This is a genomic window from Sphingobacterium corticibacterium (assembly GCF_004208525.1).
GTDB lineage: Bacteria > Bacteroidota > Bacteroidia > Sphingobacteriales > Sphingobacteriaceae > Sphingobacterium > Sphingobacterium corticibacterium.
The window spans coordinates 692,058-749,728 of sequence record NZ_SGIT01000002.1; the positions used below are offsets into that span (position 1 = coordinate 692,058).

Genomic DNA, 57,671 nt, shown 5'->3' on the forward strand with positions numbered 1-57,671 from the left:
TACTACCCGCGGCTTACTGTCGTTGAAAAGATTATAAGCAAACAGGTAACGGTCGCTTCGAAGTACCTCAATACTCTCCAAAGCATCTAGATTAATCATCGATGCGCGGGCGGAGTCGATTGGAACTCCGTCTACAACATAAAACGCTCCTAAAGGATTTCCTGTTATAGAATTCCATTGAACGCCTATTGCTTCGTATTCGATGCACTGTTGCAAGGTGGTACCTCCTTGGAGGTCGCTGGCATCAAATACATAATCGGCATTTCCGGGACCGTTGAAGTTAGCCGATCTTTTTGAGGCCTTGTTCCGTTTAGCATCAACCACAACTGCTTCGATAAGAATGGAGCCATCTTCTGCTAACTGCTGAAAATGATGCTGTACCCGTCGGAGCTGATCCACGAACAACTCATTTATATCATTTCGTTCCATAGGAAGATTTCGGCTTATAGGGAGATCGGAAGGCTGCTCTTCGTCCAGATCCATCTTTGCCCTTATTTTTTTGCCTCTCTTGTCGACCACAGATAGCATAAATTCTGTACCGTCCAAAAACATCAAATCTTTAAATGCAAACCGTCCGTCTTTGTCGATCTCCGTTTCTCGATAGTTCAAATAATCATGAGCGGGAAATAGCTGCATCTTCGTGTCCGAATCTAAATTTCCGCCACCTGATTTCTTGACATGCCCAGCTAAGGCAAGGCCATGTTCTACCGCATATTCTGTACTGTCTTCTCTATCTATATGAATCCAGTTGATGTTTCTCCAGCCTTGCGTCAACATCAAATAATCTATATCCTGGGTCCGTACACTATCTCCAGGAAAATAGAATCCCGGCTTTTCGATGAATCCCTTTACATCTGCACTTAACAATAATGTCGACAGAATATTGGCTCCTTCATCTATCATTTCCGCATCCACAGCAGAGAGGTGAACAACACTTGCGGAATATGTTCCGATTCGGGCACTATTTAATCCTTGCGCCCATTCTATCGTGACATTCACCTTTTCTCTCGTGTTATAGATTTCCTTATCCAAAATGACAGACAAAGGGGCGACACTACCGCTGGTATAGCGAAAGACCGGACGTTCCGCAATGGGCATCAGCTGTTCATCCAGGACGCTTACTGTCAAGACTCCATTCGGTATACCTGTCAGTGGTAACGATGTTGTAATTTCGGTGGCAGATAGCTGTTCTTTACTGGTTTTGAATACCTTTCCCAAATGGTGCAGCACAAAATAGACGGTTTGGTTATTCATCAGATCATCTGAAACATTTAGCTGTACGGACAATGTTGTCGTATCTTGGGCATCAACCAGCAATGAATAGCCCGATGTGTGTATGCACGGCATCAGCACTTCTTTCTTTGCGCCACTTTGGTCTACTACAAATGCACGTATACTATAATCGGCAATGGGTATTATCTCTGCACCCATCCCCAACGGATTTGTCTCTATCACAGCAATAATACCTGTATCAGACCGAAATTCAAGTTTTGCCTGAAGCCCCAGTCCTTTATCATCGACGACCTTTGCCGCCATCCGGTTAGGTCGATCCATCAATAGCTTACCTCCTTCGGGGAACAACTGGACATTTGGCGTGTCCTGCTTTATTACCGGACGGATAACTTTACTTATTGAAGATTTTTCGTCGTTTTCAAAATAGTAGCGTATCATATGGCCTTGATGCTTTTTATCCAACGATAAACGCACCAAGCCGTTATCGTCTGTCTTGCCTCTTTTTTTATTGCGCACATACCCTCCTTCCATCATTTCAAACTGTATGGGTCTATTGGAGAGCGTCTCTCCTTGCAAGTTTTTCAGCTGTATCCTATAATCTGTACCGTTATCCTGTTGAATGGTATGCGTGGAGGTTAGTGTTTTATCCGTCAGCCCATTGGTAATATATATAGGCCTGTCATAAAAAAACTGCCCATCGGCATTTCTCATCCAATTGCTGTATGCACGCAACCGATACGAGCCTTCGATGCTGGTACCGTTCAGCTGAATATCGGCAAGACCTAAACCATTGACCAAGGGTATTTTAATAAATACTACCCGTTCGTCTAAGGGATCAATCAGCTCGATGTAGACTACTTTACTCAGATTTGACAACAAGTTCTCTACTCCAATAGTGCCATATACTTTGATCCAAATGGTTTCTCCGGCGGAGTATAAGGGTTTATCTATATGAAGATATAATTTCTCCTGAAAAGGCTGCTTTTCCTTAGTCGCCAAGTCGTTCAAAACTCGGATACCGTCTTGAGCTGCTAAGCGGAAGGCGTTTAGTATCAAAAAAAGCGAGAGAACAACGTGTATTCTCGCTTTTACAAGCAGTTCTCGGTTCTCTGTCACCAAGTTCAAAAACTATATTTTATTGGTAAACATCCTCAATTCCCCAAATAATAGGATGGAACCGGCGCTTGTGGATAACCCTGTGAGCGCTGAAGCACGTAGCTTCTATAGACACCGTCTTGCATTAAGGTTACCTTTCGGTCCTTCGCTGGAATATGGGTATGGTAGATTCGCAATTCGCCGGGCAAGGCGGTCACCACCTCTTCACGCCAATCGCCAAACAGATCAGCTATCATAATGATATCACCGTAAATACCATCTGCAATTTTATCACCTTTCCAATAGCCGATAGACTGACTCCTTCCTCCTGACATCGATTCTGCGCCCCAACGGTTATCATCCCCAAAAAACAATTGGCGGGTATTTCCTGCATCCCACCAAATCCAATTCCGACAAGGGGGTACATCAGCATTGGAAGCGAGTTTTTTCCCGTCGGCACTTAACATGTATTTATCGGTAGAACCTCCTTTTTTATCCTCTGCGGCAAAACATTCCAACCCGGGACTATTCGGATCGATGTCTGCAACCATACCGTCCCCCACATGAAAGGTTTTATGTCCAACTCCCCAAATCCGCTCTCCCGTACTGGCATCCACGGTGCTCACGCCATAACCGTTATCGATCCATGGCTCAATAGCCAAGAATACCTCCATCCCCTCCCGATTGGGATCGATATCGGTCATATAGGCTTTATCAGAATGCCCAAGACCTGTCGACCAACGCAATGTTCCGTTGCTGTTAAGCATACAGGAACCGAGCAAAATCTCATCCTTTCCATCACCGTCCACATCACCGCAAACCATGTTATGTGCGCCTTGGCTTCGCACGACAGGGTTCTCCTCGTCACCATCCCAGCGCCAAAGTTTTTCTAATTTACCATTATGCAATTGCCAAGCATCAACCGTCATTAGCTTATAGGTACCTCTAGCGGCAAGAATGCAAGGAGTCTTCCCGTCTAAATAGGCCATACCGATTTGGTTTCGGTTTTGACGATTTACATTACCGTATCGGTCATTACGTTCCGGCCAGTCTACACGAGCTATTTCCTCGCCGGTCATTCCGTTCAATACTGTTAAGTATTCAGTGCCTCCATAGATGCGTGCAGCATCGTTCTTGAGATAATTGTCTCCAGCAGTTTTTAAGGCGATTTCCGCTTTTCCGTCTCCATCAAAATCATACGCAATAAAGGGCGAATACCACACACCCGGCTCAATACCCGGCCCTAAGTCTTTCGTCCACAAATACGTACCGTCGTGCAAATAGGCTTCTATTTTATACGTTGTACCATCATCGGGGTTCGGCACACCGGGATCAACATTCGTATGAGGGTGGCGGATAATATAATCGTATTGACCGTCACCATTTAAGTCGGCTACGGCTACCTTTCCTGCCCGCACATTTGGATCCTTCAGTTTTATACGATGATAATTGACTTCTTCGCCATCATATTGAGCCAAGGATTTCTTTTCGCTTATCGTTTTCTTGGCGCCGTTGATCGCCTCTACCCAATAGATTGCATCGGCATCCTTAACGGAGGTATCGATAAAATCCGTTGTAGCGGTGATCGGCTTTTGATTCAGTTTCTTCTGTTTGCTATTTACGGCACGGTATACGTTAAATGCTACGGCGTCATCATCTGTTTTTAATAATCGCCAACTGATGTGGATAGCATCATTTTCTTTGATACGGGCTAAGGTCAACCCACGATCGAACTTCTCTTCAACTCTTGTTTGGGCAAACCCCTTCACATCTTGTTTCGGCTCGTGACTAGGGTTTAAAATCTCATACATATAGGTGCGCTCCTTCGGATCTTGTGAAAAAGCCAATGTACTAATCGCGAAAATCAGCATGGCACTGCAGAAGATTTTTTTATAGTGCATAAAAAGAGGTTTATTTTATATCTGATATCCACTAAGTTAATATTTTCCTTTCCCTACGGCAACCTGCTCTGTCCTGTTGAACAAGAAAAAGAATGGAACTAAAACACTCGTCTTTTCTTAATCCACCAGCCTATAAATCTCCGTTCCGGCCAGCAATACACAACCTAAACCATAATCTTCAAAGTCCGGTACTTTGTCGACCGTCACCGGCTGACCGTCTTTCGGTTCTTTTCCCGTAGATTGTACATAACCTAAGAAACCGTTTGGTTGCAACGCTTCATCCGCGATAGCTGTCCAGCCCTTTTCCACGATAGGCAAATAAGTAGCTTTGTCCAAGATACCATTGTTAACACCCCACGCCATGCCATATACAAAAAGAGCAGTTCCAGAGGTTTCTTTCCCACCAAAATGATTCGGATCGTGTAAGCTTACATTCCAAAAGCCATCTGTACGCTGTAAAGGAGCTACACCTTCCGCCAGGTTCTTGAAATCTGCTAAATATTCGGCATAATGCGGATCGCTTGTAGGTAACTCTTGCAATACAAGCGCTAAAGCTGCCAATACCCAGCCATTACCCCGCGACCAATAACAGTCTTCGCCGTTCGGCTCGGTATACGGTGGAACGAAATCCTTATCGCGCCACCATAGTTTATCTTCCGGATTGTACAAGCCATTTCCGCCCTCTACATATTTAATATGATAGTACATTTTGTACATGTAATCGAAGTACTTGGTATCGTTTAGGGTAACGCCCAGTTTTACAAAAATAGGCATCGCCATCTGGATGGCATCGATCCAAGTCCAGTCGTTATAACGTCCGCTATTGATAACGGAATCGATATTCATTTTGATCGCTTCGATCCGGATTGGCTGCGGATCAATACGGTATAGATCGATATAGGTCATCCCACAGTTTTGGTTATCTGCATGCCGTGTATATACTTCCCCACGAACCGGTTTCCAGTCATGCTTTTCGCCCCATTCTACGGCATAATCGTAATACCGTTTGTTCGGATCGATCCCATAAAAGGCCATGAGTCCTTCATAATATACCCCACGTGTCCAGATATTGGCCCGACGCTCTTTATTGGTAATGATGTTTTTTCCCGGATCCGGCCATTTCTTCATGAAGTAATCATTCGCTAACCGTAGCTGCTCAACCACCTCTTTTTTTGTGGTGAAATCTTGCGCCATGGACACCACACTTCCACAGCCTACTAAAATAAATAGAATTATTTTTTTCATATCGTTAAGGCATCTTTTTAAATCCTTCTTTTTTAATCTTCCAAGTTCCATCTTTAGGGAATCCGGGGAAATCTCCTTCCGAGCTATCCCATCCTTCCAACATCATCGCCACCGCGGTCAGGGTTCCTCCATTACCCGGAAGATAGATACGTAGCCTTCCGTCCTGATAATTATGTCCGTTTTTGAGGTAGGTATTCGTCTGGATATCCATGAAAAGCGCTTCCAATGCCTTTTCGGGCAGGTCTAGGCGTGCGGCGTTCATAGCCGTCATCGGGAAATCCCATCCCCAAGTCTTCTCCCAGGACCATTTCGCCCATACCGTATCCAAGGTATTTTTCATGATACCTTTATCCAATTTCGGTGATTCGGGCACCATACCTAATGCACCTAAAACTGCCGGATGATCTGTCATCCATTTGGGGAATGTATACGAATCCGTAGCCGTTTCTGTGGCCAGATAAACATCTCCTTGCACTGGCAATGCGGCCAATTTATTGATCACCTCGTCCCAAGCTTCCACACGGGGTTCACCTAGACGCTCTTTCCATTCCTGTGCAACGCGCAATGCCCAATCCCAATAAGCCACTTCATAGGTAGGATTAATGGTTTTTGCCGCCTGAAAAACTTCCTGTGCCGGGATCACGCCCAAGCCCAGGTTATAGCGGTCTTTTTCTACATCGTAGTGTGCATAATCCGCCATAAACTCAGCCGAAGCAAAGACCAAATCTTTATATTTTTCCAATACCTTTTTATCTTGCTTATCGCGATATGCCAGTTCCGTCATATAGATGATATGGGGTTGCTGCCAGATCAGGAAAGCCGCGACCGAAGACGGACTTTCATTACCGTCGTTGTCCGACATTTTAATCCACCGCACGCCTTTATATCCCTGACGTTCTGCCAATGCTTTTGCTTTTTCAAACGTATGGAAATAATAGTTCAACGTCTTTTCCATAATTTCAGGACGTCCCCAGAGTGCAAAATGCACACCATGCCACCAGTGCATCTCCGTATGCGGTTTGCCATACCAACTATTGAAAGTAAGCCCTGTTTCCTGCGGTGGATTGTCGCCACCGCACTGAACGCGGGTGAGGTATTGCGATAGTACCAGTCTACGCTCCAATTCGTTTGCGCGAGGGTCGGTACTACCTTCAAAATCTACGGCTGCGCCACTTTCCCAAAATGCTTTCCAGCTATCTTGGCTTTCTCGGGCAACTTTTTCGTAGTCTGCCGTACCACGTTCAAAGTTATTTTCTTCCGCAAACGTAAAGGAGAAATCAAACGTCTCCAGATCGGACGCCGGTTGATACACAAAATAGTGTTTCCCGGTCTCCTCGAGTTTTCCTTTTGAATAGTTCAGCCCCGTAAAATAATTGGTTCCCGACAGGCCATGTTCCAATACGGCAGTTTCATCTGCCTGGGCAACAATTTTGCTTTCATGCTGATCTTCCTTTTCGTAATAGGCTGCTTCGTCCAGAAACTGGCCGCTTGGAAAAGGATAACGTACAAATACCTGTATGCGTTCGGCTTGAATCAAAGGCGAAGTCACTTTAACGGCAATTTTATCGGCTGACTGTGCTGCAGCCGTCCAGACCTCTACAGGTTGCCCCCCTACCGTAAATTTACTGTGAATTAGTCCGCTCCACAGATCAAGCGTTTGTTCAGCCTCCTGAATATCGTCTACCGTTGCCTGTTCTCCGTTTTCTAAGGTAAATGCTAAACCTACGTTTCCAAGCTGCAGGCGGTGCGGATTCACCCGGTAGTATTCTGTGGCTTCTGTATTCCTCCCTCCTTCTTTATGTTGAACGCTGTATTTCGCATCCCGTCCTTCGTTGTTAAAATCATATGATTTCAAGGTTTCTTCGAACAAGTAGTTTTCATCATTGTCGAAGGTATTCCAACCCCATTCCGATTGTGTACCTAAGGAAACGCCTTTTTTGTAATATGTCGGAAAAGACTGCATCCCCGTGACGTCTACCGTATAGGCAAACACACCATTTCCAACGGTTAATGAAGCCAGTGTATCGGCCGATTGATTAACGATATTGTGACGCTGCACAACCGCTTTTCGATCAATTTTTCCGCTCTCGGGCGTCGTCTGGCAGGAGGCGAAGATCAAGAGGGCTGCGCCAAGTCCCGTTATCAAATTTCTGCTCATCTATATGTATTTTTTATGTTAGCAATAGATTTATTTTGTCAATAAGGTGGCGGCGATAAGACCGACCACCACGTCGTTTGTTTCTGCAATAAGCTGTAATGCTTTCAAGTTTTTCGAACCATCTAAAGGCAAGTCCAGCAGCGTTGCCGCACCGCCCTCAACCCCTCGGCTATTAAGCCCTTTAATTTCCGTGTATTTTTCCAACTCACCGCCACGATATAGTGCACCTGTTTTAAGCGATATACGATAAGGGATTTCCGCATCAGGAATCTCAAAGGCATAATTATCGTCCAGATAATCCTGCTCAATCGGCCACCAGTTTGTCGGATTTTTCAGTTCCAAAACAGCTTCTTCTCCATCCTCATACAGCACTTTGACCCTCGCATTCACCATCTGGGACTGCATTGGATTTGTCGAACCAGCCATCAGTAGGTATACTTTGTCGGCCTTTCCCGTTAGGGCAACTTCTTGCATCGTCGGATAATTATCCCATTGACTGACAAACAGCACGTTTTTGGCTTCTCCTTTAATCAAAAAAGGAATACCCAGATAGTTTACTTCTTCTTTTTTACGCGCTGCCATTAAGCCACTATCGTCGATCGAAGGTTCGACCAATGGATAGCACCAGTTTCCAATCCCCTGCCACGGCAGCTGTAGTGTAGGTACGGCCGGCCGTGGCGATAGATAACGCTGCTTAAAAATATCGCTGAGCCGGGCGTTATAATGCGTAGAAAGATCTTGAGTACGGTACGTTCCTCCGTTTTGCATCGCCCACTGTATATGTTTCACCGGTATCTGCGTTCCTGCCACTTCGATCTGAAAAATATTGGTACCTTTCGTGAGGGAGTTGCCCGGCAATTCGATTTCCGTAACGGCTGACGGTGCAAATGACACCGTTTGCTCGAAACCAGCTTTCTCGATTCGCCCTGCTAATTGCTTCTCCGTATGATTCCGTAAATGCAGGTATTGCGTACCCTCCTTCATTTGTGTATCCGCGCCAACAGGTGCCGTCAAAGAAAGGTTTACCGCATGCCACCAGGTCACATTCCCCTGTTTCAATTTCACAAAGAAAGTACCTCTATGCTCCTTCTGTACAACGGAAAAAGTATGCTCCGTTTGCCCTGTAATGAGTTGCTGTGGATCATAGACATCAACCAGTTTCACACTTGTCGATAGCGGAAGCGTAAGTTCCTCCGTATATGGATGTTCGATCAAGGCATTATCTGGGAAATCCAACTGGCCTAAACCGTTTATTTTTACAACAAAGTCTGTTGCGGCAGGGGCTTCAAACGTCAACACAGGTTTATTAATCGACGATCGCTTAACCGACCAATCTACCGGCTCTCCGTTCACCTCTACCGAATTCATAAACGCAAAGCTAAGCGGCACTTCCATTTTTAAGCCGACAGGCTGCTCATATCGCGTATGGATGTCATAATATAGGTTTTCTGCTTCGCGCCGAAAGGCATAGCTCCATGCAGGAAGTTCAATCTCCGCAAAATCCCAATCCTCCGGAAATCCCGGTTTTATCAATACATGGTTGTCCAACAGTTTGGGATGAAACCCGAAAAGGCCTTCCGTTAGCGTCCGCGAAGCCACCCCGATGGGATCTGCAAAATCCCGGTATAGTTCACCGCGGAAGGCATCGTAATGTGACAATTGTTGAAAATTACCCGGACTGATACCATGGTACATGCTTTCCATAATGTTGCTCTTCCAAAGCCGGAAGGCGTCGTCCTGTCGTCCCGATTGCCAATAGGCCAAGGCTCCCTGCAAGTTCTCTGCGAGTGCCACGTTGTTGACCGACCACGTATAGGGTTGCCAGGTAGTTGTTGCTAAGGTGTAAAGATCCTCGTGCTCCTGCCCTTCAACCTTAATAGGGATATGGGGCAGGTGATTATCGATATATCGGGTATTTTGGTAGCTATCAAATTCATCCAGCAAATAGGCGTCTGCGATGTGATAGATGGTCCACAGCCCCGGTTTGTCGTGCACCAATTGCTGGCCCAAAGCATCCTGATATTCGGCAAAATAGCCTTTTTTTTCTAGCCAGAGTCGTTCGCGTAACGCCTTACCGATCTCTGCTGCTTCCTTTTCATAAACGGAAGCATCTTTTCCCAGCAGTTTGGCCAGTTTTGCTGCGGCTTTATTTGCTCTATAATTGTATGCCGAGGTATGCGCTACACCCCCTCCCGAATACTGCAACCCATCACTCGCCCAGATCGCACAATACGCGTCATAGAGGCCTCCTCTTTTGAAATTACGACGCTCCCAATCTAGATGACGTTCAATAGTAGGCCACATTTCCCGCAGATACGTCAAATCGCCTGTATAGTCAAAATGTGTAAACATTTGATCAAAAAACACCAGGTTCATATCATAGTGGTGGGCTACCGTATTATTATTCGGATTTCGGGAAATATACCCGCTCGAAAACATGGAAGTTCCCATTTCCTCTATATGACGTGCCAGATGCAGTGCGGTATCCATAACGACTTTGGCATTTTCAGGTTCCAGCACTTGCGAATTAGCATAGCTCGAAAAATGCTCTTTTGCCCGGTCGTGCCAGCCCAATGCATCTGCTGAATATGCTCCCCTCCATGCGTTCAAACGCATGCGCCAAGCTACGGCACCGTGTAAAAAGGTAGGACTTTCCCACACGCCATCAGCAGCAACCGCCAAAGCGGAACCAAACGTATTCAAGAAACGATCCGGTGTTTTTAATTTTATCCATTCTGTCAATTGCAGACGCGCCTGTTCAGCACGGCCATAGCGTTCCACCAGTTCTTCTTCGGAATATATTTTCTTACCTAAACGACCTCTAGCTACTTGAATATATATAGGTTTATGCTGTAGTGTATAAGAACTATATACAATTGGATGGCCGTTGGTCCCCGTCTGCGTGAGTTTAGCTAAATCTTCCAATACCGTCGCATCAGAAAGTTGAAGCTGGTCGGTAGCCGTGAATGTGCCGTAGACAAACTCCTCCTTTCCTTTCCCATCCAAGTAGGCTAACTCGAAACTATTTTGCACGAACTGGTAGCGATTATTGACGCTATATTCTGGCAATAAGTAAAAGCCAGATTCCGGATCGGCTCCAATGTCTCCACCGCGGCTGAACTTGCGCCCGCTTGCTCCACCATATATCGCATGTAATTTAGCTCCCTCGGCGACACCAGTTGCATCCAGTTTGACGATTAGTCCTTCTTCGTCCGCCTGCGCTAACACCGTAATATCTAGATGACCGCTCCCAATGAGCTCATCCTGTATCTTATATACCATCGAACCGGGACGATATCTCGTCTCAATATGTTCTGCTTCGATCAGTTTCTTGAAAGAACCTCGATTTTCTAACACAAATTGCAAATTTCCGGCCATCCCCGGCATATATAGTGCAAATTCCGGCAGGTCTCCAGCTTCTACTCGAGAGGCCTTATGGTTTCCATACAAAGCTCTATTAAAACGGTATGTCCCGTTGACGAGTAGGAAATCTCCATTGTCCTCCGTATAATGTAAATCACGGAGATGGTTCTGCCAATGCTTAGACTGTGCCATACCTGTAAACAAACAAACTCCACTAAGCAGGAGCACGGCTACCAATCTAATTATCATAATCATTAAAAGAACTATACACTTTACCGTTTATTTCCACATTTTCCAAGGTCACATTTTTGAGATGATCGACATCATACGCCTCTTCTACACCGTTTATTTTACAATTGATCATCGTAAAGCCCGTCACCGGCGACGATTCGTAAGCATTTGAACGTACCGCATATTGACCTCCCTGGCTGACCTCCAAATTTTCGATCCAAATATTACGGATCGTGGGGATATATGATCCTTCTTTATCATAAAACATATTGAATCGTACAGCCGCATCTTTATATTGTCCAACTTTGGTATTATAAAAAAATACATTTTCAATAATTCCACCACGCATCGAATTGGTTTTGATACGTAGCGCTCTATCCAGCTGGGGGCTATCCATTGTATTATTCAGTGCGTAAATATTACGTGCTCCACCCGCAATTTCGCTACCGATCACCACACCGCCATGACCGTCTTTCATCATACAGTTCTCAATGATGTAGTTTTCTGCCGGACGTCCCATGTTACGACCGTCTTCGTCTCGTCCGGACTTGATGGCAATACAATCGTCTCCCGTATCAAAATAACAATCGCGAATCCAAACATTCTTAGACGCTTCCGGATTGCACCCATCGTTATTAGGACCGTGTGCAATAACACGCACACGCTCGATCAACACGTTTTCGCACAAAACAGGATTTAGATTCCACATCGGGCCATCAATCACTTCTACATCGGCGATCCACACGTTTTTACATTTATACGGCTGTATAAAAGTGGGACGTAGAAAATGACCATGACCAAAGACGCGCTCCTCTACAGGACGCTGCTCGGCTGTATATTGATGTATTAATTTACGCGCCGGTCTTTGATTTCCTGTACGTGTTTCATCCCATCCGTATTTGGGATTACCAACCCAGTACCACCAATGATCTTTATTGGCATTTCCATTTAACAAGCCTTTTCCTGTTATAGCAATATTTTCTTGCTCATAAGCATAAATAAACGGGGAGAAGTTTATACAATCGGATCCTTCCCAACGTGTGTGTACCATCGGGTAATCGGAGCTATCTCTGCTAAACAGGATAACCGCTCCATCATTCAGGTGTAGGTTGACATTACTTTTCAAATGGATGGCGCCGGTAAGAAACTCTCCCTTCGGAACGACAACGCGTCCGCCGCCTTCCGCATGGCAAACTTCGATCGCTTTTTGAAAGGCTTCGGTATTTTTGGTAATGCCATCATTCTGTGCCCCGTACGCTGTAATCAAATAATCCTTATCCCGAAAAACTGGTTTTGTTATTTGTTTTTTCAAGACGTCAATCTCGGTTAAAGGCTGTTCCGTAGTGGCCCAGCGGTTTCCTTGCCCCATCCCCATCGTCACCAGACAACACAAGTACAAACTTCCCAATAGTTTTTTCATTCTCATTTTTTTAGTCAGGCAGATCTTAAAACACCATAATCTCCTATTAATTGACCGCGTTTAATTTCACGGCATCCGACGGGAGATCTCTTCCTATCTGGATCTGTTCTTCTTGATAATTTCCATGTATAACCATGTTCGTTGACCGACGCCCTGATAGATTAAAAATTGCAGATCGGACATCTGTTTGCAGTTGTTCAACTTGTACATCTTGTACATTTCGTAACGTGAGAGCTGGCCCTTCCTTCGGATAAATAGCCATATTTTTAAGATTTATTTTCGCTGACTCCATGATTTCCCCACCCAATTGGGAATGAACGACAAAGTTCTCCACGTTGATATTTTCAATCATGTGTTCCGGCAACCCGTAAAAATACATCGCTTTTCGTGCGCTGGCACAGGTGACGTCAGTGATATAAATATTTCTGAACGTAGGGGTGGTTTCATCCACCGGCGGAATCTCCTCGATTATCTCATCACCATCTTCCAAAGATTCTACAACGGACTTGCCACCGTAATATAGATTAAAATGAAGGGGCTCCGTAGCAATGTCAAACATACTAATGTCCCGAATGAATATATTCTCCACGACACCACCACGTCCTCGGCGACTTTTGAAACGCAGCCCTACATCTGTCCCTAAAAATTGACAGTTGGAAACAAGAATATTTTTTACGCCACCGGACATCTCGCTCCCCACGACGAAACCACCATGACCTTTGAATACGGTACAATTGTCGATAATAACATTTTCCGTTGCTCGGTTACGTTTTCTACCGTCTTCGTCCTTTCCAGATTTTATACAAATCCCGTCATCCCCTACATCAAAAGTACTGTTGACAATAATCGCATTTTTGCAGGACTCTAGATCTAGTCCATCGCCATTTTGCGCATAGGACGGATTTCTAACCTGCACTCCATCCAAAATCACGTTTTCGCACATCAATGGATGGATATTCCATGCGGGTGAATTCTGGAAAATCACGCCCTGCAGGAAAACGTTTCTACATTCAATAAAACTGACCATCACCGGACGTAGGAAGTCTCTTACAGATTGCCATTCTTCCGACGTTTGTAAATTACGTGGCACATTCATATCACTGGTGGTATCTGCATGTAAATATGCAGCAGAAGGCATCCAATAATCGTCACGTTTAAACACCCCTCCCGAGGAAGTTGCGCGTTTCCAAAAGCTTTCGGACACCTTACCTTTTTTCAATGGACGCCAGTAATGCCCATTACCGTCGATAGCTCCACTGCCCGTTATCGCAACATTTTCTAAGTTCCGTCCTGAAATCGGAGACTGACATCTGCGGGTATCGAGTCCTTCAAAAGAAGTTTCCACAATGGGATATAAATCTTTGTCAGGCGAGAACAAGATAATCGCCCGATCTTCCAGGTGCAAATTAATGTTGCTCTTAAAAACAATCGGGCCGGTGAACCACACGCCTGCAGGCACACGAAGCCGTCCACCTCCTTTTTGTGAAAGTGTTTCCATTGCGTCGGCAAACGCCTCTGTGTTGAGCGTTGTTCCGTCTCCGATCCCACCGAAATCTATAATCGACACCTCGTTGTCTGGAAATGTAGGTTGTGACAGAACGGGCATATCAAACGGTAAATCTTTATACAGGTAATTGTAATCAGACGACTTATCGCCCTCATTACAGGATATACAACCCGCGATTGCCAAGATCATCAAACAATTTTGAAATAGATATATTATTTTTTTCTTCATCATGCGTTAAACCAATTATTAAAGTTTATAGGATACAATCTCGAATACGAACGTTGTCGAGGTATCCGATGGCCCTCCTTGGGTTGCGCCAAACAAATACCGAGGGGTACCCTTCATTTTGTCGAGCAACAACATGGGCCGTTCTAAACGCCCAAAGCGTTTGAGATGGTTCGCGGGAGCTGGTTCGTCGATATAACTTTTCATATCGAGATAGGAAATCCTAGGTTCTGACCAGTCTAGGCCATCTTTAGAAGATAGCAACAAGCCATATTCGTGATTATAGAACCCCATATCTCGGGCAATCATATAATAAACATCTCCTTCTTTCCATACGAAAGCATCTTCCAGCTGTGCATTGTTCGGGCGACCCGAAAAGTCGATAACTGGATTATCCGAAACTTTCGTATACGGTCCTTGTGGGTGATCGGCTTTGGCCAGCCCATACTTGCGGTTTCCACGCACTGCACCCGATTGATTTTGATATTCTGCGGTATTCCAAGATTTATAAAATAACCAGTATTTGCCGTCATTCCCTTTCACAAAGGCAGGATTCGTCGTACAATGATCGTCCCAAGTCCCCTCTTCTCCCGGCATTAGTGCTGGGCTATCAGGTCGTTCCCAAGGTCCATCCAAGCTTTTTGCCGTAGCAATACCGATACGTTTGGTGTCGGTTTTTCCATTCGAATTGCCCATATAAAATAGGTAATAGGTATCGCCCACGTGCTGAATAAGCGGGTTATGGCACGTCGTGCTGTCCCAATACCCTTCCCTCGGACTAAGCACGACACCTTGATCCGCAAACGGGGCGTCAGGACGATCGGCTACGGCATGGGCAATTTCCGACCCCCGGATCCAACCACTCATGCCTTTTTCCTTTTTCCATCGGGAATAAAAAAGATGTACTTTCCCATCTTCACCCCAAATGGGAGAAGAGCACCAGATGTAGTAATCATTCAAAGTCAATGATCGACCGATAGGTTTTAAGGTAAAAGCTGGCGTGTCGTCTGCGCTACTAAACGAAAAAAGAGTGGGGCCTACCATCAAACCTGACATTAAAAAGAAGCCAGATTTCATAAAATCTCTTCTTGAACACCTATCTATTTCACTTGTCATTTTTGTCATGGTTCATTATCCGTTAACTTTGCTTCCTAGGTTTATACCTCTAATATATCAAAAAACAATCCCATATGTGTCCTGCTCCGTCCTGCGTAGCACCTAGTTTATTTATTTAACTCCAACAAACCCATGATAAATGGTCCAGTAGCTTTCGCATCGTTTTCGCGGATGCGCTCTCCTACATAATAGGCATAACTTCCGTCACGATAGGGATGTCCGCCCAAACCGGCAACCGCATTGCACTGGATAAGTGTAAGTGTACCGTCCGCTTCTGTTTTCAATAATTTTTTTTGTATTCCGTGCAGCGTCTTTTCGGCTACTTGCTTATAAGAATCGGCGATATAGCCCTTGTTGGTCGCTTTCGCAAAACCGTACATGAACATTGCGTTTACAGATGCTTCCTGATAGTTTTTTTCAGCAGCAATCTGATCGATCACTTGCCACCACAGTCCTTCTTCGTCTTGATATTTGGGTAACGTTTCTGCTAGTTTTTGGATAATAGTGACAATCTCCTCCCGTTGCGGATAGTCCGTTGGAATAAAATCGAGCACATCGACCAACGCCATAAACCACCAACCGATACTTCGCCCCCAAAAATTGGGTGACTGTCCTGTTATATTGTTGGCCCATTGCTGCTTTTTGCTTTCGTCCCAAGCATGATAATAGAGGCCGGTTTTCTTATCGTACGTATGTTTCGCTGTTACGAGAATGTGATTAATTACATCGTCATAATGTGCGCTATCACCGGTAAATTGTCCATACTGGGCAACAAAAGGATCCGCCATATACACACCGTCCAACCAAACCTGATGGGGATAAATCAATTTATGCCAATAAGCGCCTTCCAAGGTGCGAGGGTGAACGCTCAGCTGCGACATTAAACGTTCTATGGCCAGTTTATATTTTTCCTTTCCGGTCTTTTCATACAAGGTAAAGAGAATTTTACCCGGATTAATATAGTCCAGATTATAGGTATCTCTTTTGTAAAGATAGATATTCCCCTCTTCGTTGATGATGGTATCCGTCCAAGCTTCCACATAATCAAAATATTTCTGATCGGCGGTTTTCTCCCACATTTTTAACATCGCCAAGCAACCTAAACCCTGTCCGTAACCGAAATACAGTCGTTTACCATGATCGATCTGCCAAGCTTCCGGAAAGCGTTTCATTTCAGATTCGGCAAATTGTACATATAGCTTCTGTTCCTGGGCTTTCGATGACAGGGCAAGGAAACAGAATACGATTAAAGTCACTACCGTTATATGATATCTCATCTACTATCGCTTTACAAATTTTATTAATACAAAGGGTGTTGTTGTCCACGTAGTCCCGGGTTCGCGTCGATCGTATTTGTTGAGAGCGGAAACAGTTCTACTTTATTCTTTTCCAACCCACGGAAAATATTTCTCACCCAAACTTCATTAGCTGTAAATCTATTGTTAAAAAAAGCCGCAGTGTTCCCATACATATCTAAGATCGTATAACCTTGACGCTCCAGTTCTGCTTTTTCAGTTGCTGTTGGTTCATTCTTCAACGATACGAAATCTAAGGCTATCGTAGGATCATTAAAGGCCTTTGCATCCGTAACCTGATAAGCTCGATATCGCGCAACATCTGCATATTTCCCTGTATGATTTGCCAAGTCTGTGATTTCCTGTTTCGTTGCAGTAAGTTTTTCGTATAGTATACCCCAACGGATCAAATCCGTGCGGCGCCAACCCTCAAAACCCAGTTCTAGCTTACGCTCTTGGATAATGGCATCGCGAAACGCCTCGTACGTACTTGGCGTTTCACCAATTTGAGAACGATCGTTCTGGAAAGCGCGTAGACGTACTTTCTCGTACATTTCTTTCGCCACGCCGGTCGGCCCGTTGTTCAATTCGTTTTCTGCTTCCGCATACATTAACAATACATCGGCATACCGTAAATGAATCCAGTTGATGTCGCGCTGGGCTGCCGAAACACCTTCGTCGGCTTTCCAGTTGACACGATACTTACCGATCATGTGGTTCGCGTAGGTATTCATTTGGTGCGTACTTTCCGCGGTTATGGCATAATTGGAGATGGTCACGTCACGACGAACGTCACCTTCTTCGAACTCAAAATAGTATGTAGGCAGTGCAGCCATTGCCGGTTGCGATTTATTATAAAACGACTGCGTATGTGCAAAGATACCATTCGTGTATCCGAGTCTCGCCTCATTGCGATCGGCACCTTTTTGACCATACTCGAACATGGATTCTTTATTGTATTTCCCGTTTACTAGGTCACGGAAAATTGTTTCATAATCGATCAACTCATTTTCTCCTCGATCCACAACGGCCTTGCAAGCATCCCGCGCGATTTCGTACAGCTCTTGGATACGTGGCGTATCTGATCGGCGCGCCAATTGTACGCTCCCAGGTGCATAGCTGTCTAGATCCCAACGGAGTGAATAACCTGCCGCATAAAGTGCGATACGTGCCAACAGGCCGTAAGCGGCGTTCTTCGATACGCGTTCTATCGGCATTCCCGACCCCCCCTTCCAAGGTAATAATTCAATAGCTTGCTGCAGATCCCGCACACAACCATCCAATATCGTATCCCGGCTTACACGAGATGAAGAAAAATCTGGCATTTCCACAACAGGAATAGTTGGATAAGGTACATCACCGAAATGCCGTACAACGTGAAGCATATTCATTGCGCGGATCGCATAGGCCTCTCCCAGCAATATATCCAGCTTGTCTTGTTCGGCATCGTCAGTGATTGTCATTAGAGGTATATTTCTGATCAGCACGTTTGCTTGCTCGACACCAGCATACATGGCCGTGTATGTGCCTGTTGGACTGATGGCGGGGTTAAAAACATAATTGGCAACTTGGTTTTTCGAATTGGTTTCTCCTTCGGTAGAAAAACACTCGTCCGTTCCCATACCAAATTGATAAAATAGTTCCGCATTGAATGTACTTGTATATGCACCCAGCACGGCCATTTCTACTTTTCCAACGTCTTCAAAAATGGTCGAGCTATCAAAATCCTTTTCTGACGGTAGTTCTAAAAAGTCTTTACATGATGTTGCTGTTAAGAGTAGAGATGCAACGATTATATATATATATTTCATGGTGCTATTCGTTAAAACGTTAGATTAATTCCGGTCACAAAGCTCTTTATCCGTGGGTATGCCGAGTTGTCGACGCCTCTTGTCAAAATCGCGTCAGTAGCAGAAACCTCCGGGTCAAATCCGGAGTAATTTGTAAACGTATGGATGTTGTTTAAAGTAACATAAAACCTCAATCGTTGGATAAAAGCCTTTTTGGAGACTTCTCCCGGTAGTGTGTAACCGAGAGTAATATTGTTTATCCGCAAAAAAGACGCATCTTCCAAGTAGTAATCTAGTGGATCGGATATCGCTATGTTGTTACCCGAATTCAAACTCCATACTTGACGTCCGTCTTGTTGATTTGGGTTCAGTTCTGCCAATCGATTTAAATCCCTTGTTTCCAAACCAGTATTTGGGTCAATCAGGGTAAAGCGGTCGGACATATTTCCGAGGGCGTTCTGATTGGGTAAATAGGGTCCCATAAAGCGCTGACTATTCATGTTGAACACCTTATTCCCGTAAGCAAAATTCAAGAATACGCTGAGGTCAAAACCCTTGTAAATAAATTCATTGTTAAAGCCCCCAAAAAATTTAGGTTCTGGACTCCCTAATTCTGTACGATCATCCGGGGACCATACCGGATTGCCGTTTTCATCTGTTTGGCCTGCTACAGGCAGGTATTTCACGTCACCCGGTTTTACGGAAGAGCGGTCTTTGCCTTTCAAGGACGCAACACCATCTTTTAGACTATAACTGCCGTCCCCTTGCTGAACGAAATCGTCTGTGGTATATACGCCATCATATTTGTAACCGTAAAATGTGCTGATCGGACCACCTACGCTGGTATAGAAGTTCATCCTGGACTCATAACTTGTAATCATGTAGTCGTTGCCGGCACTTCCGAAGAGCTGTCCCACTTTCGAACGGTTAAATGTTATATTGAACGCTGATCTCCATTGAAAATTTGCGTTGCGTACGTTTAACGTATTCAGAGAGAGTTCAACACCTCTATTCCGCAACGTGGCGACATTTTGATATTGCTCGGTATATCCGGTCGATGTCGGAATAGCGGCTTTCAGCAACAGGTTTTTGGATTCGTTGTTGTAAAAATCAGCAGTCAGGTTTACACGATTGTTTAGCAGAGCCACATCTAGTCCCACATTTGCTGTTTGTGTCTTTTCCCAGACTAAAGCTGGATTTCCTAAGGTGTTACTCGGTTTTACACCAACGACCGTCTTATTATCTACCGCAACAACAGTCGATCCATACAAAGTGGCATAGCGTGTAGTTCCTATTCTATCATTTCCGGTTGTACCGTAGCCGACGCGCAGCTTTAACTGATCAAAAAGGCCATTGTCTTCCATGAAGTTTTCGTTATGAATATTCCAAGCAGCGGACGCAGAAGGAAAAGCGCCCCATTTGTTACCTTGCCGGAAGGTAGATACACCATCCGCTCGAACGGTCGCGGTCACTAAATAACGGTCATCGTAATTATAGATTCCGCGGAAGAAACCAGACACCAGACCGTAGCGGTCAGCTTCGGATTCGCCACGTTCTGTCCGCCCGGCTAAACTCACGTCTTTGAGACCGAAATTACTGGCGGGGAATTCAAAATACTCATGTTTAAGACCTTGGCTTTCTTCGTACCGCACTTCGTGACCAGCCATTAAATTGATATGATGTTTATCAAAGTCTTTCATCCAGGACAAGGTATTCGTCCATTGCCATTCAAACCCTTCCGCATTATTTATATCCCCATAGGGACCTCCGTTATTCTGTGCATCTCGAGTCCGTCCATCGTCCCAAAAATCGGTACGGTTTTGTCCCCACTGATAGGATCCCTGCGTACGAAACGTAAAATCATTCAAAAATCTAGCCGTCAAGCCGATGTTTACATTCGCTAAACGCGAGGCCCGTTCGCGGGTACGCGCGTCGTTCATGATGATCGGGTTGGAAATATCATACTGCGAGTCGATCAACTGCATTTCGTCGCCAATATCCGTTTGCAGCATCTCTTCGTCTGTATAACGAATCCCGCCCGTTGCAGGTTGTAGAGCAGACATCTTGAGCATACCGCCCAGCGATCCGCCACCTTGTCTATTGGCATCCTGAAACAGGGAATTGAAATCCACATTCACCCCTTCAAATAATTGGTGGTCGACCTTCGCACGCACACTGTTCCGCCGGAACCCTGATTTGGCTAAAATACCGTCTTGGTTCGTGTTATTGTAAGACAGCATCAGTTTTGTCTTTTCGTTTCCACCAGAAATATTCACGTTGTGGTTTTGCAACAAGGCGCTGCCACCGAACACCTCATCTTGCCAATCAATTCCCGCACGCGTTCCATAGTCGTTATGGATCCGTGCATAAGCACCGGAAGCAAAATCAGGATCATCGACATCTCCCCCGTACATATCAGCAAACCTGGACGCGTTACCAGCAAGTGTCTGGAATTCGTATTGATATTTCACATAATCTTCTACGCCCAGCAGATCGAGCTTTCTGCTCAACCGCTCAAAACTCAGATAGGCATTATAATCAACCACGGTACGGCCGGATTTTGCAGATTTTGTCGTAATCAATACCACGCCATTCGCACCACGCGCACCATATATCGCTGTAGCCGACGCATCTTTTAAGATGTCAATGTTTTCAATATCATTGATATCGATTTTCATCAAAGCATCTTCCATGACGAATCCATCTACGACATACAAGGGTTTAGTAGAACCGGTGATGGACGTTCCGCCCCGAACGGTAATATTGACATCGGCTCCCGGCGCTCCACTCTGTGTGACGACATTGACCCCAGCCACTTTACCTGTTAAGGCCTGCGCTGCCGTTGTAACGGGAACTTGACGAATATCGTCCCCTTTCACGGAACCCACCGCACCAGTCAGATCTCTTTTTCTGGCTGTACCGTAACCGATCACGACAACTTCGTCCAAATCATTGTTGGCTGCCATCAGCAAGACGGTAATCGGATTTCGACTGCTTACAGTCACCTCTTCGGGCATATATCCCACATAGCTTGTCTGTAATATGTCGCCCACTTCTATAGGAAGCGAAAAAGTTCCGTCTTCGTCCGTCAGTGTGCTCGTATTTTTTCCTTTAATCTGTACACTAGCTCCGCTGATGGGTTGATTACTGGCATCGGTAACTCTCCCCGACAAGGAAAATTCTTGCGCCTTACCCCACGAAATCATAGCAAAAAAGAGTAACAGGCACACCACTCCCCCCTTTACGTTTTGTCTAACAGTTAGCATCATAAATGTTTCAGTTTATAGTTACTTCCTGTCAAAAGTAGGGGTCAGTGCGTGTTTTACACTTTCAAAAATTGACGTATTTTATCTAAAAATTGACAAAACAACTAAATAGCAGGAGGTCATCCCCTATTTCAACGGATACTTCACAAACCAGTTCTGTTCGTTCATCAAATGGCCTCTAACCTGCTGCTTTTGTCCATCTGGATATTTTGCAGAAACGATATCGGCTAAGATAGCTGGATCATTCCATCGCTTGGCAATACGCATCAATGCGAAATAAGCTTTTGCCTCGCCTGCACTTTCCATCAGCGTTTCTTCTGCTACAAGTTTGTCCAATGCTTTCATATATGCGCGTTTCTTCTCCTCGGTATCCAGATCATCTTTTGATAAGCCTTGTGGGTATACCGGAGCAAGGCTCACTCTCCTTCGGATTCCCATATTGATTGCAAAATGGGAATTGATCGTAGGATCATCAAACGGAGCTTCCAAATTATCTCCGTTGCGCGATCGATATAGCTCAACACCATCATTAAACAAAGCCTCTGCCGGTCCAAACTTTCCTAGATTATTCAGCGCTTCGATTACAAAGAAATGCACATCGGAATCCCGGTAAATCGAAATATGGACATTGTTTTTATAAATTTCAGAAGCACTCTCGCGATCTCTGGAAAACTTACGGATCACCCACTCCCCATTTTGGAAATAATACGTAAAATCAACACCCCGATATCGATCTCCCAGGGTATGCCCATCATAACGTAATTGCGACTCGTAACGTTGCATAGCCACCTCTGTAGGTTTTAGATAATAAACAGAAGGCTCCTCGTTCGAGAAAAAACGGATTAAACGATTGGTCTGGTTTCTTTCAAAATCGTAGGGAACCATATTAATCAGCACGCGCGTACGCGTGATAGGATCTCGTGTAAATGCCTGTATCCATTCACCATTCCAATCCTCATTACTGACTTTATATCTTTTGCCACCGCCATCTGAAATAAACGGTATACCGATGTCCACTACGCGCTGATATTCTTTATTCCACAGGTACAATTCCATACGAAGAGGAGCCGGTGACGGACAGATCATGTTCCACACCAAATCTTGTTGGTTGGCCGGTATACCGGGATATAATATATTTCCCCAATTGGCTTCATATAGGCCATTTACACCATCTTCACCATTTTCCATCAGGGTAATCAACTTCGGAATCAATTCATCGAAACCGATTACCGGAATCTCACCTATTTTATCTAGATTCAGTTCGGGATCGTCGAAATAGGCTACCTGCCCGTATAATTTACCCAAAGTCAAGTAAGTCCACACTTTAAAACGGATAGTTCCGGATATCAATGCCGCATAGTGCGCCTCCTCAATGGCAGTGGGGTTGCTTTTTCTGTACGCAATAATCTTACTCAGGTAAGCGTTTGCATTGACGATCAAATCGTAATACGGTCTCGGATTGGCAAAGCTATTGCCTAGCTTTTCCTTGAAATTGTATAAATCCCAAAGATCCTGCGGGGCATTCGCGGTCGGCTCGAGTAAATCCGTACGTAAATCACTGAGAAACACCGTCTGGTCTGCGATTGCCTGCATTTTAGACGCAACGCCCATATAACCGGAATACAGCTCATTCGACTCCTTTAAATAATCTTTATCTAACAATATATCGTTCGTATCCACTTCAAAATAACGGGAACATCCCGTTAAAGTCAAGGCAACAGTTGCTATTCCACATACGAAAAAACTCCTTCTTATATTCATATTCTTCATTACAGCTTAATGTTAACACCAAATTTAAATGTACGTGGCAATGGAATCTTACCATAATCTGCTCCCATATAGCTAATCGCATTGCTATATGCGGTCACTGGATCCAAACCAAGATAGTCTGTCCATGTAAATATGTTTTCGCCAGCAATGTACCATTCCGAATTAGATAGCACATTTAGTCGGTGCTGTCCAAACTTATACGACAGGGTGATGTTTTCCAGTCGTAGGAACGATGCATCTTCTATCCACCTGTTTGAAAAGCGCGCATTTTCCATAGGATCACCATAAGCAGCTTGGGGAATATTGGTCTGCTGACCGTCAGTTTGCCAGCGGCGGAGTACGGCTTCCGACTGATTGGCATAACTATCCATGCTCTCCATGCTACGACGTAAACCGTTGTACATCTGATTTCCTTGGCTGAAACTGAGCAATCCCTGTAGATGGATGTTTTTATAACGGATGCTAAGGGAGGTTCCTCCGAAAAGGTTCGGCAAACTGTTGCCCAGCGATACCTGGTCTTCATTGTCAATTACGCCATCTTGATTAATATCTGCGAAGTGCGCATCGCCGGCACCAAAATATCTGTTCTTATAATCCTGTAATCCCAAAGCGCCTGCCTCTGCATCACTGGAAATAACACCACGGAAGTTTGCACCGTAAAAAGAGAAGGGAGAGACGCCAACACGATTAATGCGGGTAACACCGTCCGCCTGCAGATGGAGCATATCGGCTCCACCGACCAAACGCTTAACCTTACTGTTCAAAGTAGACAGATTACCTCTCCAGGTTAAAGACCAGTCCCGGTTATCGATGACCGCCACATTCAGCTCCACTTCCAGCCCTTGATTTTCTATGGCACCGCCATTCATGTAGATCTGGTCGATGCCACCGATCGGCGAGACAGGAAAGGCATTTAATAAGTTGCTGGCACGATTAAAATAATAGCCTACATTAAGATTTAGGCGCTGGTTAATACCCGAGAAAATTAAATTCGCCTGCCAGTTTTCGTTATCTTCCCAGCGGATGTTTTGATTAGGAATGTTACCTACCACGATGCCCGCTAATTGCCGGTATAACTGGCTCCCATAATATGCCTGTCCAATCTTCGACGAAAAGCGACTATTTCCAGTCTTCGCATAGCCAATTTTAAATACGAGGTTATCAATACTGTTGATGTCTTTCAAAAGTGCTGTGTTGGACAGTAGGAACGAGAAATCGGCTGCCGGGAACACACCGAAACGGCTAGCGTTCGCCCCCGAGACAGACGAACCATCTATACTCAAATTGACGTCCAATTTGGCTAAACTACGCCAACTGTACTGTGTATAGCCGTATATGTTCATCCAGTTCCACTGTTCATTGTAGCCCCAAAAAAGGCGACCAGCATTATTCACATAATTGAGGGTACGGTAGAAATCCGAGCTGGTGTTTCTTCCACTTCCGGCATCATACTCCTGAGAAGTTAACAAGCCCTGTACACCGCCTCCGAAGAACGCCTCATCCTGATTCCAATTTTTGTGGTAGGTTCCGTAGAGGTTCCATGAAATATTGGACGTTTGTCCCGCTCCTGCTCTGGCGCTATTCAACGCTAGTCCATCTTCAAGCGGCAGGATCGTACCACTGGATAATCCGGGGATGAAAGCATTCTGCCGTGTATAATTGGAAAAGAGGCCTAAAACAGCGTTTAATCTAAAGCGATCCGTAGCTTGATAGCCTAAGTTTGCCTGCACAAACACATCATAGATATCCGATTTAAAATCGGCAGTTTGCAAAAGCGCCAATGGGTTGGAAACACCAAACTGTCCGACGCGATCCAGATCTGGCAAAACATTATTGTCCACATCTTTTTGGTATGGGCTTAGGATCGGCGCTCGGTATAATGCGGATATTAAGGGGTTTGTTGCCGGTAGGATACCCTGTTCCTGTAAACGGGAAGTACTATACGTAAGCGCTGTAATAGCTTTTAAATCGAACTTACCTCCTAAATTGATGCTGGAATTCAAGCGTGTGCTATATCGTGTGGTCGCAGTCTGATCCAGTGCCCCTTGCTGGCTAAGTACGCCCAGCGACAAATCATATTTCGCTACCGCATCGCCACCTTTGATACGCAAATGGTTATCGGTTACAAAGGCATTTCGATAAATGACATCTTGCCAATCTGTCGTATTATTGTATAGGTAGTTATAATAGTAGTCCGGATCATCACGCAGGAAAGGGAACCTCGCCAATAGCTCGCCAATATCTTCGTATTGCGTCATGCCGACACTACCTAGTAAACTTTTATACGCACTACCTCCCAATAAAGGTAGTGTGCTATAATTGTGGGCGAGACCATAGTTACCGCTGAATTCTACAACGGTTTCCAAATCGTCGGAGGACGACGTTTCTAAAAGAAGTACGCCGTTCGATCCCAAGGATCCGTATCGGGCAGTCTCTGCTCCCTTCAACAAACGGATATGTTTGATATCTTGCAAGGCAAAGGGTGCGAACGTCCCTCTGGAATAGCCGCCGATAATGGGCGAGTTTCCTAAATCTGGCAAATACGGCACACCATCGACCACGATCAATGGGGTATTATCCGCATCGAACGAGCGTACGCCTCGAAAGTTCAACATCCCCCCTTCGGAGACCATCCCACTCTTATTGAGAACGCGCAGGCCCGTCATTTCGCCCGTTAATACCTGCTCGATATCGACGGCGCCCGCACGATAGTCGTTATCAGACAGCACGTTGCTATTCTTCTCAGAAAACGTTCCGTCGACCACATTGATATAGTTTGTCCGCCCTTCGCCAATCAATGTTATTTCGAAAGTACTTCGTCCCAAAATTTCTACGTATGCCTCATAGTATCCCGGGCTCCAGACCCGAATAGTAGTAGCCCGATCGTCGACCTCATCCAATGTAAAGGATCCATCTTTCTTCGTACGGACGTTGGACGTTGTATTTAATACCGTCACCACTGCATCGAGTACCGGACTTTTATCGTAATTACTAACCACCTTTCCGGTAATCGTCGTTTGTGCAAACACAGGAACGACCCCTAACGCCAACATGGTAAAAAATAGCGAACGCCACATCCTCTTTTTCGTTATCTTCGTCATATATTCAGTTAATATTCGGTTCATTAATAGTTATTTTGTGTTGGGATCAAAGCCCAGTGGTAAAGATCCAGCCGTTCAACATTTCCTTTACCTAGGCCCGCAAACTCCACCTTAATTTTAAAGGAACGCACATCGTCACCCTCAAGCATCACCGGGCCGACCAACCCACCCCAACCGTTATACTTCGTTCCAGGCACCGTATTCGTATTCCGGTCGAAATGCCAAGGTGTTGCCGGCTCCACATTGAGATTTAACGCAACGGGTTTATCGTCAATATAAATATTGACAAAGGGATGGTTCGTTGCTCGGAATCCCATATACAGGTTATACTCTCCGGGCGGTACTTCGACGACCTTATAATCCGTCGAACCATCTGAATTCCGCTCCAACATAACTGGTGTATAGTCAATCGATGTTGGTTTGTTATCTTCCAGATCGCCCTCTATCCGTAGTGTGCGATAAGTTATCTCTACACCAATAGTAGGAAATGTTACGGTAACATCATCTGCAGGTCCAATACTTTTGACGTTATTCAATGTAAACCGCAAATCCTTCTCGTCATCCGGTACAAACTCCCAATAATGAAACAATTGCTTAATCATACTGATATGGACGTTATTTGGTATTTTGAGTTTGCTGATCTCGTAGATACGGCCGTTGCTCATGCGCCTGAAATTTGGGTCTACTTTTTGCACGGAAGGCTTCCAAAGCTTTCCAAAAACTGATGTAAGATCTTCTCCCGAAACATCATCGAGTAATGATTTATAAAAGATAGCATCTTTGATCCAGATGAAGGCCACTAAAGAATCCTCTTTCAAAAATTCCTTCCCAAATTGATCGTACAATAGTCCTAGATCATTAAAACAATTTTCGATAACGTGATTGCTAGGCAAAAACATCGTTATTTCCGAGAACTCCGACCGGATATCTGCTTTTTCGAAAATAGGGTTGGTAATTACATATACCGAGTCATACAGCGTATTGCCCGTCGGGTCCACGCCAATCGGAATACTGTTTTCCAGGTCAAAAATGGTATCGTTCATCGCGAGGATAGTATCCCGGATGATCGAGTAATCACTACCCAGCGCTTCTATGTATTCATAAATGCTAAAATCGGGGGTTAAGAGTTGGTCGATCTCATGCACTACACCGTTCTGGCAAATTTGATTCCCCTTCACCACTGCTGCATCACCGACGTGTACGACCCCGCCATCCTTGTTTATCGATAAATATTTACCATTGAAGGTCATCACGCGTAACCCACTCTTGAGCTTGGTATTATCATATATCAAACTGTTGATATGGTACCGCAGGATAAACTCGGTATCTTCTCCCAAATTATTCAATGCGCCCATTTTTTCATTAGAAACCGCCCAAATGGTCAGGTTCTGGTCGCGCGCGAGTTCCGCTGCCAAATCATATTCTTCTAGCTTGGCCACAAAATCCGAATACTGGGGCTGTGATTTTAAATAGTCCAAAAGATTCAGGGACGATACTGTTCCCTCTTCTTCCCCGTAATGGGTGTCCCAGTTTTTGTTACAACCGACAAGTATGGTAACTAAACATACTGTCGCATAAATTATCTGTTTCATAACAATAAGGTTTAAATCATTCTACGGGATCAAATTGCAAATAATCCATCGTGATCAAACGACCATCCAATGATAATATACGAAGGGTATGATCTGCTGTTTCTGTAAATTCTACGGTGCCCATCGCTTGAGTTAGATTTCGCTCTTCTCTGGAGTTCGATATAACCAACCGAGCATGGATTATCTCATTATCAAGAATAAAAGCACAGATACCTGTATGCGCCGAATGCTTAGGGCTCGGCCATACAAAGGATACTTTATATCGTCCTTTGACGATGGTCGGGCTTTTAAACTCGATCCAGCCCGACTCACCCAATTCAGCACGAAGATGGTCATGGTTCAATAGGGCATACCAATTCCCCTCCGATGGTCTATTGTTGCGATAAGTAACTACATTCGGCTTGTATTCCGGACGTGCAGACCAGGTGATATTCGTTAGTTCATTGGCTGTAAATGTTTTATTGTACTGTGATCCTAAATTGGAATTACGATATTGGCTAACATTTGCTTCAATATCGGGGTAATCGGTCAATTCCCATATCACCTGAACTTGCTCTGGGGAAAATAAAGGCATCCAGTTGTTTACTTCGTGGACAACACCATTTTTACAGGCGATATTCATCTCCACGAAGGCAATGGACTCCCCGGTTTCGACATCTTCATTGAGCACTAAACCAGCGCCACTTTCAGAAACCTTAAGCAATTCATTGGGAGCCATAGTCTGCAGGTTCATTTTAGTGCCATTTTCCGAGAATTTTCCCAGATCGGCATATGAACGCTGCTGATCCAATAAATGGTATGAAACGTATTTATTCAATGGGTTATCCGGGTTTGTATAATCGCTACCTGCCGACACCTCGAGTCGCTCCAATAAATCCTGTATGCCATGGATACCTGCTTTAGTATAGGTCTCATTGCTTACAACAAAGGCTGTATATTTAAACCGTTGCTGAATCGGATTTCCTAAAGGATCGGTCGTTTCGGTGTATACGGTTTCCAATCTTTCCTTATATCCGGTTAGATCTACCAGCTCCTTGAACAGGCTCCAATGTTGTTTTGCTTGCAACCGGTCGTAAACGGTCTCCACCAACGGAACCAGCACATCATCGATACTATGAATGATACCATTGGTCGCTTTAATATCATAACTGTTGAATCTCGACACGCCATTCAGATAAACTGCCTCTAACCCCCCATTTCTAAAGTCAACAAATAGGTTATCGTCCGTCGCATTGAGTTCGTTAATGGCGCCACTTTGAAACTGTGCAAATTCTACTTTTGCATTCGGAATTAAATGATATCGAACCAAATAAGCAGCCTGTTCTTCCGACATTTCCGATATCGCCCCTAAGTTTGTTGCTTTTAGGTAACGTTCTACCCCTTCATTAACCGGAACGAAGTGGGTATATATGGCATCGAGATTTAGTGTATTATATAGGTTTGCTTTTTGCAGTACCTCTACCCAAAGGCTGTATTTGTCTTCGTTGTTTTTCAGGTAAAGAGCGATTGGTGTCTCTTCATATGCGGTATAGGTGTTGTTTTCAAAAGCATCCTTACAGGAACTCACCAACGTGAGCATCCAGCCCAGGAAGATCAAGAGGCCCCAGATCCAAATTTGTTTTTTTGTGTTCATCTCTCTTAATTTAAGTGTTCATAATAGGGGTTCTGTACTAAAAGCCTATTGAAGCGCAATTCATCGATGTGGATCGGCAAGTAGTGTGCATTTTCATTCATCAGCTGCGCTCGAATCACCGGCGCAGCGGCTCCGGGGTTGCCTGCTAGTACCTGTTCAATAAAATATTCTTTGTATTTATAGTTGTCTCGCTGCGCGACACGCAATAGATCAAACCAACGCTTCCCCTCTGCCAGAAACTCTTTTGCTCGTTCTTTGAGCAATGCGTCCAATAGCTGTAACTCCGTAGTCCCTGCGTCCAATGGACGAGATATCGTCGCTCTGGTGCGGACAGCGGTAATGAGCTCTATCGCTGCCGGATAGGAGCTTTCACCTTTCATGATCAGCGCCTCCGCCTTCATGAGATAAATATCTGCCATCCGGTACACAATCCAGTTTTGATCGCTAAACGAGCGTGGCACCCCCGTGCCTGCTTCCGCACCGAGATATTTCCATATTTTCAGATCGGTGGCATAAGAAGCCCCAAACGCACGTATATCTTCTGTATCTTCCGCATATAATGAAAGGGCATAATTCGAGATAATCCAGTTATACGACGCACCGAACATATTCATCAAATCGTTATTCTGCGCCTTGGAGTTATCAAACTGTATCTCGAAAATCCCTTCGTTGGTATTGCCTTCACTAAAGATGGTGAACCAGTTATTGGTGGTATTTATCCTTCCCTGAATCAATCCCACTCGTCCCGACTCCATCACGGCGTTACAAGATATGATTGCTTTATCATATTCGCCCATCCATAAATAGACGTCAGCCAATGTGGCGTGGATAGCCCATTTCGTAGCACGTCCTTTTGTTTCCCATACCGTCGGCCAAATTTCTTTGCTATTGGCTAAAGCCGTTGTTAAATCGTGTTCAATCTGTGACATGATCTGTTCTTTGGAGGATTTCGCGACTTCGTAGGCTGCGTGGTCGTCCATATAAGGTTCAAGAAGGAGCGGTGCTTCCCCAAACGTGCGCACGATGTAGAAATAACTTAATGCTCGGAGGAAATACGCCTCTGACAGATAAGATTGCATGACGGCCTGATTAAACGAGGGATCCCTGTCCACCACATCCGGCGCATATTTCAATACCATATTGGCATAATTGATAATCTGATAAAAATTGCTCCATTTCACCAGCTTGTTGGATGGCAGGATGGACAAGCCTTTTAGCCGTATTAAGTCCATATCTACGACAAGACCCGCTACACTTAATGTATTGCCACGTCCGTCACCGAAAATTAGCATATCCTTTACCGCTTTCTGGAGTCCAACATAAGCCGCTCCTAAAACCGCTTCCGCTTCTTCTTTATTTGCCCAATAGTCATCAGTAACCTGCTGGTTTTCCGGCTTTAATTCCAGCCATTTTTGGCAAGAACTGCTTATCAACAGCACTGTGATTATTAGGAAGCTATACCATACTTTCATAGTTCTTCTGTATTAAAAATTTACATTTACGCCCAATGCAAACCGTCGTGGTCGTGGGGTGTTGGCATTATCTTGACTTAACATATATACATCGCTGGAAAGCGATACTTCGGGGTCTTGACCCGAATATTTTGTCCAGGTGTACACATCTTGTAAGGTGGCAAATACGTCAAAACGGGTGACTCCGAAGCGCTCGATGAGCGACTTAGGCAGCGAATAACGTAGCGACACCATCTTCAACCGCACGAATGATGCATCTTCGACGAAACGATCTGATCCAAGATAGTTATAGCCTTCACCGTACAGCGCCCTCGGGATCATACTGGCATCACCCTCGTTCCGCCATCTTCCCAATACGGCGGTGCTCTGATTACCTGTTCCGCGCATATTCTCTGTACTCATCCGAACTTTGTTCACGACTTTCTGTCCGAATCGTCCGTGAAAAAAGGTGCTCAAACGGAACCCTTTATAATTTACATCAATTCCTCCACCCGCTGTAAAGAGCGGCATAGCATTTCCCAAATAGACAATATCATACTGATTGATAACACCATTCCCATCGATATCCTGATATTTGGCATCGCCCGCAAATACGCGTCGATCTCCATTCCGCGTGAACACGGCTTCTCCATCGAGATCCCGAATAACTTCGCCATTCAGATCCCGGGCGTAGGTTTCTTCTATATTTTGATACACGCCTTGATACCGATAGCCATAGAATGAACCCAAAGGATTTCCTTCTACAATTTTGTGTGCATAATTTTCGTTGTCGAAATCATAGCGTTCAAACTCCATATTATCCGGCAATTCCAGCACGGTATTTCGATTCCTGGAAATATTCAGGTGGCTAAAACTCAAACCAAAGTCTTTACTACGAATGGCTTCGACATTCAGGATTAATTCCCATCCTTTATTCTCCATTTTACCGGAATTGTAGAAGCTCATTTCTGTGAATCCGGTGGAGGACGGCAGTTTTACATCTTTCTGTAATAAGTCGGTGGTCACGCGGTTATAAATTTCACCGGTAATGGTCAACCTGTTTTTAAAGAAGGCCAGATCAACGCCGAAATCGGTTTGTGTAACCGTTTCCCATTTGAGATTATCAAGCTGCATGGATACAGGCCTGATCGCTGTCATGTCCCCATAACCGGGGGTAATCGGTTCAAATACGCCTAAGTAGGTATAGTTACCTCGTGGCGAGTTACCGGTTTTACCCCAGCTATAACGTAGCTTGACCATATCAGCGATGCCCAATTTCTTGATGAACTCCTCGTCACCAAGATGATAAGCCACCCCTAGGGCGGGGAATCCCTTCCAGCGATGTTGCGCAGAAACTGCGGTACTAGCTTCCCAGCGATAGGTTCCATTAATTAAATACTTATTTTTAAATCCGTAATGCAAACTGGAGATCACACCAATATCTCTTCCCATCGAATTACCGGATCCCATCTTTGCAATTGCTCCGCCCGACGTAGGGTCACTCAGTGAGGAAGATGCATTTCCGGACGTCTCGCTGGCATAGCTAAAGTTTCTCGACTCCCGCGTCTGCACCAGGGCCGCTCCTACGATACTGTGATTCTCCTGGAAGGTTTTGTTGTATATAAATTTATTTTCTGTCGAAATGTATAAATTGTCGGTTAGCGCGTCTGTACTTCTGTTGAAGAATGGATCTGTCCAAATCACTCCGGTTACCGATTGTGGCAAATACTTTTTATTCTTGGTGGAACGGGTATCAAAGCCTACCGTACCAGTATATTGCAGTTCAGGAAAGATCTGGTACTGTGCTCTAAAAATAACACGCGCCTGCTCTCCAGACGTTTTATTCACCGATTCATTGACCATCGCGACCGGATTGTACATACTTTCTTTTTCATCTCCGATAAAACTTCCCTGGAAATTAAGACGCGGTGTAAAATACTCGTCGGTATAATTACCGTACGCATCTATAAAGTACGGACTCATGTTTGGCATTTTGGTCATCGCCATGCCCCGCGGTGTCTGAATCTTCCCCGTCCAAAAATTGTCTCGATTACTCAATGAATACGACATATCCGCATTGATATTGAATTTGTTTGAGAACTTATAATTCACGCTTACCAAGGAATTGTAACGGTTTAATCCCGTGCCTTTTGTTGTTCCAACATCATTCAAATACCCCAAGGATACGCGGTAAGTGGCCTTATCTCCTCCGCCACTGATCGACAAAGAATTATCGACAAAATGCCCGACTTGGGTAACTTGATCCATCCAATTGGTATTTTGGTTATATTCTTTAAAATAAATCCACGACGGATCGTAGTTGATCTCCTGTGTATTGTATAACAACGAGAGATAAGGCAGTGCGCGCTGATACCCCAAATCGTTGACGGAATTCCAGATTGCATCCTGTATCATGGCGACATACTGTCCGCCATCCAACATCGGAATGGTTTCTGCCTCTCGTTTGACGTCGACTTTACTGGAAAAGGCAAATTGGGTTTTACCCTGCCGGCCTTTTTTCGTTTTAAAGAGCAGAACGCCGTTCGCACCACGAGATCCCCATATCGCTGTTGCCGCCGCATCTTTCAGTACTTCGATCGATTCGATATCCATCGGCGAAATGTTAATCAACGCGCCGAAATCCTCGTCGTTGGCCGTTGAGAAATTAAAATCACTGGAAATCTCCGTTGGATAAGGCACCCCGTCGACGACGATCAAGGGTTCCGAATTCCCATTGAGCGACGAGGTTCCACGGATACGGATCGAGCTACGCGCTCCTGGATCAGCACCGGAAACAATATCTACATTAGCCAACCGTCCCTGCAAACCACTTTCAATAGAAGCAAAAGGCATGGTTTCCAAAGCTTTCATATCGATACTCTCGGTTGCCGAAACTTGATTCCGGTAGGAAATACCCATGGCATTCCGTTGCTGATCTCCGGCGCCGGTCACCACGACCTCTTCAATAGACTTATCGTCAACTTGTAAAGTCACATTCACTTCAGCTTGCCCCATATAAGGGATCCGCTGTGAAATGTAGCCTATACACGCAACTACAATTGTCAAATCACTTTCTGCGGGCACCTCGACACTATATTGTCCTTGGGCGTCTGTGGAAGCCCCCCTCAAGTTTCTATTATCTTTGTTTTCTACAAAGATCGAAGCCCCTTGTAGCGCTTCATTTCCCTGACCTTTTATATTTCCCGTCAATACGCTGGATGATTGACCGACGACTAAAGAAATAACGCTAAAACATGTTATCAAGGTTAATATATATCGCCTCATTTATCTTTTTTTAAATGCTAAACCTAAAATATTTTAATCCGTTATCGTTTTAACAGTTTGTTTATTCGATAAACAGCTCCATCACTGAAAACCTGCGGAAAATCTCCTAAAATCGGGACTACGGTACCATCCGAATCAATTAGCTCGAGATTTGTTCCGCGATCTGCCAGACTGATCTGCCGGTATCCCGAAGCTCCCAGTCGCAATGCCGTATCCCATGTTCCCTGAACACCAAATCCCGGAAATGGATAGTCGCCCAAAGAGTTATCCGGAACAGATACAAAATAGGATTTCAGGTATGCTGCTAGCTCCGATTTTTCCGTCGGGATGCTACCATCTTCCAAACCAGCTAACACCGTCTCGTTATCTGGCGCAAAGAGTAGAAAGCGATTACCAAACAGGAAAGACAAGGAGTTCCCGACTTCCATCAATCCGGCACGAGCTAGTAATTTGGAGAATTCGGCATAGGGATGTAGCACGTTCACAGAAGACTCTGCACTGATCAACGTAAACTTAATCGTTCTCGTTTCCGCACCCATCGCGACCTGTGTTTCCATACTCCGACCGTTGTACCATGCACCTTCGATAATACGGGCAGCTACATCTTCTTGCCCGTTATAGGTAGATGTAGAGTATACTTTTCCTTCTATCACATAGACATAGTTAAACGGATTTCGGGTGCGGTACACTTTTTTCCCTTGTAGGGTGGTGATTTCATCATATACAATATGGTCTGAAACAAAATTCTCCATTTGATTTTGAGATAAGGCCACGAGGACGCCGTCCGAGTTTTCAACCAAAATGTATTCGTCGCCAAATACTGCTGGATTTCCCTCCGTCCAAAACAACTGGCTATCTCCAATATAAGTATTCTGGATAACGCCGTTGGTCGGTATAAAAAGTGTAAAGTCAATATCTTTACTCGCTAAGGTTTCATAAAGTCCGGATTGGAACAGCATATACATGAAAATTTTGTAATTCGGATTCCGGAATGCCGCACCGGTTACACTATTGAACATATCGGGCACCAATACTTTATCCAAGCCATAGAAAGCGCCATTGGAGGCAATAGCTTTTTGTTTTACATCGTTGTCTGGATCAAATACGATCGGCGTACCGAAAGCCGTCTTGATATCGGGATTCTTTCCGATTTCGGACGGGAAGACAATATTACCCGCATACACATGGTTATACATTAACAACAATAAGGGCAGTAGATCTACTTGGCTCAGCGACGTATAGTGTTCGGCCAAATAGCTATCAAAAAAGCTTTCCAAGGCTCTGTTATTTGGGGCAAACACATTAAACCCTCTATAAGCTAGTCCGGCTAAATCAAAATAGGCAACCGCATCTGACAATCCATAGGTGGTCCATTCGGACGCGATAGATGGCAATGCACCGTGCGACACATTAAAGAGGGAGTCTCCCGCTAGCGCATAGTCTCTGCTCGTCTCCTCATCATAAGTGAGCGTCCGGTAACGATCGTAGATAGTCAAAAAATCCTTGTATTCGGGATATTCTTCGAGCGTTGCATGCAAGGTTTTCAACGGCTTCAAGACTTCGTCGACGATGTAGATATATCCGTTATCGCTGGGAACGGAATACTCGGTTACCCCGGCATTTCCCACGTTAAAACCGCTGTCTCCTTTCCAGGTTCCGCTGCCAAAGAAATACCCGTAGTTGCTTGCAGCATCAATACCTTTGGTCTGAAAATGTGTTGGAGATAAAACCGGCAGAAAGCGATCCTTGTTGAATACTTTTCGCTGCTTTCCGGTAATCTGATCCAGCTCTATGCTGATGGAATCTGAGCTACGCGTACGATGTTTGTAATAGAGTCCCGCCATATTGGGCTCTCTTGCTTCACTCCCGTTGGGCTGATAATTGACCAACATGTCTTTATTGTATGCGTAATAGACTAAGTGATAGCCAATCAGCTTTTTCAATTCTTGTTGTGGAACTTGTGCTACGGAAGACCAATTGTTTTCAGCCAGATATCGCTGAAACGCTTCATCGGACGGAGCAAAAACGGTGGCGATGGTTTTGCCATCGAGGACTTCTTTAAATCCTGCCCGTTCTGCTGCTTCCAAAAACAGGGTAAACTGCCCCCTCTCCTCCAAAACCTCCCAACTATTGCCTTTTAGCCAATCCGGACGCTCGTAATGCGAGACCAGTTCCTTTTTAGAGCAAGCTGCAAAACAAGCCATAAATACACTCACCGTGTATAATAACAGTTTCTTCATGAATGATTTGGTTTATTACGTTGTTAGTTATTATTTACTTTTCACTTTAGTTTATCTTATTCTTCTGCAAGACGATGGAGATAAACTTCTATATTCAAATATCCCCGGTATTTCGGATCGATACTTAACTGGAGGGCATCTGTCGTCTTATTTTTATCTAATCCTAGACGAATTTCCCATTCGTCGGGAATACCATCATCATCGGTATCTATTAATGCCGGCGCATCCGCTATATCCCCCAGTCCACCGTTGCTTAATGGTAAATCTGACTCGTCATAAACGTAAAGACCAGAGGTACCTTTACTAGATAGCTCACGAATTAGCAAAGCATCTACCTGATCTCTTTTCGGTCGTGTTGCGCCTACTTGACTAACTAGGTGAGAGATCACTTCTTGAGCTTGCAGTGCCGGCGATATGGAGGGGTAATTGGCATAATCGGCTATGGTTTTAAAATTTCTCAACGCCAATCCTGGATACCATTGTTCATTTGCGTCTATCAAAACGCCATCTAATACCCCATTTTGATTATTATCATAATAATTGCCGGTTTGATACAGGTTAAAGTTCTCGTTCCCTCTCGAAAACGGGCTTTGCTTGTTTTTTGGTGTGGCGGGGCCACCAATAAAATAGTTATGGAGGATAAGTGCGTTCGAGATCATTGCAGAGCCACCACCTAAAATATAAGCATCTGCTGATACCTGATGTTCATTCTTGGTCTTATTGGCATTACCAAAATTGTAGACGACATTATTTACAAACTCACTGGTCCCTTTTACTTTCGGGTTACGCGTCTTATTACTGATATAAAGCGACTTTAGTATGGATAGCTTACCTCCTGTTTGCATCAACCCGCCTGCAGAATGATTATATCGATGGAGCCCCTGCGCGATAATGCAGTTCTGAAGGGTTATACTATCGGGCTCTACTCCTTTCTTATCCCAGCTCACGGAGAAAACTTCATCTAACCCCCATGAAAACGACATGTGATCCAAGATTATATTTTTACCGTTTGCGATGCCGGACGCATCCTCATTTTTTCCTGCGCCTGCGTTAGCACCCAAGCGGATCCGCAAAAAACGCGCGATCGTTTCGTTAGCGCCGGAAAAGGAAACTTTTCGCCCGTACAAAACAATTCCGTCTCCTGGAGCAGTATGCCCCGCAATAGTGGTGTAAGGAGCAATCGTAATGTTATCTTTTAACCGTATTATACCGGCAACTCTAAATATAACAAAACGTCCGGGCTGACTGACTGCATCCCGAAAGGAACCCGGCCCGTCGTCTGCGAGGGTAGTCACGAAATAAACACGAGTTTCTTCGTGTCCTCTTGCACCTTTTGCAAACCGTCCAAATCCTTCTGCTCCCGGAAAAGACAGCAATGACTGCGCCTGTAATACGGTACTTAGGGTGAATAAGACCCCGACAAATAATCCGCTGATTAGGTTCAAATATCTCCTCATCTTAGCTAGTTTAAGGCAGGCTGTAAAAAAGCCTCTATTTTACTGTTTATATTTTGGCAATTAATTATTACATCTGTCTATCTGAAAACGATGTATGTGTTACTTCACATTGTCAAATGTAGGATAAGGGTATTTTTTTTACTTTCAAAAATTGACACAATGCGTTTAAAAATTGACAAAGCGTTTTTTTTTAAGGATTTAACCGAAAATTGCTGCTAAAGCGTTGGTGTATCATGAAGCGACACACCAACAATCATCCTTTTTTTTTCAGATAATCAGATGGGGAAACCTGATACATCTCTTTAAAGCAGGTACTGAAATAACCCGAACTGTTGAATCCCACTTTATAAGCAACTTCTGTCACCGTAAGCTCACCGGTATCCAGCAACTGTTTGGCGCGTTTCAATCTAATGTCCCTAATAAACTCTACCGGAGACATATTTGTTAAGCTTTTTAGCTTTTTATAGAACGTGGTTCTTCCCATCGCCATGGCATTTACGGCGACATCGATATTAAACGACGTATCTGCCATTTCATTTTCAATGATTTGGATAACATCCTTCAAAAAAATTTCGTCTTTTGAGGTGATAACGACTTCAGTCGGTTCCAGCTTCAGTACAGTTTGCTTATTTAGCATAGCTTCGACCACCTGTTGCCGGCTTTTTAAAAGATTTTGCAACAGTTGCTTTACATAATCGATATGAAAAGGTTTCGTAATATAAAAATCCGCCCCATAGGACAATCCTTTTATCTGCTCTTCTATAGCTGATTTGGCCGTCAATAAAATAATGGGAATATGGCTCGTTGCCAGATCACTTTTTATCTTTTCTAACATCTCGATACCATCAACTTCTGGCATCATCACATCCGAAACGATTACATCGGGTATCAGCCCACTGGCTTTCTCATAACCTTCCTTGCCGTTGCTAGCTTCATACACCGTATACGCTGCTTTGAACTCGTCCGCCATAAAACGTCTTAACTCCGGATTGTCTTCTACCAAAAGTAATTTAGGGAAGTTTTCTCCATATTTTTCGTCCGCAACGGTTTCGCATACCTCGACCTGCACATCAGGGTATTCCCTTTCTTTACGGATTTCCGGAGTTTCTTCCGACAGATCTTGCGGTTTAAAATGAGCATTGCCTTCCATAAATTGGATGGTGAAGGTCATCCCTCCATCGTTATTTATTTCCGCAGCGATCGTACCACCGTGCAACTTCATAATATCCTTTGATAAGGCCAAACCGATTCCTGTGCCTTTAAACGTTTTATCCGGCAAATTCCCTCCCTCGTAATAAGGCTCGAAAATAACATCTAGCTGATCTTCATGAACCCCATCGCCTTGATCATGTATTTGAACGCGGATATACTCCATTTCTTTTTCGATACGGATAACAATCCGACTATGGTGCGGCGAAAACTTGACTGCATTGGATATAACATTAAAAAATACAATATCCATCTTCTCTTCATCACACCACATCTGGATTTCCGGTTCACTGGTCATCAATTCTAAGGATATCTGCTTATCCTCCACGATATCCGCAAAGTTATCCAACAATTGTGTCAGAAAGCTCACCAACTCTACTTTCCTCACGTGTAGCTGTACCTTTTGTTCCTGAATCTTGCGGAAATCCAGCAATTGATTGACAAACCGGACCATGCGATCCGTATTCCTACTGGCCACATGCAAGTATTTAACGCCCTTTTCGGATAACGTTTCGGTCTGCTTCAATTTAAGCAACGGGTTAACGATAAGCGTTAAAGGTGTTCGCAATTCGTGTGAAATATTTGTAAAGAATTGTATTTTCAACGCCGCCATTTTCTTCTCTACGGCTACTTTATGCTTTAACCTTATCATGGTGAAAATAATCCGCCGAACCACCTCCAGCGCACCGACAACCAAAATAACATAACAAAGTATCGCCCAGCCACGCAACCACCAAGGCTTGTTAACGATGATAGGTATACTTTTTTCCGGTATGTTCGCGAAGTACCCGCTGCTGGTCGCTTTCACCCGAAACGTATAATTTCCGGGTGGGATTTTGGTATAGGTAGCTTTCTTCTGGTTTTTCACAAAATGCCAGTCTTTATCATACCCCTCCAATATATATGCATAGGATATATCATCCGGCGTCCGATAGTCCAACACCGTATACTCAATGGTAATCACATCCTGATCGTGTCGAAATACAATTTTGTCCGCATAGTTAATGGATGTTTTCAGTGGCGATTCGGGATCCTTAATGTTAATCTCTTTATTGTATAGTTGACTACCGGTAAACACCATATTGCCGGGAAATTTCTCATTCACAATTTTATCCGGATAAAACGATATATAACCATCCATTCCTCCAAAAAACAGTTCTCCTTTATCGGTTTTGAGACAGGCCGCCTCGGAAAATGCCATTTTAGGGAGTCCGTTGTACGTATTGTAGTTTCTGAAATCTTCTGTTGCTATATTCATCACCGCAATACCATTCTCGGTGGTCATCCAAAGATTTTGATGATTATCTTCCATGATACTCAATATGATATCATTTGGCAAACCCTGTTCTTTGGTAAAAGCTTTAAATCGTAGATCCTCCGTAAAATCGCCCGGCTTATTCAACACTTTACTCAGACCGCCGCCAAAAGTACCTATCCAAACTTGATCATCGTTCGATTTAAAAAGGTACATGACATCGTTATTCCCCAAGCTACTTTTATCTCCCGATATCTTTACGGTGGGTATAAATTTAATGTTATCCGGATGATCATCCGGATCAAACCGCAGAAGTCCGTCGGTAGTCCCTAACCAGATCTTTTTATCCGGTCCCTTCATGGCGTGCCGTATTACCTGAAAGGCATGTTTGGGATAATGTTTAAAGGAGTTGTTAATATTCTTAAAGTAGATCTTCCCCTTTTCTTCGACCAACAGATTTGGACCTTTCTGAAAGGTAAAGATCCATAACCTACCTTCGTCATCTTCGGTAATGTTATAAATCTGATTGCTGCTCAGACTCCCGATATCCCGGGGATCATTCTGATATCGGAAGACTTTATACTTCGTTCGCTGCTCATTTTCAGGCACTAGCTTAATTAGTCCATAGCCTTTCGTGCCCATCCAGATGTTCTTATGCCGATCTTCGGTTATACAATATATACTACCCGGAATTTGATTATTATCAAGCACCTTGACATCGCCGTTTTTATGAAAATATACTTCACCTCGCTTATTCGTAATCCATATCTTTCCGTCGGAATCCTGCAGTATGGCCCTTATCTCATTATCAAACTGATTCGGAAAGGAATTGACCAAACGGTTATGTCGGAAGTTGTCAGAAAAAAAAGTTGCTTTATTCACCCCACCATTTCGGGTGCAGAACCACAGCACTCCTTTTTTATCCGAATATGCCGCAACGATGTTGTTTGAAAACAGCCTGTTCGGATCAGCGGGATCATTATAGAAATAGGATAGTTTGTTTGTGCTTCGTTCGTACGCGCCAAATCCCCCTCCTTTTAAGCAAACCCATATCGTTCCCTTAATATCTTCAAAGACTTTAAAACTTCGGTCGTTTATAACCCCTTCTTGTGTTATAAAAGGTAAATTGTGTTCTTTCTGATGTACAAAAGCATCGAATGTATCGGTTGATGGGTTATATAAAACGGCTCCGTCTTTTTCAGGTTCTAACCAGATATTCCCTGTTCGATCTTCATATAAGGACAGATAATTCGCTTGCCCATTTTTATGCTGCAAGGTTCCATGTTGGCTGTCATAAATCTTTAACCCTTGATGGAGCATGGTTAAATAGATTTTGCCTGTTTTGGAAACCAACATATCGGAAATTCCGCTATCTCCTATCCGTTCCTGTGAAAAGGTCTTTGATGTCGGCTCATAGGCCACCAAAACACCATCTGTTGTTGCGAAATACAATTTTCCCTTTGCATCTACCGCCGCATGCGAGAAATTATGTTCGGTCCCATACACCTGATTTTTAGGTCCGAGAAGGGGAGTATATTCTTTATTCTCTTTAGTTAAACACATCAAACCACGTTTCGTTCCGAACCAAACGCGATGTGTAAGGTCTTCAAATATGAAGTTGACGTTGCTTCCCAGATAAGCGGTCTCCATACTGTAGTTTACGATCTGCACCTTTCCATTTGCTATGTCTGACACACATATCGCACTACTGTCTTCCGTGGTTAACCACACATCCCCATTAGCCATCGGGATAATATCTGAAATAAAGGCGTGTTCCAGGCTCCCTCCTTTATCAGTCATTGTAATCGGTAAAAATTCTTCTTTGCGCTTGTCAAAGCGATAAACTTTCTTATCGTATGTTTTCACCCATAAATATCCACGCTTGTCTTCAACTATTTCCCTTATTTTATTGCTTTTTAACGTTGACTCATCTCCGGGCCTGGATTTATAGACGACAAATTTATTGCCGTCATAACGATTCAGTCCATCCCAGGTTCCGAACCAGATAAAACCTTCTGCATCTTCTACGATACACGACACCCCATCATGAGACAAACCATTTTCCGTTGAATAGGTCTTAAACCTTGGTTCCCGCACGATTCCTAAAGCATGAAATACATTGATATACAGCACCCATATCAACACCCCAAAAACTTTCCTATTTTTTGCACTCATCTGCATTGGTCTACAATACTGTCCTCGCTTCGGTTTACAATTGCTAAATATAGATTATTCTCTAGCGTCACGCATCATGTAGTATCCTGCTCTGTGTTGTATTATAAAAAACAGGCTGCCCTTTAGGGAACAGCCTGTTGAAAGTAAACAATATAAATTTTTAGGGTATATTTAATATCCTGGATTTTGCATAGCTGATTTCTCTGCTGCTGTTAATGGTCGCCCATCTACCTGGATATTATCCAAAAATCCTTGTGGAATCGGCCGCACATAATGTTTGTTTTCCTGTGGTCTGGCTTCATTATGAAACACTTCATTCCGCTTAATCAACGTTTTCGTACGCGCCAAATCTTCCCAACGCATGAGTTCCCCCATGAGTTCACGCGATCGTTCGTTCAAGATAAACGCTATGAATTTTTCCTGATTAGAATTTACACCCAGCACATCATAAAATTGATCTGTCGCATTCAAAATATCGGTCACTGAGCCCAAAACCATCTCACCTTCTGTCGCAACCGTCGTTTCTGCTATATTATTTGACTCGTAGTAGGTATTTTTATCCGAATAAGATACAAATGCGGTTGCTGGAACAACGGAGTTATTCCTATATGCAACTCCACCATCTACATAGGCCGACCGATCCTCCCCTGCTTTATAAGCTGCACGTCTACGAATCTCGTTGATGTAAGGTAAAGCTTGGTCGTAGTTTTCCTGGCGTCCGTATGCTTCGGCGACGATAAGGTAAGTTTCCGCCAAACGAGCCAAAATACCATCCCGGTAACCAAACTGCGAAGCAACGGTATTACGGGATCCATCGGCAAACTTTGACATCGTCACATACCGGCTTGCATCATAATTCCCGTGATTCCCTTTATAATCTTGGGAATTTCCGGCGAAGTAACGTACAAACATGTGGGGAGCACGACTTCTAATATTTGCAGCTGTGTAACGATCATCTCCCGCATCATTAACAATATATTTGATAGACACTTCACCTCCTAGGAATCTACGCTGATCAACCAACTCCGGACTTGGTGCGTTTGATGCTTCCCATACGGGTGCCGCATTTGGATTGTTGCATAAATATTCTGTCTTAAAACTTTTCCAAAAGCGGGAATCGTTGATCCGGTCAAACACATCAATCGCATAATCAGACGTGCGTAGCCGCTGAAATTCTCTTCCACCCGGAATATCACGCTGCATGCCTGGTAGATTTTGATATACCGAGGGGTAATGCAAATGCACTTGGTTACCATATCTACCTATCGTTGCATCATTATTGGAAAATTGAGCCGCTAAAATAATCTCAGGTAGTGTTTCGTTGACATCGTTCGGCTTTGTATAATGCCACAAATCCCTAAAGTTTGGAGCTAGGCTGTGCGAACTTTGCTCAATCACTTCCCGTCCATATTTTATGGCTTGTTCTAAATCCGCTTCACGGGTAGCACCGTTCCAATCTGCATATAATTCACTCGCCCGGAACAGGTATACTTTTGCTAAAAAGTGTGCTGCAGCCCATTTCGTAAGACGACCTGTTTGGGCCCCGGAAGTAGGCAGCAGTTCATAGGCGTTTGTAAAATCTTCAATCACTTGATTGTACACTTCCTGTGCAGAGGCTCGAGTAAATTCAAGCTCCACCGTAGAAGAAGGTTCCAGTTTAATCGGAACACCTCCATACTGCTTCACTAATTTAAAGTAGTTGAACGCACGTATAAAATACCCTTCCCCTAAACGGATATCCTTGGTATCCTCGTTTTCATAAAATTCCGGTACATTTGCGATCACCGTATTCGCTGAGTTTATAGCACCATACATATTATCCCAAATCACTTCCACTTCGCCTGTAAAACTATTAAAGTTGGCACTGTACGTTCCCCACATTTCTTTAATGCGGTCACCTCCAACCCAAAACTCGTCCGTTCCATAATTGGTAGACGCGTACGCCCATTCGTAGTTGAAATGAAACTTTAATGTTTGGTACATGCCCGTTACTAAGCCGTCAAGCCCCTCTGTGGTTTCAAAATCGGCCGTATTTCTTGCCGTAATCATCACCTCATCCAAGAAATCTTTTTTACAACCCTGCATACTTAAAAAAGGAACCGTCGCAAGCAGTAAATACGTATATTTATTTTTGACTATCTTCATCATCGTAAATTTAAAATCCAATATTTAATCCAAAAACAACACCTCTATTAAAGATGGAACTACCGGTATCGGGGTCTATCCAATCGACTTTGGAATACAACAATCCCGGGTTCATAGCTTGTGCGTAGATACGTAGGTTAGCCAATTTGATACGATCTGTAAAATTTCGCGGGAGTGTGTAACCTAATGACACGTTTCGAAGTTTTATAAAACTACCGTCCTGATAATTCATGGCGCTTCTGTAGGGGTCACCCGAGAAGCTGTTATAATTCGGTGCCGGGTATTCGTCTGTTGGGTTATCCGGTGTCCAATAGTCTAAAACGCGTTGTGAGAAGCGTCCCTGTAAGGATTCTGCACCATTTTCAATCGTAAATCCCATTCGACCATAGATAAAGAAATTAAGGTCGAAATTTTTATACGTAAAGGTATTTCCAAAACCAAAATTCCAATTTGGCGCCGAGTGGCCACGGATCTTCCTATCATTGTTTGCATCTATGACGTAGTCGCCATTTAAATCTTTCACTCGAATCGTACCCGGTGTGAATTCATGTCCATTGGCATTAAATTTCTCCATCTCCGCTAAATCTTCCGGTGTATCTTGCCAAATACCTTCCTTCTCAAAATCATAATAGACAGCGATACGTTGGCCGATAAAGAGATTATTCCCCATATCATCCAATTTTCCATTTTGCAATTCAACAATACGATCTTTGCTGTGTGTAAAATTGATGGTTGACTCCCAAGAGAAGTTTTCATGAGCAATATTCACCGTGTTCAGACTTATATCAACTCCACGATTTGCAGATATTCCAATATTGTCCCAGGTAGTTGTAAAACCATTAATGGATGGTATAGCACGAGACATCAACAAATCTGTTGTTCTCGATGTAAAGTAATCAATTGAACCAGATAAACGATTGTTTAGCAACGAAAAATCAACACCGTAGTTAATCTGCGCAGTCTTCTCCCAACCAAGTTCCTTGTTGGGCATCGGAAGTGGATTAGCGAGCGATGGATCACTATTTACATATCCGTCTTCTACAATGCCTCCCCAGGCATAATATAACGGCGTCAACATACCTAATGTCATATAAGGATCAACAGCCGAATTTCCAGTGACACCAAATCCTACCCGTGCTTTCAAACTATTAATCCAAGTTTGATTTTCTAAAAAACTTTCCCGATCTAATCGCCAGGCAACTGCCATTGAAGGAAAGACATCCCATTTATTACCAGCAGCTAATTGAGATGCACCATCCCAACGTAAGGAGCCCGTAAACAAATATTTGCCATCAAAGTCATAGTTACCTCGAATCATATAAGACGTCAATTCGCTCTCCACAAGGTTCGACCCAAATCCCTGAAGTTGATCAACGGAGTTCAGCTGATACCACATCTGACTACTCCATGGCAGGTTATTTGCCGTCATGGTTGACGTTTCGGTTCTATTCGCAGTGGCACTCTGCAGCAACGTTAGCCCCACATTGTGCTTATCAAATGATCGGTCGTAATAAATTAAATTATCCAGCGTCCAGGAGAAACGCATGGTTTGGTTCAATTGTGCATAGTTAGTTGAACCCGGTTCGCCAGCCCCCCTATTTACCGAATTGGCGTCCATATAACGTCCATTTCTGTTGTTATAATAATCTGGACCAAAATTAATCCTGTAACGTAAACCTTTAAGCGGTTCAAGTTCGGCGTATATATTTCCGAAGTTACGCCAGACATGCCTTTCATTTACATTAAAATCGGCCTCTAATATCGGATTCTGGATATTAACGTCACCTCCCGGTAAATTGATGCGATTACCGTCATTATCAAATGGCACGGCATACGGAAGCATACCACGAGCCGCCATATATAGATTTCCCGGCCCGGTGGCATTTGTTGTTGCATAGCCATAATTTTGATCACCGAAAGTAGTATTGAGTACGGCTCCCATTTTAAACCAATCTTTTGGTTTGATATCTATGGTAAGCTTTCCAGAATAACGCTGATAATCCTGCCCCAGCTGTGTGCCATCTTGTTTTAAATACCCAAAGGAACCATAAGCCTGTACCGTTTCATTACCGCCACTGGCAGAAACGATATGATCGTGGGTTACACCAGTTTTCGTTACATAGTTGCCCCAATCAGTCGTAGATACAAGACTCCCATCCCATTGTCCGTTTACCCAGCCTTTTTCGATATTTGACCAAGCGTACGGATCGCCGCCAAAAATCGCCTCATCACGCTCCTTATTCGGTTCGTCCGGATACTGCCCAATGAAACGATATGCGTTTCGTCTGAATTCAATATACTGTGGCGCATCCATCATTTCTGTGCGATCACGTAAGTTCTCGATAGTAGAAGTTAATGAATAGTTTAATGTCGTACGTCCTGCCACACCTCGTTTTGTCGTCACGATAATCACCCCATTGGCTCCTCTGGAACCGTATATTGCCGTCGCGGAAGCATCTTTCAGCACATCAATACTCTCAATATCTTTCGGGTTTAAAAATTCGATACCGCCCGAGCTCAATGGCACACCATCAACAACATATAAAGGGGAATTTGAAGCTAATAGGGAGCGCTCTCCTCGAACACGTATAGACCCCATTTCGCCTGGACGTTCGTTGGATGTTACATCAAGACCCGCTGCACGTCCCTGCAATGCCTGCAAGGGGTTCTGTACGGGCATTGCGGTAATATCTTCACTATTTATCGAAACAACCGATCCCGTCAAATCACTTTTCTTTACCACGTTATACCCCACAACCACCACTTCCTCGACCAGTTCACTTGTTGATTCCAACATTACGGACAATGTGCTTCTATTGTTAATATTTTGTTCTTGCGTTCCGTAACCAAGCATCGAGAATGTCAATATTCCCGTCGGTGGTGCACTGATACTAAATGTTCCAGCATTAGTTGTCGTCGTCGCGACAGTTGTTCCTTTAAGCTGCACTGTAACCCCGGGTAATGAATTTCCTTCCGCATCCCGTACTGTTCCCGTGATGGTCGTTTGGGCCCAGGCCGGAAGTATCAATAAACAGGTCATGCCGATCAACAAGAGATACCTACTCAGCACGTCTATCCTTCTCGTTTTCATCATTTTTTCCATGTACATTTTATAAACTAGTTAACTTTCTTAAAATATTTTCCTTCCTACTAACATCGGTTTAAAAAGCGAGTCATTTTTTCAATGAACCGTCTTTTCATTAGATTTATAGTGGCAAGTTATACAAACGGCATAATGGTGGCAACCTGCCGCATCCTGTGTAGGGTATTTATAAAACAAGAAGCCCATCTAACGATAGGCTTCTTGTTCATGAAAACATTTAACAGTCAAGAAGTTCCTTAATATGTTTGTCCGTCTACTCCGAAAATTGCCGCATCTGTTTTCGGATCCGTCTCATAGTATTGAATAGCACTATCGTTCATTTTCGGATAGCTTTTCTTAATCAAGGTGATCATTTCTGCTCCTGCTAACAATGCTGGGCCATACCCATGTGCTGCATATGCATTTACCGGACGATGATAATAATAGGCCGGATCAAAAGCCATACCCGTACCTACACAGGTACCCTCAACTTGTCCTTTCGCATTGATTTGGGTTGACACAGCGCTCCACCCCAATTGTGCTACCGGTCCGTAGGAAATAACATCCAACCAACCTTTGTTAATACCCCGAGCGATACAATATACATAGATTGCCGTGGCCGAAGTCTCTAGGTATGAATCATTTTTATCCAATAACTGATGCCAGAAGCCGGTACCCGATTGGTAAGGAGCAATACCCTCGACATGCTTTTTATAAATATCGAGTATATCCGCTCTCTCCGGATGATCCAGCGGCAAGACATCAAGCACCTCGGTTAGCGTAAGCAGCGCCCATCCATTGGCACGTGCCCAGTGAAAAGCAGGGTGGCTATCTGCGCTTTCGATCCAGCCGTGCATATATAAGCCTTTTTCCGGTACAAACATACGTTGTGTGAATTGCTTTATCTGACGTACGGCTTCGTCGAAATACCGTTTCTCGCCGGTGTAACTCCCCATGTGAGCAAGTGCAGGGATACCCATGTACATATCATCCAACCACAGACTATTCGCTTGCGGACGCATGCGGGCGAAGGTACCATCAGCCAAACGGTGTTCTTTATTTTCGATAAAGTCCATGTAATTATTGATCAATTCCTGGTAATCTACACCGGAATCCGTATGGCTAAATTTGACCATTGCGGCACACATGGCACCGGCATCATCCAATGAACCAGGAAATATCACCTGCCGAATTTGCCTATCCACCACGTTATGTTCTTTGTGTAGACGTCGAAAATGTGGGGCCACTTCCGACAGAAAATTAAAGCGTTTCGCTACATATTCCCGGTATTTCGGATCTGCGGTTGCTTCCGCGGCCTCTAACATCGCTGCATAAGTCACTCCCCATTCATAACTCGCCAGACGAAAATCACCTTTTTCCAATTGGACATGTTCGTTCAGTTGTGTATAATCGGTAATTTCCTTTCCCGTTATGGTATCCAACACGCGGGTGGGGGTTTCTTCATCCAAATAAACAAATATCCGATCTAGGTTTTGTTTAATTTCCTCGGCAGTCCATTCTTTATAGGGTGTTGTATATTCTGGTGCCAACAGATGCAATGGTGTGTTGGAATCAGTTACTTTCGTCTCTTGTTTGGCCGTCTCCTGACATGACATCATCCCCAATATGGAAATGATCCCTATCGATAAATACGCTTTCTTCATATAGTCATTAAATCATTTTGTTATTCTTTTCAAAGGAATTAAAGTTACCTTACCCGAAAGACCAGAGGCTGTTGGCTTCCAGTTTCGGGCAGAGAACAAACCGTCTTCTCCTCTATTTTCTGCGCGTCTAGCAGCAAAATTGATATTATAAAATTTTCGCCAGCTTACGCCTTGCTTATCCATATAGGCAATACGATTGGCCATCAGATTAGAGACAGCAATTTTCAAGATATCGTTCCCTCGCAAGGCGTCTACCGATATTTCGAGTTCGTATGGTGCATTCAACAGCGTACCGATGTGCAGGTCATTCAAATAAACGGCAGCACTCTCGTCTACATTTTCCAAACGCAACAACCAAGTATCGGTACTTTCTGATAAGATCGGAATAGTGGTGCTGTATTCTGCCGTTCCCGAAAAATTTTCATAGTCTCCACCATACGTAACCCAGGATTGAAGCTGCTCTGTCGCGATGCTTTCCGGCAAACTAGGCCCTCCCGTAACAAAATCAATCTTCCAGTTCGAGAGCGTAACGACATCGTCCAATGCTTCATAAAAAGGATACATCTCTCCGGTATAAACATCTTTAAATGTCTCTACAACAATCGATTCTTCGGGACGGATACTTACATATATGGCTGTATTGCTTCCATTCGATTGGGTAAGTGCATATCCTTCAGCACCTGTCATCGGATTATATAATGCGGCCGAGGCATAATCAGCCTGTAGAGCAATCCATCCCTTAAACAATGTATCGGAGGTATTTTTGATAAAATAATAGTAGTTACCATCATCTTTAACACGACGAATCGATTGCAAACCATCGCTATAAAACGATTCAGGCTGAACGCCAGAATAGGTGACAAGCTCCGGGAGCTCTTCAGCAACTACCATTAATCCCTTTCCATAAGCCGCCATACGCCGGTTGCCTTCTTGTTTAAACGTTAACTCGTTTTTCAGCTGTTCTATCTTCTGGGTTCCATCTATCTTTCCTCGCATACCCGGAGCGGCCTTTGGCAGATCTTTCACAAACAACAACGTTGCGCCCTCATTGGCCAAGTTAATGAGTTTTTCAAAGGTCTCAGCCGGCATAAGGGACGCTTCCGGAATTAAAATAGTTTTATAGCTATTCCCATGTGTAAGGAGCTGATTATTTTCGTAGGTAACATCCTGCAATTGTTGATCGGAAATAGCATCCCAGGAATATCCATTATCCGACAAATAATCTCCACAAACTTTGAGACTGAGATCGTCAAATAAGGTATTGGAATGAAAGTGCTTCAGCATATTATTCCCTCGTTCTGACCAGTGGTCGGCAATATTAAAATAAACCAGTATATCATTGGCTGGACGCCCTGCCTGCAGGAAACTTTGGGAACGGGCGACGTATTGGTTTAACGTTTTAAAATCGTCCCACAAACTATTGGTAGGCGCAAAATGTACCGCCGCATAAAAAAGCCATCCTGGCCACATAGCTTCTTGTGGAGAATAAGCCGTACCATGATAAAAGATATGATTTACGCCAGAAAGAAACATGTTATCTACCGCATTCTTTACATCCCCCCAATTAGACTCAAAATGTTCATTAAGCCAAGTAGCCGATTCTGAAGAAATCAGTTTTTTACCCGTAACATGTGCAGCTGAGGCGGCACTTTTAAGGTTAACAATTTCGCGTCCCTCGATTTCGGGCACGTCACTGGCTGCGTATAAGTCCAACACATTTGCCGGTGAGCCGTGCGCTTGATTACGGATGCCTTTACCCTGTGCACTTGCCCATTTCTGCCATGGTTTGGTATAGTTTTCTAACAAAAGTTGACTTATCGTCCAACGGTAATCATATATAATACGGCCGTTGATTTCCGCTGTATCTTGTCCTAACAGTGCAGGGATATAATTGCGCAAATCGTAGCCGTTCAGCTGCTGGAATGCTGTAAAGAAGTCCGGCGTCCAATTGGCTTCGCCATGGGCGTCGTCCACTTCATAGGAATCGTTAAAATAATACCTTAGATAGCGGAGATCATGATTTTTGAACGCTGTATCAAACTTATCCAAATATCCGTCTAACGCTGATCTCGAGAAATGATCGATCACATTTCCTTCTCCTCCGGGACCAGCACGCTCCACCTGTTTACCATGCAGGCCTTCAAACAATGCACAAATCATCCATTCCCCAGCGGGAACTACCCACGTGAGCTTGCCCTCTTTTACCTGATCTGTCAGATCTATCGTTTCCGTAAAACCATTTTGACCGGATTTATGTGCCGAAACCATCATAAGTGGTAATGACTCTTCAAAACGCACTTGGTCAAAAGCATATTCTTGTAAATCTCCATTGGTCGCCAGCGGTGCTTTAACATCGTTGATATCCAGCTTCTTTCCATCTTGCATACGCAGGATAGGTTTCTGGACATAATGAATGGATTCTGAAAACGTCTGTCCGCTTTTCACCTGAAAAACTTTAGAAGCCATATATTTACAGGCTGTTTCCTCATCTACCCAAGGTCCACCGAATGGCCATCCTGAGGCGTTAGCTAGATCTACACCTAATCCAAGTCGCTCGGATTCTTTCAACGTATACACCAACTTCTCCGTCCAATCAGGAGAAAGAAAATCAATAAACTGTCCTTCTTCTCCTTTTACGCCATAAATCGGTGTTATTTCAACACCCCCCAATCCGGCTGCTTTGTATGATTCCAGTGATGCTGTTAGTCCTTGTTCCGTTACGGCGCTACCATGCCACCACCAACGCGTCCAAGGTCTCATTTCCGACGTAATTTCCGGCCATGCAATTTTCCCTGTTTCTTTTTGCTGCTCGTTATTTTGTTCGCAACTCAGGAACACCGCTGTTAGACAAAGCGAAAAAAAAGTGACATATTTCATATTATCGATGTTGCGTTATTCATCAGAACGGTTTATAATATTAAACTTATGACATCGTTGCCAGCTGCAATTTAAGGAAAGCATTTTATCGAGCTATCATGCCGTATCCTGTGCAAGGGTAATAGAAATTAATCGAATATTCAATGCTATTTTTCTGAACCGACCTGCAATTCATTAGCAGTAGAAATTTCTATCACGACCTTCGCGGTTAATTGTTTCGCCAGATCTACGATGTAATCTTCGAAATAATCGCGATTTCGGAAACCTTCGTCGCTCAGTTCCCAACCGGCAACGGCATAATAGCTGACAGGGGCATCATCGGAGATGTCTAGTTTGGCCATATAACTATCCACCAATGGGCCTATTTTCGGAGCTTCCGTATATCCCTTATAACGGTCATACGGCAGAATAAGTCCCAATCCCAGCCACCACTCCTGATCGTAGGACTGTCGATCGTGCGTATATAACACCACCCATTGGTTATCGATGATGATTTCTTTGGGTGGCTGACTCGAAAAAATATTGACCAACCCCACGAGTAAGGTATCCCTCTCTTGCATTCCTTTGGCACGAACCGTATTTTGATAGCCATACATTCCTGCCCAAATAATAGGCTGCTCTGTTAAGCTATAATAACGGCCTCCTGCCTCCCAATTCCGGTACTGAATATCCATGGCAGACCGCAAAGGCCCTTTCCCTACAACCCTAAAAATCGTCGTGTCCACATTATTGACAGCATCCAATGCGGTTACCCCTATACGGTACATGGTATCTCCATTGGCCAACGCGATCCCACCAATTCCCACAGAGTTCCCTACAGGCATGATATCCCTTCCCCAATCCAACATCACATGGTAGTTGTCTTCCACAGCACCCTGCGCATTGATCCCAACATCGGAAGGGCTCATATAAGAAACCTTTTTCCCAAAAACGTCCTTCGAATTACGACCGTCCAAATAATGTCGAAACCCCACTTTGTCGTTTTCCCAAGAAGGTCCGTCCGTCTGGTAAGGTTGATAACCTATGCTGAGTGGCAATTGGTCAGCGTAAAGTGTGTCTCCTAATCTCGGCTGTACCGGATCGGCCAATCCGTCTCGCTTACCAAACCGAACTGCCGTTTTCTGTTCATACGCTATGCTGTCATCGGTATGTTGTGCTGTCAAGACCACTTCGCCCAACGCGGGGATATCGATTAGGAAAAATAATTCATCCCACTCACCGTCTCCGGTGGTATCATCTACTTGGGAGGGAATGGTATCGCCCTTTGCATCAAGCAGGAGTGGGTAAAATTTCTTGTCGTTCGTCAAGTCCAATCGTTGGACGACAATAGCTTTCTGCCACAAATCGACAGAATCGGTATTCTTCAGCGTAATTATCTTTATTTCTTCGCGTTGGCTACATGATGATAATGCCAAAAGGGCTGTACAGCCTAAAAAAAATAAATATTTCATCATCCTATCGATTAATCAAGTCTTTTACTATATGTTCGTTCCATCCAACTTTTGGGTACGGGAATAATACAGATGTTCATCGTACGGTCATCTTCCGAGATCATAGCGGATTGGATCTGGATACGTGCGCCATCCGGACTGAATGTGGGGTGTGGGTGGTCGGCTGCAGTAGTTTTATGTCCCGAAGACAACAATATCATCTCTTGGGTATGACGGTCAATCAGATAGATGTCTCGTGCGAAGTCATCTCCAGCCAACCAGCGGCCATCACCTGAACCAGCTACATGCCAAAAACCACTGCCGCGATGGGTCTGTCCTTCAATACGCATTTCCCGTGTCCGCAGGCTTACGACGGCAAAGCCTGTAGGCTTCTCTCGTGTACCAGAAGGCCCCCAAGCCGTTTCCTGTCCGGGGTTAGCACCACCGACCGCTGTACCCCGAGAAGTTTGGGTATCCACGACTCCGGGAATAGGACGATGCCCCATAATCGCAAAACCCACCTCATCCGGTGTCAGAAATGCTTCATGGGTAACCCATTCGTATTCGGACTCGGGATAGAGCGGCCGCAGTCCAGTACCATCCTCCATGACTGTCCAGGTACGCTGGGGCGACTTGCCTCCGGTTTCCCAGCAAAAAACAATTTCACCCTTTTTCCAAGGATTTGTCTGTATATGTCCAACCTGAAAGGGAACAGAGATCACATGAGCAACTTCACCGGTCTTGATATTCATCTTTGCGATACCTGATGGACCCGCTCCCATGTTGCGGGGACCAAAGGCTTCTTCAATTTTTGTATTCTCAGGCAGGTGTCTGGCTGCTTCGTCCTTACCAACACGGAAAAATACCCATTCTTCGCTATCGCCGTCCAATGCCATATCGCCACCGGCACCAATTTCAGGAGGTGTGATTCCACATATTCGTTGGTAGACTGATGTCGACTGCAAATTTCCACTCTTGCTGTCTGCAAACAGTCTTTCCAGATCCACTTCGACAATCTCCATCGAACCATCTGTACCGTTTTCTATTGGTTTACGCATGAAATAGAGGTGCATAGAGTTTCTCGCGATATTCAACATACCGGTATACCCACCTTCAGTGACCTGTACCATTTCTCCACTCTCTTCATGAACAGCGATCGCTTCACCAGGTACACGGTCTGAACGAAAAACCAACCATTTTCCATCTGACGTCCATTGATTGTGGGTCTGGTATATTTTTGAATCCCCGGCCGATGTGCTGGTTAAAAATACCAGGTCAATCCCCGTTACCGGATCCTTAACAATCTTCCTTTCGGAAGGAAAACGTTTACCAATCTGTGCTGTGACAGACCAAGAGCATAACATGATCATACCAAACACTATCAATCTCCAATAAATCGTATACATAGGCTTATTTCATTAATATAGGATTAACCTCACTTCTAGTAATAAGAAGGTCTATCATGTTTATTGATAACATAGTTACCAATTGCAATTTAGGGAAAGCACTCCATAGAACTATCATGCCGTATCCTGTGCAAGTCGATAGAAAAGTAAAAGAGCTGCTCAAATTAAATCAAGCAGCTCTCTAACATATACATATAATAAAAACTAATACCCGTTATTTTGATCGTACAGTCCAGGAGCATTACTCATTTCTGACTGCGGAATAGGATATAGGATATAATCCGTTTTGAAATCTTCCATTTGCCCTCCAGTGTCCTCCTCCTCGATCCAGGATGTCATCGTAGTCTCTACCGTTCCTGACCGGATAAGGTCAAACCAGCGCAATCCCTCGCCCACAAATTCACGGCGGCGTTCCTCTAAAAGTTGTGCTTTCGTTACGCCTGTTAGCGGCGTCGTTAAGCCCGCGCGCTCACGGACTGCGTTCACGACTGCATCCACATCCGTTATCGTAGAGCCCGGTGCCCCATTCAATACACATTCTGCTTTTAACAGCAACAAATCGGTATAACGAAACACGATAAAGTTGATGGGCCAGTCAAACCGGCTCGTGGTGGGCACCTTGGTGATATCAACATATTTTCTGATAAAGGAACGGTTTTCGACGACAGCTCCATACGTATACCCCTCCTGTATGCTAAAGCTTCTACGGACATCATTTTCATCGTATTTATTTAATAAATCCAAGGAAACCGGCCGTATCATAAGGCCTCCCTGTACCCCAAACCCTAAAGATTGGAACCACGTATCGGGTACCAATACCCAAGGGAAGGTTGCACCAACGACAGGCGTGGACCCGCTGGAGTATTCGATATTAAACACGACCTCTTTATTACGTTCATTGCTGTAATTGAATATCTCTTCATAGGTCGGCAAAAACTGAAACTCGTTACTGGTGATAATATCGTCAAATTCATGCACAGCCTCGCTCCATTCATTAGTATTCAGCCCGGCTCCATCGAGACCATAATCAGGACCCGAACGTGTCATGTATACTAGCCCCAGCAGCATCTTCGCACTATATTTATTTGCTCTTCCCTTATCTACAGCAGGATAGTCACTCGGTGCCGGTAAATAATCTATCGCCGTATTCAGATCTTCCATGATCAAGTTATACACATCACTCACGGAACTACGCGGAATAGTCTTCGCTTCAGTCGCCGAGACCACCCGGTCAATCAATGGTACTCTCCCAAAATAACGAAGCAGATCAAAATAATAAAATGCCCGGAGGAAACGTACTTCTCCTTCCATACGTCGACGGACAGCCTCATCTAAAATGACGGACTCACCTTTTTCAGTTAATTGTGCTAAATAATTATTGGCTCTGAAAATACCGGTAAAATTGGACTCCCAAGCCTCCTCCACATAAGGATTGCTCGAAATGGTACGATGAAAGCTGTTTATTCCCTCCCAATCGCGCACCCCTCCATCGGAAATAGCATGTAAATTGTCCGATCTCGTCTCGGATAGATTCATTAAACGGTCTGGATAGCTTCTTGCCGAACTATAAACCGCATTTAGCCCCTGGTTAAAATCATCCACCGTTTGAAAATAAGTTTCGGACGAAGCGTCTGAGATTGGTTGCTGTGCTAAATCCATATCACAGGAGGATAACAAGCTTAAGCTGATTGCTAAATATAATATCTTCTTCATCGTTTTAAAAAGTCAAGTTAACACCAAATGTAATTGTCTTCGGCAGTGCGAGTCCACCGTAGTCGCCAGCTTCGGGGTACTGATTACTGCCACTCAAATTTGTATTGGCTGATTCGGGGTTAAGCCCACCATCGTATTTATCATTACCCCAGAAGTTTTCCAAGGTTAAGTATACCCGTCCGGAATTTAACCAGGATTGCCCTGCTAAGCGCAAATCTTTGAAATTGTATCCGAACGTCACGTTGCGTAGCCGCCAATAATCTGAAGAATACAACCAATCCGTATTTTTGATACGTCCGAAAGTAGAGTAAGCTTTTCCGATCCGTCCTTCGCCCGGATCT

The 57,671-nt window shown here is 44.2% G+C and carries 28 protein-coding genes (2 of these 28 cut by a window edge); all 28 read right to left on the reverse strand.

All coding sequences use genetic code 11. The features are described 5' to 3' along the window. Positions 1-2,358 carry the 5' portion of a hypothetical protein gene (locus EWE74_RS11615; protein WP_130141711.1) on the reverse strand. It extends 339 nt beyond the left edge of the window, so only the first 2,358 of its 2,697 coding nucleotides appear in the window; it begins with the start codon at positions 2,356-2,358; its stop codon lies off the left edge, out of view. 26 nt (positions 2,359-2,384) lie between these two features. After that, positions 2,385-4,229: a rhamnogalacturonan lyase family protein gene (locus EWE74_RS11620; RefSeq protein ID WP_165384697.1), complete on the reverse strand. Its 1,845-nt coding sequence runs from the start codon at positions 4,227-4,229 to the stop codon at positions 2,385-2,387. A gap of 117 nt (positions 4,230-4,346) precedes the next feature. Further along, positions 4,347-5,474, reverse strand: a complete 1,128-nt coding sequence (locus EWE74_RS11625; RefSeq protein WP_130141712.1) for a glycoside hydrolase family 88/105 protein — start codon at positions 5,472-5,474, stop codon at positions 4,347-4,349. A 4-nt stretch (positions 5,475-5,478) separates the two neighbouring features. Further along, positions 5,479-7,632 carry a hypothetical protein gene (locus EWE74_RS11630; RefSeq protein ID WP_130141713.1) on the reverse strand — a complete coding sequence of 718 codons (2,154 nt, stop codon included), beginning with the start codon at positions 7,630-7,632 and terminating at the stop codon, positions 5,479-5,481. Between the two features lie 30 nt (positions 7,633-7,662). Then, positions 7,663-11,244 carry a DUF4450 domain-containing protein gene (locus tag EWE74_RS11635; protein WP_130142377.1) on the reverse strand — a complete coding sequence of 1,194 codons (3,582 nt, stop codon included), beginning with the start codon at positions 11,242-11,244 and terminating at the stop codon, positions 7,663-7,665. After that, positions 11,234-12,646 carry a glycoside hydrolase family 28 protein gene (locus EWE74_RS11640; protein ID WP_239018634.1) on the reverse strand — a complete coding sequence of 471 codons (1,413 nt, stop codon included), beginning with the start codon at positions 12,644-12,646 and terminating at the stop codon, positions 11,234-11,236. Before EWE74_RS11640 ends, EWE74_RS11635 begins: the two co-directional genes overlap by 11 nt. Positions 12,647-12,692: 46 nt before the next feature. Further along, entirely contained in the window at positions 12,693-14,342 is a 1,650-nt protein-coding gene (locus EWE74_RS11645; protein ID WP_206365209.1) for a glycoside hydrolase family 28 protein, read from the reverse strand. A gap of 57 nt (positions 14,343-14,399) precedes the next feature. Continuing rightward, on the reverse strand, positions 14,400-15,455 hold the full coding sequence (locus EWE74_RS11650) for a glycoside hydrolase family protein (RefSeq protein ID WP_130142379.1): 1,056 nt from the start codon (positions 15,453-15,455) through the stop codon (positions 14,400-14,402). Between the two features lie 146 nt (positions 15,456-15,601). After that, positions 15,602-16,771 (reverse strand): glycoside hydrolase family 88/105 protein, encoded by a 1,170-nt coding sequence (locus tag EWE74_RS11655; protein ID WP_130141715.1) that lies wholly within the window; start codon positions 16,769-16,771, stop codon positions 15,602-15,604. A gap of 23 nt (positions 16,772-16,794) precedes the next feature. Next, positions 16,795-18,600: a RagB/SusD family nutrient uptake outer membrane protein gene (locus tag EWE74_RS11660; RefSeq protein ID WP_130141716.1), complete on the reverse strand. Its 1,806-nt coding sequence runs from the start codon at positions 18,598-18,600 to the stop codon at positions 16,795-16,797. Positions 18,601-18,611: 11 nt separating this feature from the next. Beyond that, positions 18,612-21,848: a SusC/RagA family TonB-linked outer membrane protein gene (locus EWE74_RS11665; RefSeq protein WP_239018635.1), complete on the reverse strand. Its 3,237-nt coding sequence runs from the start codon at positions 21,846-21,848 to the stop codon at positions 18,612-18,614. A 123-nt stretch (positions 21,849-21,971) separates the two neighbouring features. Beyond that, positions 21,972-23,615, reverse strand: a complete 1,644-nt coding sequence (locus EWE74_RS11670) for a RagB/SusD family nutrient uptake outer membrane protein (protein ID WP_239018636.1) — start codon at positions 23,613-23,615, stop codon at positions 21,972-21,974. After that, the gene (locus EWE74_RS11675; protein ID WP_130141718.1) at positions 23,615-26,740 is read right to left on the reverse strand and encodes a SusC/RagA family TonB-linked outer membrane protein; all 3,126 of its coding nucleotides are present in this window, start codon (positions 26,738-26,740) and stop codon (positions 23,615-23,617) included. Before EWE74_RS11675 ends, EWE74_RS11670 begins: the two co-directional genes overlap by 1 nt. Further along, entirely contained in the window at positions 26,740-28,308 is a 1,569-nt protein-coding gene (locus EWE74_RS11680) for a fasciclin domain-containing protein (RefSeq protein WP_130141719.1), read from the reverse strand. The genes EWE74_RS11675 and EWE74_RS11680 overlap by 1 nt, the downstream gene beginning before the upstream one ends. Positions 28,309-28,324: 16 nt before the next feature. Beyond that, entirely contained in the window at positions 28,325-29,941 is a 1,617-nt protein-coding gene (locus tag EWE74_RS11685; protein ID WP_130141720.1) for a fasciclin domain-containing protein, read from the reverse strand. A gap of 5 nt (positions 29,942-29,946) precedes the next feature. Further along, a complete protein-coding gene (locus tag EWE74_RS11690; protein WP_130141721.1) occupies positions 29,947-31,413 on the reverse strand; it encodes a RagB/SusD family nutrient uptake outer membrane protein in 1,467 nt (488 codons plus the stop codon). A gap of 12 nt (positions 31,414-31,425) precedes the next feature. Further along, positions 31,426-34,677 carry a SusC/RagA family TonB-linked outer membrane protein gene (locus tag EWE74_RS11695; protein WP_130141722.1) on the reverse strand — a complete coding sequence of 1,084 codons (3,252 nt, stop codon included), beginning with the start codon at positions 34,675-34,677 and terminating at the stop codon, positions 31,426-31,428. A gap of 41 nt (positions 34,678-34,718) precedes the next feature. Next, positions 34,719-36,917, reverse strand: coding sequence for a fasciclin domain-containing protein (locus EWE74_RS11700; RefSeq protein WP_130141723.1), 2,199 nt, complete (start codon positions 36,915-36,917; stop codon positions 34,719-34,721). Positions 36,918-36,973: 56 nt separating this feature from the next. Continuing rightward, complete coding sequence (locus EWE74_RS11705) at positions 36,974-38,374, reverse strand: pectate lyase family protein (protein WP_130141724.1); 1,401 nt, start codon at positions 38,372-38,374, stop codon at positions 36,974-36,976. A gap of 253 nt (positions 38,375-38,627) precedes the next feature. Next, positions 38,628-43,013, reverse strand: coding sequence for a hybrid sensor histidine kinase/response regulator transcription factor (locus EWE74_RS11710; protein WP_165384698.1), 4,386 nt, complete (start codon positions 43,011-43,013; stop codon positions 38,628-38,630). Between the two features lie 171 nt (positions 43,014-43,184). Further along, positions 43,185-45,161, reverse strand: a complete 1,977-nt coding sequence (locus EWE74_RS11715; RefSeq protein WP_239018637.1) for a RagB/SusD family nutrient uptake outer membrane protein — start codon at positions 45,159-45,161, stop codon at positions 43,185-43,187. Between the two features lie 7 nt (positions 45,162-45,168). After that, positions 45,169-48,252, reverse strand: a complete 3,084-nt coding sequence (locus EWE74_RS11720) for a SusC/RagA family TonB-linked outer membrane protein (RefSeq protein WP_206365210.1) — start codon at positions 48,250-48,252, stop codon at positions 45,169-45,171. 245 nt (positions 48,253-48,497) lie between these two features. Beyond that, the gene (locus EWE74_RS11725) at positions 48,498-49,904 is read right to left on the reverse strand and encodes a glycoside hydrolase family 88/105 protein (protein WP_130141726.1); all 1,407 of its coding nucleotides are present in this window, start codon (positions 49,902-49,904) and stop codon (positions 48,498-48,500) included. 12 nt (positions 49,905-49,916) lie between these two features. Next, on the reverse strand, positions 49,917-52,781 hold the full coding sequence (locus tag EWE74_RS11730; protein WP_130141727.1) for a glycosyl hydrolase: 2,865 nt from the start codon (positions 52,779-52,781) through the stop codon (positions 49,917-49,919). Positions 52,782-52,927: 146 nt separating this feature from the next. Beyond that, the gene (locus tag EWE74_RS11735; protein ID WP_206365211.1) at positions 52,928-54,235 is read right to left on the reverse strand and encodes a DUF4861 domain-containing protein; all 1,308 of its coding nucleotides are present in this window, start codon (positions 54,233-54,235) and stop codon (positions 52,928-52,930) included. An 8-nt stretch (positions 54,236-54,243) separates the two neighbouring features. Then, positions 54,244-55,617 (reverse strand): PD40 domain-containing protein, encoded by a 1,374-nt coding sequence (locus EWE74_RS11740; protein ID WP_206365212.1) that lies wholly within the window; start codon positions 55,615-55,617, stop codon positions 54,244-54,246. 204 nt (positions 55,618-55,821) lie between these two features. Continuing rightward, positions 55,822-57,330, reverse strand: coding sequence for a RagB/SusD family nutrient uptake outer membrane protein (locus EWE74_RS11745; RefSeq protein WP_130141728.1), 1,509 nt, complete (start codon positions 57,328-57,330; stop codon positions 55,822-55,824). Positions 57,331-57,334: 4 nt separating this feature from the next. Next, positions 57,335-57,671 carry the 3' portion of a SusC/RagA family TonB-linked outer membrane protein gene (locus EWE74_RS11750; RefSeq protein WP_130141729.1) on the reverse strand. The gene runs 2,843 nt beyond the window's last position, so only the last 337 of its 3,180 coding nucleotides appear in the window; the start codon falls outside the window, past its right edge — the gene reads right to left on this strand; its stop codon occupies positions 57,335-57,337.

What these genes read in the sequence shown, in the direction of transcription:
- EWE74_RS11620 (WP_165384697.1), bottom strand. Translation starts at nt 4,229, where the DNA reads ATGCACTATAAAAAAATCTTCTGCAGTGCCATGCTGATTTTCGCGATT.
- EWE74_RS11625 (WP_130141712.1), bottom strand. Translation starts at nt 5,474, where the DNA reads ATGAAAAAAATAATTCTATTTATTTTAGTAGGCTGTGGAAGTGTGGTG.
- EWE74_RS11630 (WP_130141713.1), bottom strand. Translation starts at nt 7,632, where the DNA reads ATGAGCAGAAATTTGATAACGGGACTTGGCGCAGCCCTCTTGATCTTC.
- EWE74_RS11635 (WP_130142377.1), bottom strand. Translation starts at nt 11,244, where the DNA reads ATGATAATTAGATTGGTAGCCGTGCTCCTGCTTAGTGGAGTTTGTTTG.
- EWE74_RS11640 (WP_239018634.1), bottom strand. Translation starts at nt 12,646, where the DNA reads ATGAAAAAACTATTGGGAAGTTTGTACTTGTGTTGTCTGGTGACGATG.
- EWE74_RS11645 (WP_206365209.1), bottom strand. Translation starts at nt 14,342, where the DNA reads ATGATCTTGGCAATCGCGGGTTGTATATCCTGTAATGAGGGCGATAAG.
- EWE74_RS11650 (WP_130142379.1), bottom strand. Translation starts at nt 15,455, where the DNA reads ATGAAATCTGGCTTCTTTTTAATGTCAGGTTTGATGGTAGGCCCCACT.
- EWE74_RS11655 (WP_130141715.1), bottom strand. Translation starts at nt 16,771, where the DNA reads ATGAGATATCATATAACGGTAGTGACTTTAATCGTATTCTGTTTCCTT.
- EWE74_RS11660 (WP_130141716.1), bottom strand. Translation starts at nt 18,600, where the DNA reads ATGAAATATATATATATAATCGTTGCATCTCTACTCTTAACAGCAACA.
- EWE74_RS11665 (WP_239018635.1), bottom strand. Translation starts at nt 21,848, where the DNA reads ATGATGCTAACTGTTAGACAAAACGTAAAGGGGGGAGTGGTGTGCCTG.
- EWE74_RS11670 (WP_239018636.1), bottom strand. Translation starts at nt 23,615, where the DNA reads ATGAAGAATATGAATATAAGAAGGAGTTTTTTCGTATGTGGAATAGCA.
- EWE74_RS11675 (WP_130141718.1), bottom strand. Translation starts at nt 26,740, where the DNA reads ATGAACCGAATATTAACTGAATATATGACGAAGATAACGAAAAAGAGG.
- EWE74_RS11680 (WP_130141719.1), bottom strand. Translation starts at nt 28,308, where the DNA reads ATGAAACAGATAATTTATGCGACAGTATGTTTAGTTACCATACTTGTC.
- EWE74_RS11685 (WP_130141720.1), bottom strand. Translation starts at nt 29,941, where the DNA reads ATGAACACAAAAAAACAAATTTGGATCTGGGGCCTCTTGATCTTCCTG.
- EWE74_RS11690 (WP_130141721.1), bottom strand. Translation starts at nt 31,413, where the DNA reads ATGAAAGTATGGTATAGCTTCCTAATAATCACAGTGCTGTTGATAAGC.
- EWE74_RS11695 (WP_130141722.1), bottom strand. Translation starts at nt 34,677, where the DNA reads ATGAGGCGATATATATTAACCTTGATAACATGTTTTAGCGTTATTTCT.
- EWE74_RS11700 (WP_130141723.1), bottom strand. Translation starts at nt 36,917, where the DNA reads ATGAAGAAACTGTTATTATACACGGTGAGTGTATTTATGGCTTGTTTT.
- EWE74_RS11705 (WP_130141724.1), bottom strand. Translation starts at nt 38,374, where the DNA reads ATGAGGAGATATTTGAACCTAATCAGCGGATTATTTGTCGGGGTCTTA.
- EWE74_RS11710 (WP_165384698.1), bottom strand. Translation starts at nt 43,013, where the DNA reads ATGAGTGCAAAAAATAGGAAAGTTTTTGGGGTGTTGATATGGGTGCTG.
- EWE74_RS11715 (WP_239018637.1), bottom strand. Translation starts at nt 45,161, where the DNA reads ATGATGAAGATAGTCAAAAATAAATATACGTATTTACTGCTTGCGACG.
- EWE74_RS11720 (WP_206365210.1), bottom strand. Translation starts at nt 48,252, where the DNA reads ATGATGAAAACGAGAAGGATAGACGTGCTGAGTAGGTATCTCTTGTTG.
- EWE74_RS11725 (WP_130141726.1), bottom strand. Translation starts at nt 49,904, where the DNA reads ATGAAGAAAGCGTATTTATCGATAGGGATCATTTCCATATTGGGGATG.
- EWE74_RS11730 (WP_130141727.1), bottom strand. Translation starts at nt 52,781, where the DNA reads ATGAAATATGTCACTTTTTTTTCGCTTTGTCTAACAGCGGTGTTCCTG.
- EWE74_RS11735 (WP_206365211.1), bottom strand. Translation starts at nt 54,235, where the DNA reads ATGATGAAATATTTATTTTTTTTAGGCTGTACAGCCCTTTTGGCATTA.
- EWE74_RS11740 (WP_206365212.1), bottom strand. Translation starts at nt 55,617, where the DNA reads ATGTATACGATTTATTGGAGATTGATAGTGTTTGGTATGATCATGTTA.
- EWE74_RS11745 (WP_130141728.1), bottom strand. Translation starts at nt 57,330, where the DNA reads ATGAAGAAGATATTATATTTAGCAATCAGCTTAAGCTTGTTATCCTCC.